The sequence below is a fragment of the Nonomuraea sp. NPDC049624 genome, from assembly GCF_040675255.1.
Taxonomy (GTDB): domain Bacteria; phylum Actinomycetota; class Actinomycetes; order Streptosporangiales; family Streptosporangiaceae; genus Nonomuraea.
Window position 1 is genome coordinate 968461 of record NZ_JBFAOR010000003.1, and the last position, 55759, is coordinate 1024219.

The 55759-nt window shown below is 72.7% G+C and carries 52 protein-coding genes (2 of these 52 running past the window's edge); 26 read left to right on the forward strand and 26 right to left on the reverse strand.

Going from position 1 to position 55759, the window contains the following annotated elements; translation table 11 throughout:
* The 3 genes from AB0J76_RS15815 to AB0J76_RS15825 all read left to right on the forward strand — a co-directional run.
* On the forward strand, positions 1 to 178 hold the final stretch of the coding sequence (locus AB0J76_RS15815) for a bifunctional 4-hydroxy-2-oxoglutarate aldolase/2-dehydro-3-deoxy-phosphogluconate aldolase (RefSeq protein ID WP_352327633.1). It extends 443 nt beyond the left edge of the window; 178 of the gene's 621 nt are visible here — the last part of the coding sequence; its start codon lies beyond the left edge, outside the window; the stop codon is at positions 176 to 178.
* A 242-nt stretch (positions 179 to 420) separates the two neighbouring features.
* On the forward strand, positions 421 to 909 hold the full coding sequence (locus tag AB0J76_RS15820; protein WP_364389742.1) for an FCD domain-containing protein: 489 nt from the start codon (positions 421 to 423) through the stop codon (positions 907 to 909).
* Complete coding sequence (locus tag AB0J76_RS15825; protein ID WP_352327631.1) at positions 906 to 1811, forward strand: D-isomer specific 2-hydroxyacid dehydrogenase family protein; 906 nt, start codon at positions 906 to 908, stop codon at positions 1809 to 1811. Before AB0J76_RS15820 ends, AB0J76_RS15825 begins: the two co-directional genes overlap by 4 nt.
* 526 nt (positions 1812 to 2337) lie before the next feature.
* On the opposite strand, the gene AB0J76_RS15830 is transcribed toward AB0J76_RS15825, so the two are convergent.
* The 7 genes from AB0J76_RS15830 to zwf all read right to left on the reverse strand — a co-directional run bounded on the left by AB0J76_RS15830 (position 2338) and on the right by zwf (position 12739).
* Complete coding sequence (locus tag AB0J76_RS15830) at positions 2338 to 4599, reverse strand: protein kinase (protein WP_352327630.1); 2262 nt, start codon at positions 4597 to 4599, stop codon at positions 2338 to 2340.
* Positions 4600 to 4719: 120 nt separating this feature from the next.
* The gene (locus AB0J76_RS15835; RefSeq protein ID WP_352327629.1) at positions 4720 to 5856 is read right to left on the reverse strand and encodes a cytochrome P450; all 1137 of its coding nucleotides are present in this window, start codon (positions 5854 to 5856) and stop codon (positions 4720 to 4722) included.
* Positions 5849 to 6976 (reverse strand): IclR family transcriptional regulator C-terminal domain-containing protein, encoded by a 1128-nt coding sequence (locus AB0J76_RS15840; protein ID WP_364389745.1) that lies wholly within the window; start codon positions 6974 to 6976, stop codon positions 5849 to 5851. The genes AB0J76_RS15835 and AB0J76_RS15840 overlap by 8 nt, the downstream gene beginning before the upstream one ends.
* Positions 6977 to 7593: 617 nt before the next feature.
* Positions 7594 to 8208, reverse strand: coding sequence for a bifunctional 4-hydroxy-2-oxoglutarate aldolase/2-dehydro-3-deoxy-phosphogluconate aldolase (gene eda / locus AB0J76_RS15845; RefSeq protein ID WP_352351613.1), 615 nt, complete (start codon positions 8206 to 8208; stop codon positions 7594 to 7596).
* 58 nt (positions 8209 to 8266) lie between these two features.
* Positions 8267 to 9232: a glucokinase gene (glk, locus tag AB0J76_RS15850; RefSeq protein WP_352330445.1), complete on the reverse strand. Its 966-nt coding sequence runs from the start codon at positions 9230 to 9232 to the stop codon at positions 8267 to 8269.
* An 88-nt stretch (positions 9233 to 9320) separates the two neighbouring features.
* Entirely contained in the window at positions 9321 to 11264 is a 1944-nt protein-coding gene (edd, locus tag AB0J76_RS15855; protein WP_352330447.1) for a phosphogluconate dehydratase, read from the reverse strand.
* A complete protein-coding gene (gene zwf / locus AB0J76_RS15860) occupies positions 11261 to 12739 on the reverse strand; it encodes a glucose-6-phosphate dehydrogenase (RefSeq protein WP_358009482.1) in 1479 nt (492 codons plus the stop codon). Before zwf ends, edd begins: the two co-directional genes overlap by 4 nt.
* 140 nt (positions 12740 to 12879) lie before the next feature.
* On the opposite strand from zwf, the gene AB0J76_RS15865 reads away from it, so the two are divergent.
* Positions 12880 to 14091, forward strand: coding sequence for an ROK family transcriptional regulator (locus tag AB0J76_RS15865; RefSeq protein ID WP_364389748.1), 1212 nt, complete (start codon positions 12880 to 12882; stop codon positions 14089 to 14091).
* Here the strand turns inward: AB0J76_RS15865 and AB0J76_RS15870 are convergent.
* Positions 14088 to 15662, reverse strand: coding sequence for an ATP-binding cassette domain-containing protein (locus tag AB0J76_RS15870; protein ID WP_364389750.1), 1575 nt, complete (start codon positions 15660 to 15662; stop codon positions 14088 to 14090). The genes AB0J76_RS15865 and AB0J76_RS15870 overlap by 4 nt on opposite strands.
* 52 nt (positions 15663 to 15714) lie before the next feature.
* Here AB0J76_RS15870 and AB0J76_RS15875 point away from each other — a divergent pair, with 52 nt between their 5' ends.
* Positions 15715 to 16341: a TetR/AcrR family transcriptional regulator C-terminal domain-containing protein gene (locus AB0J76_RS15875; protein WP_352330641.1), complete on the forward strand. Its 627-nt coding sequence runs from the start codon at positions 15715 to 15717 to the stop codon at positions 16339 to 16341.
* 50 nt (positions 16342 to 16391) lie between these two features.
* On the opposite strand, the gene AB0J76_RS15880 is transcribed toward AB0J76_RS15875, so the two are convergent.
* Positions 16392 to 17000, reverse strand: a complete 609-nt coding sequence (locus AB0J76_RS15880; RefSeq protein ID WP_352330639.1) for a hypothetical protein — start codon at positions 16998 to 17000, stop codon at positions 16392 to 16394.
* Between the two features lie 79 nt (positions 17001 to 17079).
* Complete coding sequence (locus AB0J76_RS15885; RefSeq protein ID WP_352330637.1) at positions 17080 to 17796, reverse strand: DUF2470 domain-containing protein; 717 nt, start codon at positions 17794 to 17796, stop codon at positions 17080 to 17082.
* Positions 17797 to 17848: 52 nt separating this feature from the next.
* On the opposite strand from AB0J76_RS15885, the gene rpsD reads away from it, so the two are divergent.
* Both rpsD and AB0J76_RS15895 read left to right on the forward strand, forming a co-directional pair.
* The gene (gene rpsD, locus AB0J76_RS15890; RefSeq protein WP_352330645.1) at positions 17849 to 18463 is read left to right on the forward strand and encodes a 30S ribosomal protein S4; all 615 of its coding nucleotides are present in this window, start codon (positions 17849 to 17851) and stop codon (positions 18461 to 18463) included.
* Positions 18464 to 18465: 2 nt separating this feature from the next.
* Complete coding sequence (locus AB0J76_RS15895; protein WP_364389752.1) at positions 18466 to 19707, forward strand: low temperature requirement protein A; 1242 nt, start codon at positions 18466 to 18468, stop codon at positions 19705 to 19707.
* On the opposite strand, the gene AB0J76_RS15900 is transcribed toward AB0J76_RS15895, so the two are convergent.
* Positions 19681 to 20472, reverse strand: coding sequence for an ion transporter (locus AB0J76_RS15900; protein ID WP_352328274.1), 792 nt, complete (start codon positions 20470 to 20472; stop codon positions 19681 to 19683). The two genes, AB0J76_RS15895 and AB0J76_RS15900, sit on opposite strands and share 27 nt — an antisense overlap.
* A gap of 118 nt (positions 20473 to 20590) precedes the next feature.
* Between AB0J76_RS15900 and AB0J76_RS15905 the strand changes: the two genes are divergently transcribed.
* On the forward strand, positions 20591 to 20899 hold the full coding sequence (locus AB0J76_RS15905) for a DUF4190 domain-containing protein (protein WP_352328275.1): 309 nt from the start codon (positions 20591 to 20593) through the stop codon (positions 20897 to 20899).
* On the opposite strand, the gene AB0J76_RS15910 is transcribed toward AB0J76_RS15905, so the two are convergent.
* On the reverse strand, positions 20828 to 21532 hold the full coding sequence (locus tag AB0J76_RS15910; RefSeq protein WP_352328276.1) for a TetR family transcriptional regulator: 705 nt from the start codon (positions 21530 to 21532) through the stop codon (positions 20828 to 20830). The genes AB0J76_RS15905 and AB0J76_RS15910 overlap by 72 nt on opposite strands.
* Positions 21533 to 21598: 66 nt before the next feature.
* Here AB0J76_RS15910 and AB0J76_RS15915 point away from each other — a divergent pair, with 66 nt between their 5' ends.
* On the forward strand, positions 21599 to 22336 hold the full coding sequence (locus tag AB0J76_RS15915) for an ATP-binding cassette domain-containing protein (protein WP_364389755.1): 738 nt from the start codon (positions 21599 to 21601) through the stop codon (positions 22334 to 22336).
* Positions 22336 to 23061 (forward strand): ABC transporter permease, encoded by a 726-nt coding sequence (locus tag AB0J76_RS15920; RefSeq protein ID WP_352328278.1) that lies wholly within the window; start codon positions 22336 to 22338, stop codon positions 23059 to 23061. Before AB0J76_RS15915 ends, AB0J76_RS15920 begins: the two co-directional genes overlap by 1 nt.
* A gap of 58 nt (positions 23062 to 23119) precedes the next feature.
* On the opposite strand, the gene AB0J76_RS15925 is transcribed toward AB0J76_RS15920, so the two are convergent.
* On the reverse strand, positions 23120 to 24478 hold the full coding sequence (locus AB0J76_RS15925) for a S8 family serine peptidase (RefSeq protein ID WP_352328279.1): 1359 nt from the start codon (positions 24476 to 24478) through the stop codon (positions 23120 to 23122).
* Positions 24479 to 24663: 185 nt separating this feature from the next.
* Here AB0J76_RS15925 and AB0J76_RS15930 point away from each other — a divergent pair, with 185 nt between their 5' ends.
* A complete protein-coding gene (locus AB0J76_RS15930) occupies positions 24664 to 26700 on the forward strand; it encodes a spermidine synthase (RefSeq protein WP_352328280.1) in 2037 nt (678 codons plus the stop codon).
* A 204-nt stretch (positions 26701 to 26904) separates the two neighbouring features.
* Positions 26905 to 28251, forward strand: coding sequence for a hypothetical protein (locus tag AB0J76_RS15935; protein ID WP_352328281.1), 1347 nt, complete (start codon positions 26905 to 26907; stop codon positions 28249 to 28251).
* Between the two features lie 64 nt (positions 28252 to 28315).
* Here the strand turns inward: AB0J76_RS15935 and AB0J76_RS15940 are convergent, their stop codons facing one another.
* Positions 28316 to 29869: an LCP family protein gene (locus AB0J76_RS15940; RefSeq protein WP_352328089.1), complete on the reverse strand. Its 1554-nt coding sequence runs from the start codon at positions 29867 to 29869 to the stop codon at positions 28316 to 28318.
* A gap of 134 nt (positions 29870 to 30003) precedes the next feature.
* Positions 30004 to 31089, reverse strand: a complete 1086-nt coding sequence (locus AB0J76_RS15945; protein ID WP_364389758.1) for a neutral zinc metallopeptidase — start codon at positions 31087 to 31089, stop codon at positions 30004 to 30006.
* Here AB0J76_RS15945 and AB0J76_RS15950 point away from each other — a divergent pair.
* Together AB0J76_RS15950 and AB0J76_RS15955 are read left to right on the forward strand one after the other, a co-directional pair.
* Positions 31088 to 31243, forward strand: a complete 156-nt coding sequence (locus AB0J76_RS15950; protein WP_364389760.1) for a hypothetical protein — start codon at positions 31088 to 31090, stop codon at positions 31241 to 31243. The two genes, AB0J76_RS15945 and AB0J76_RS15950, sit on opposite strands and share 2 nt — an antisense overlap.
* A gap of 504 nt (positions 31244 to 31747) precedes the next feature.
* Entirely contained in the window at positions 31748 to 32617 is an 870-nt protein-coding gene (locus AB0J76_RS15955) for a LysR family transcriptional regulator (protein ID WP_352328087.1), read from the forward strand.
* A gap of 67 nt (positions 32618 to 32684) precedes the next feature.
* On the opposite strand, the gene AB0J76_RS15960 is transcribed toward AB0J76_RS15955, so the two are convergent.
* Both AB0J76_RS15960 and AB0J76_RS15965 read right to left on the reverse strand, forming a co-directional pair.
* Positions 32685 to 34031: an ATP-binding protein gene (locus AB0J76_RS15960; protein ID WP_352328086.1), complete on the reverse strand. Its 1347-nt coding sequence runs from the start codon at positions 34029 to 34031 to the stop codon at positions 32685 to 32687.
* A complete protein-coding gene (locus AB0J76_RS15965) occupies positions 34024 to 34698 on the reverse strand; it encodes a response regulator transcription factor (RefSeq protein ID WP_352328085.1) in 675 nt (224 codons plus the stop codon). The genes AB0J76_RS15960 and AB0J76_RS15965 overlap by 8 nt, the downstream gene beginning before the upstream one ends.
* A gap of 127 nt (positions 34699 to 34825) precedes the next feature.
* Between AB0J76_RS15965 and AB0J76_RS15970 the strand changes: the two genes are divergently transcribed.
* The 3 genes from AB0J76_RS15970 (at position 34826) to AB0J76_RS15980 (ending at position 37990) form a co-directional block, all read left to right on the forward strand.
* Entirely contained in the window at positions 34826 to 35986 is a 1161-nt protein-coding gene (locus tag AB0J76_RS15970) for a DUF2092 domain-containing protein (protein WP_352328084.1), read from the forward strand.
* The gene (locus tag AB0J76_RS15975) at positions 35983 to 36960 is read left to right on the forward strand and encodes an ABC transporter ATP-binding protein (protein ID WP_352328083.1); all 978 of its coding nucleotides are present in this window, start codon (positions 35983 to 35985) and stop codon (positions 36958 to 36960) included. The genes AB0J76_RS15970 and AB0J76_RS15975 overlap by 4 nt, the downstream gene beginning before the upstream one ends.
* A gap of 88 nt (positions 36961 to 37048) precedes the next feature.
* On the forward strand, positions 37049 to 37990 hold the full coding sequence (locus AB0J76_RS15980) for an ABC transporter permease (RefSeq protein WP_352328082.1): 942 nt from the start codon (positions 37049 to 37051) through the stop codon (positions 37988 to 37990).
* Between the two features lie 58 nt (positions 37991 to 38048).
* On the opposite strand, the gene AB0J76_RS15985 is transcribed toward AB0J76_RS15980, so the two are convergent.
* Positions 38049 to 38780: a YcnI family protein gene (locus tag AB0J76_RS15985; protein WP_364389763.1), complete on the reverse strand. Its 732-nt coding sequence runs from the start codon at positions 38778 to 38780 to the stop codon at positions 38049 to 38051.
* A 49-nt stretch (positions 38781 to 38829) separates the two neighbouring features.
* Positions 38830 to 39366 (reverse strand): MFS transporter, encoded by a 537-nt coding sequence (locus tag AB0J76_RS15990; RefSeq protein ID WP_352329536.1) that lies wholly within the window; start codon positions 39364 to 39366, stop codon positions 38830 to 38832.
* A 120-nt stretch (positions 39367 to 39486) separates the two neighbouring features.
* Here AB0J76_RS15990 and AB0J76_RS15995 point away from each other — a divergent pair, with 120 nt between their 5' ends.
* Entirely contained in the window at positions 39487 to 39978 is a 492-nt protein-coding gene (locus AB0J76_RS15995) for a hypothetical protein (protein WP_352329550.1), read from the forward strand.
* On the opposite strand, the gene AB0J76_RS16000 is transcribed toward AB0J76_RS15995, so the two are convergent.
* The 4 genes from AB0J76_RS16000 to AB0J76_RS16015 all read right to left on the reverse strand — a co-directional run bounded on the left by AB0J76_RS16000 (position 39972) and on the right by AB0J76_RS16015 (position 42794).
* Positions 39972 to 40715 (reverse strand): ATP-binding cassette domain-containing protein, encoded by a 744-nt coding sequence (locus tag AB0J76_RS16000; RefSeq protein ID WP_352329538.1) that lies wholly within the window; start codon positions 40713 to 40715, stop codon positions 39972 to 39974. The genes AB0J76_RS15995 and AB0J76_RS16000 overlap by 7 nt on opposite strands.
* 2 nt (positions 40716 to 40717) lie before the next feature.
* Positions 40718 to 41506, reverse strand: a complete 789-nt coding sequence (locus tag AB0J76_RS16005; RefSeq protein WP_352329540.1) for an ABC-2 family transporter protein — start codon at positions 41504 to 41506, stop codon at positions 40718 to 40720.
* Positions 41499 to 42194, reverse strand: a complete 696-nt coding sequence (locus AB0J76_RS16010) for an ABC-2 family transporter protein (RefSeq protein ID WP_352329542.1) — start codon at positions 42192 to 42194, stop codon at positions 41499 to 41501. The genes AB0J76_RS16005 and AB0J76_RS16010 overlap by 8 nt, the downstream gene beginning before the upstream one ends.
* A 189-nt stretch (positions 42195 to 42383) precedes the next feature.
* The gene (locus AB0J76_RS16015) at positions 42384 to 42794 is read right to left on the reverse strand and encodes a hypothetical protein (RefSeq protein ID WP_352329544.1); all 411 of its coding nucleotides are present in this window, start codon (positions 42792 to 42794) and stop codon (positions 42384 to 42386) included.
* Between the two features lie 103 nt (positions 42795 to 42897).
* On the opposite strand from AB0J76_RS16015, the gene AB0J76_RS16020 reads away from it, so the two are divergent.
* From AB0J76_RS16020 to AB0J76_RS16035, 4 genes are all read left to right on the forward strand, one after another.
* Positions 42898 to 43872: an alpha/beta hydrolase gene (locus AB0J76_RS16020; RefSeq protein WP_352329546.1), complete on the forward strand. Its 975-nt coding sequence runs from the start codon at positions 42898 to 42900 to the stop codon at positions 43870 to 43872.
* Positions 43873 to 44020: 148 nt separating this feature from the next.
* Complete coding sequence (locus tag AB0J76_RS16025) at positions 44021 to 44857, forward strand: siderophore-interacting protein (RefSeq protein ID WP_364389767.1); 837 nt, start codon at positions 44021 to 44023, stop codon at positions 44855 to 44857.
* 221 nt (positions 44858 to 45078) lie between these two features.
* A complete protein-coding gene (locus tag AB0J76_RS16030) occupies positions 45079 to 46641 on the forward strand; it encodes a serine/threonine-protein kinase (RefSeq protein ID WP_364389769.1) in 1563 nt (520 codons plus the stop codon).
* 73 nt (positions 46642 to 46714) lie between these two features.
* Complete coding sequence (locus AB0J76_RS16035; RefSeq protein ID WP_352351545.1) at positions 46715 to 47068, forward strand: hypothetical protein; 354 nt, start codon at positions 46715 to 46717, stop codon at positions 47066 to 47068.
* Between the two features lie 113 nt (positions 47069 to 47181).
* Here the strand turns inward: AB0J76_RS16035 and aceA are convergent, their stop codons facing one another.
* A complete protein-coding gene (aceA, locus tag AB0J76_RS16040; RefSeq protein ID WP_364389771.1) occupies positions 47182 to 48468 on the reverse strand; it encodes an isocitrate lyase in 1287 nt (428 codons plus the stop codon).
* A gap of 301 nt (positions 48469 to 48769) precedes the next feature.
* Here aceA and AB0J76_RS16045 point away from each other — a divergent pair, with 301 nt between their 5' ends.
* Together AB0J76_RS16045 and AB0J76_RS16050 are read left to right on the forward strand one after the other, a co-directional pair.
* Positions 48770 to 50209, forward strand: a complete 1440-nt coding sequence (locus tag AB0J76_RS16045; RefSeq protein ID WP_352329059.1) for a helix-turn-helix domain-containing protein — start codon at positions 48770 to 48772, stop codon at positions 50207 to 50209.
* Between the two features lie 34 nt (positions 50210 to 50243).
* Complete coding sequence (locus tag AB0J76_RS16050) at positions 50244 to 51191, forward strand: glucosyl-3-phosphoglycerate synthase (protein ID WP_352329061.1); 948 nt, start codon at positions 50244 to 50246, stop codon at positions 51189 to 51191.
* Between the two features lie 76 nt (positions 51192 to 51267).
* Here AB0J76_RS16050 and AB0J76_RS16055 read toward each other — a convergent pair whose 3' ends face one another.
* Entirely contained in the window at positions 51268 to 51840 is a 573-nt protein-coding gene (locus AB0J76_RS16055) for a TetR family transcriptional regulator (protein WP_352329063.1), read from the reverse strand.
* Between the two features lie 87 nt (positions 51841 to 51927).
* Here AB0J76_RS16055 and AB0J76_RS16060 point away from each other — a divergent pair, with 87 nt between their 5' ends.
* Positions 51928 to 53130: an MFS transporter gene (locus AB0J76_RS16060; protein ID WP_352329064.1), complete on the forward strand. Its 1203-nt coding sequence runs from the start codon at positions 51928 to 51930 to the stop codon at positions 53128 to 53130.
* A gap of 119 nt (positions 53131 to 53249) precedes the next feature.
* Here AB0J76_RS16060 and AB0J76_RS16065 read toward each other — a convergent pair whose 3' ends face one another.
* Positions 53250 to 54437, reverse strand: coding sequence for an MCE family protein (locus tag AB0J76_RS16065; protein WP_352329066.1), 1188 nt, complete (start codon positions 54435 to 54437; stop codon positions 53250 to 53252).
* A gap of 140 nt (positions 54438 to 54577) precedes the next feature.
* Here AB0J76_RS16065 and AB0J76_RS16070 point away from each other — a divergent pair, with 140 nt between their 5' ends.
* Positions 54578 to 55759, forward strand: the 5' portion of a protein-coding gene (locus AB0J76_RS16070) for an acyl-CoA dehydrogenase family protein (protein ID WP_358292788.1). Its footprint extends 27 nt past the window's final position; the window shows 1182 of its 1209 coding nt (coding positions 1–1182); the start codon lies at positions 54578 to 54580; its stop codon lies off the right edge, out of view.

Here is a 55759-nt window from a genome sequence, read left to right on the forward strand (position 1 = left end):
CGCCCTTCCGCAGGCGCCCGCGATCCCCACCGGCGGCGTGACCGTGGACGATGCGCCCGAGTGGATCGCGGCCGGCGCCGTGGCCTGCGGCATGGGCTCGGCGCTGACTTCGGGCGGTCGGGGCGCCGTGGCTGCACGGGTTGCGGCGCTGCTCGCCGGGCTGGCGGGGGCCCGATGAGCGTGGAGACACTGCGGGGCCTGCACGGGCAGGTGCTCGACGGGGTCGGCCGGTCACTGGCGGGCGGGGAGATCGTGCGGGGCAGGTGCTGCGTCTGGAGGACGTCCAGGAGCGATACGGGGTGCCCCGGACCGTCGCGCGAGGCCGTCCGCGTGCTGGAGTCGAAGCGCGTGGTCACTAGCCGGCCTCGTGCCGGGGTCATCGTACGGCCGATGAGTGCCTGGAACCTTTATGATCCCCAGGTGATCCGCTGGCGGCCGGCCTCGCCGGGGCGTGAGGCGCAGCTGCGTGAGCTGGCCGAGCTGCGCGCCGCGGTCGAGCCTGCCGCCGCCGCGCTGACCGCGTCCAGGCACGACCCCCGCGTGCGGGACGAGCTCACCACCCACGCCCGCGCCATGGACACCGCCGCTCGCGAAGGTGACGGCCAGGCCTACGTGACGGCGGACGCCGCCTTCCACCGGGTGTTGCTGACCGAGTCGGGCAGCGGCATGTTCGCCCAGCTCGCCGAGGTGACCGAGGTGCTGCTCGAAGCCAGGCGGGAGCTGCTGCTCCTGCCCGTACGTCTGGAGACGACCGCCATCGGACTCCGCCACGAGTTCGCCGAAGCGGTCGTCGCCGGACGGGCTGCCGGGGCGGCGCAGGCCGCTGCGGCCATCCTCGGGCGGGCCCGCGCCGAGGTCGAGCAGATCCTGGCAGACAGCCGAGAGCACGTCACGGAGGTTCCCCGATGAGTGTCGCCGTCCACGTCGGCCCTGAGCCGGTCCCCATGTTGGTCGACGCCGTACGGCGGTCGGGCGGCAGCGTCGTGCCGCTGGAGGAGGCCGAGGCGATCGTCTACTACGGCCGCGGCGGCCCCGAGGAGCTGCGGCCCATGATTCATGACGGCATCCGGTGGGTGCAGCTTCCTGCGGCGGGGGTCGAGCGGTACGCCGAGGCCGGAGTGATCACTGATGAGCCCGTCTTCACCGCCGCCACCGGCTCCTACGGCGTGCCCGTCGCCGAGCACGCGCTCGCGCTCATGCTGGCCGCGGCCCGCAACCTGCCCCGGCTGGCCAGGGCCACCGAGTGGGGGAGGAACGAGTCGAGGGAGTTCGCCGGCTCGACCGTCGCGATCATCGGTTGTGGCGGCATCGGGCGGGCGCTCATCAGGATGCTGGAGCCGTTCGGCTGTCCGGTGATCGCGGTCACCGACAGCGGCCGGGCGCCCGGTGCGCACCGGATCCTGCCCCGTGACCGGTATCGGGAGGCGTTGCCGGAGGCCGCGTACGTCGTCCTCGCCGCTGCGACGACGCCGAGCACCAAGGGCATGATCGCGGCTTCCGAGCTTGACCTGATGCGTACGGACGCCTGGCTGGTCAACATCGCCCGGGGCGCGCTCGTCGTGACCGACGACCTGGTGACGGCGCTGCGCGAGAGGCGGATCGGTGGTGCCGCGCTGGACGTCACCGACCCCGAGCCGCTGCCGTCCGGGCACCCGTTGTGGCACATGGAGAACGTGCTGATCACGCCGCACACGGCGAATCCGTCGTCGTCCTACTGGCGCGGCCTGGCCGAGCGAGTGGCCGCGAACGTGCGCCACTTCGCCGACGGGGCCCCGATGGAAGGGGTGGTGTCGCCGGAGCAGGGGTTCTGAGGGGGGGCAGGGCCGTGGGCATCATCGGAACTGGGAAGTGCCCTTGTCGCGAGTCGTGACTTCTTGTCCGGTGTCCTGCGTTCCCGACTGACGTCGCGATCACGCTGCCAATGGACCAAGGCCTGGTTGGAGAGGGCTCGGCGTGGGGCTGTTGGTCTGTGCGGGGTGGGGATGGGTGGCGGTCCAGAGGGCCGTTTTGTTGGGTGTGATGGCTGGTTGATGGGCAGCCCCAGGGCTACTTACGCCCCAGGGCTGCTTACGGCCTCAGGGCTACTTACGCTCCAGTGCTACTTATGCCTCAGGACTACTTATGCCCCAGGGCTCACCTGCGTTGCTGGCTGGTTCAGGGTTGCTTGTGTTCTGGCGCTGGAGGGCTGAGTCGCTGGCTGGCTCAGGGCTACTCCGGCTCTGCGGCTTATACCTGAGTCGCTGGTTGGCCCACGGTTGTTCCCGCTCGCAGGCCATGCCCGAGTTGTGGGCCGGCTTAGGGCTGCTTGTGTGCTGGCGTTCAGGTTTGAGTCGCTGGTCAGCTCAGGGTTATGCGGGCTCCGGCGCTCAGGCCTGAGTCGTGGACTTCGAGGCCCGCGGGCTCGGCGCTTTTCGGCAGGTCGAACACCAGTGTGCCGGTGAAGGACTGGCCGGGGGCGATGCGGACCGGGGTGATCTCGGCGCCGCTCTTGTCCAGGAGCCTGCTGCCGCCGTGCAGGGCCTCGTCCTCGTCGATCAGCTTCTGCTGGCCGGGGTAGAGGACGCGGGCGTCGGGGCCGACGTTGTTCACCTTCACCGTGACCTGGCAGGTGCGGCGGGAGGCGGACTTCGCGGGTTGGGGGCACTTTGTGCCGGTTACCGCGAACTTCAGCTTTCCGTCCTGTACCGGGCCTTCATCGCCTATGGCGGGGGAGCGGAAGATCCACGCCAGGGTGGCCAGGACCACCACGAACAGGACGATCACGATGACCAGCGCGGTCATGCAGCCGGTGAACACGCCGCGCTTGCGGCGCACAGGCGGGTACACGGGCAACGGGCCCTGGCCCGTGGCGTGCGGCGGTAGCGGGCCCTGGCCGGTGGTGTGCGGCGGTAGCGGGCCCTGGCCGGTGGTCTGGTGGTGGGGGAGCGGGATGTTCCCGGTCCGGTCGACGGGGGGCGGCATCTGTGGCGCGCGAGGTCCCGGGTGCTCCGTGGGGGCGGGCATGGGCGGGCGAGGGCCCGTGCGTTCGGCCGGGGAGGGCATGTGCGGCGGACGCGGTCCGGTGCGCTCGGCCGGCGAGGGCATGGGCGGGCGGGGGCCGGTGCGTTCGGCGGGGGAAGGCACGTGCGGTGGGCGCATGCCGGTGTGCTCGGTCGCGGGAGGCATCTGGGCGGCGTGGGGTGCCGCGGGGTCGGCCGCGGATGGGGGCTGCGGTGTGCCTGACCCAGGGTGGTCTGCCGGGATGGGCATGGGCGGGCGAGGGCCCGTGCGTTCGGCCGGGGAGGGCATGTGCGGTGGACGCGGGCCCGTACGCTCGGCGGAAGGCGGCATCGCGGTGCCCGCCGCCGTGCGTTCGGCCGCGGGTGGCATCGGAGGGTGCGACCCCGTGCGTTCGGCCGCGGGCATCGGAACGGCGGATCCCGGGCGATCAGCTGCGGGTGGCATCGGAACGGGGGATCCCGGGCGATCAGCCGCGGGGGGCATGGGGGAGCGGGACCCCGTCCGGTCGGCGGACGGGGGCATCGGAGGGCGCGAGCCCGGCGCGGAGGGCATCGGAGGGCGAGGCCCCGTGCGTTCCGCAGGGGGAAGCAGGTGGGGGGAGCCCGTGCGCTCCGCAGGTGAGGGCGGGTGCGGAGGGCCCGTGCGTTCGGCAGGTGGGGGGAGGTGTGGATGGCCGGTGCGTTCGGCGGGTGGGGGGGTGTGGCCGAGGGGGCGGAACTCTGAGGGGTTCCATGCGTTCGTCAGGTGTTCGGTGGCCGCCAGCTGGGCCGCGGGCTCGTCGGCCGCGCCCACCAGTTCCAGCAGGAGCTGCTTGGCCGCGGGCCGGCGCGCCGGGTCGGGGTGGATGGCCGCGGCGACCAGCCGGTCCAGGGGGGCGGGCAGGCCGCGCAGGTCCGGCGGCGCGGTACGGGCCCGCGCCGCCATCACGTACGCGTCCCCCTCGCCGAACGGATGCCCGCCGAGCCCCGCGTACGCGATCAGCGAGCCCCAGGCGAACACGTCGCCGGCCGGGCTGGTGTGGCCCTCGAAGACCTGCTCGGGAGCGATCCATCCGGGCGTGCCCATCACCATGCCGGCGTTCGTGTGCCGGGACGCGACGTGCGTGGAGCGCGCCAGGCCGAAGTCGATCACCCGCGGCCCGGCCAGGGTCAGCATGACGTTGGCCGGCTTGAGGTCGCGGTGGACGAGCCCCGCGGCGTGGATGGCGGTCAGCGCCGCCGCCACGCCCACGGCCGCCGAGTGCAGCACCGACGGCGGCAGCGCGCCGTGCTCGATCAGCTGGTCTTCCAGCGAGATGCCGTCGATGTACTCGGTGACCAGGTAGAGCACGCCACGGTCCTCGCCGTGGTCGAGCACCCGCGCGGTGCAGAACGAGGCCACCTTGCGCGCGTTGGACACCTCTTCGTGGAAACGCGCCCGGTAGACCGGGTCGGCCGTGTAGTCACGCCTGATGGCCTTGAGCGCCACCTTGACCCCGTCGGCGCCCCTGGCGAGATAGACGGTGCCCATGCCGCCCGAGCCGAGACGGCTCAACAGCTCGTAGGGGCCGATCGCCGGCGGATCCTCAGGCTTCAGCGGAGTGCCTGCCGAGCGCCCCACGGTCGCCGTCCTCTCGCCGTCGTCATCCCGTCGCAAACCGAACCGTTTCTTCCGCCGGTACGCCTTTTTCCACCCCAGACTCTAACGGAGAAGCCGCGGCCCGGTGGCGACGAAGCCCGGTCAGCTCTGGCCCGGACGCCGCTTCAGCGGGCGCATCGTCACCCGCAGGCGGGCGGCGTTGAGCGTCGGGGGCAGCGGGCGGTGCGGGGACAGCGGCCGGCCGGACGCCTTCGGGCGGGCCGAGGCCAGGATCCCGCCCAGGAAGGCCGTGCCGACGCCGAGCATCAGGTGCACGCCGTCGCAGCGCGGCAGGGCCCACCATTCGCCGGCGGCGGTGCCGTCGAGCCAGATCTCGGGGGCGAAGGAGTCGGCGTAGTGCAGGCGGGGGCTGCGCTGGTGGGGGGCGAACGGGAGGATCACGTGGGTGCCGGTGGGCACCGGGACGCCGTACCAGTCGGTCTCCTCGGTGGTGAGGCGGGACAGGGCCGGGACCGGCGGCCACAGGCGCAGGCCCTCGCGCAGGCAGGCGCGCAGGTAGTCGGGGTCGGCGCGGGCGCACTTGCGCTGGACGGGGTAGGTCGCCAGCAGCGCGAGGGTGCGCATGAGGCTGCCGGCGGTCACGCTGAAACCGAGCAGCCAGAACGCCGCCTGCCGCAGGCCGCGCGCCTCCGGGCCGCTGGTCTCGGCGAGCAGGCCGGCGAGGGTGCCGGGCTCGGCGCGGCGCAGGTGGTCGAGGATGCGGGCGTCGTAGCGGCCGGACAGGATCTCCTGGCGGCGTCTGGCACGTCCTCTGCCTGCCCGTCTGACCTGGGCGAGCAGGGCGCTCAGCTCCTCGTCGCCGGCCGCGCCGGCGCCGTAGACGCACCGCCGCGCCACCCGCTGCCAGCACGACTCCAGCCGGGCGTAGTCGATCACGCCGTCCGTCAGCGCGGCCGCCTCCTGCCGGGCCACCTCCGCGAACGCCGGCCGCAGCACGTCGTAGGGCAGGCCGGCGGCCCGTTCGCGCACGGTGGGGACGAAGGCGGGCTCGGACAACACACGTTCGGCGTCCCGCTGGGACAGCACCACCAGGGCCGTGCGGCGCGGGCCGCGCACGAGCACGGGACGGCCGCCGTACCGGACGTGCAGGCCGGTCAGCAGGGAGCGGGAGCGCAGCAGGTCGAGTCCGGCCGTCAGGTGCGGCGTGCCCGGCGGCAGGAGTGCGCCGGCCAGGCGCAGGCTCTCCAGCACGGTGGCCCTGTGCAGGCCTCTAGGCACGCGTGGCCTCCCCCTCGCCGGTCGGCCTCCGCGTGCGCGGGACGGGCCCGGCCTCCCCTTCTCCGGCCGGCGTCGACTTGCCCTGGGGCGTCCGGGTCTTCCCGTCTCCGGTGGGCGTCCGCGTGTCCCGGGTCTTCTCGTCTCCGGTGGGCCTCTGTGTGCTCGGGGTCGTCCGGGGCTGAGATGGCCGGGCCGTGGGCGCCTCCTCGGGGGCCGGAACGGGAAGGAAGTTCATGGGGTCATGCGATCGCCCGTCCGCCAGGCGCGCAAGCGGGGGTCTCGCTGGGCGGAACGTTTTCGGGCCGCGCTCTGTGGAGCGTTCCAGGAGCCGGAACACCTCAGGCCACCACCAGCGCGGCCGAGATCGCCTGCGCCGCGCCGCGTACGGTGAGGCCCAGCCGGGCCAGCGGCGCGGACGGGCCGGGCGTCGCCACCCCACCGACATGCAGACGCCGCCGCCCGGCCCGAACACCGGCGCGGCCACGCACGACACGCCCTCGGTGTACTCCTCCTGGGCGTAGGCCACGCCGTACCGGCGGACCTGGGCCAGCTCCCGCTCCAGCGTGGCCACGCCGGTGATCGTGCGGCTGGTCAGCCGCTCGAAGCCGCCCTGTCCGAGCACCTCCTCGCGCAGCCCGCTGTCGAAGGCCAGCAGCGCCTTGCCGGTCGCGGTGCAGTGCAGCGGCGCGAGGTCGGTGCCGTCGGAGCGGGACCGGACGCGGTCGTGGCCGTACAGGCGCTCGACGTAGCGGGCCTCCAGGCCGGCGGGCACGGCCAGGTTGACGGTCTGGCGGGTCGTCTCCTGCAGGCAGAGCAGGTACGGCAACACCACCCGCCGCGACCCGGGGATGCGGTTGCGGGCGATGCCGGCCATCGTCTCCAGCTGCAGGCCGGGCAGGTAGCCGGTGCCCACCCGCCGGGCCAGTTCGCGTGCGCACAACACGCCCAGGATCCGGTGGGCCGTGGACTTGGGCAGGCCCGTGCTCCGGCTGAGCTGGGCCAGGCTGATCGGCCGGGGGGCGGCGCTCAGCGCGAGGAGGATGTCGATGCCCCGCTCCAGGCTCCCGATCGGCGTCACCGGACGCGTGAGGTGTTCCTGGCGGGCCGTTTGCAGCGGCATGGTGCTCCCTTTCGCTCTCCGAGGAGCGGATGGGGCTTCCCGGGGCTACGGCTTGGCATTCCTTGCCCTACCCCGCCGTCGCGGTCCGAATACCGGGTTCGGCGCAGGCTGATGATCTCGGCGTGCCCGGAAAGGGCCACTTCAGCGGGGGTTCTGGGATATAAGTCCAGACTTGCGGCATATGCGGCCAGGCCGCCGGGCGCGCGTCGGCGGCTTCGAGAGCATCGCGGGAGGACGTCAGGCTGACCTCGCCGGTCCTCGCCGGTCCTCGCCGGTCCTCGCCGTTGCGCGCCGCAGCACCCGCGCGGCCGCCGCCGGCCCTGCCGGAGGCCTTGCGCGGACACCTCCGCCGCCGAGCGAACCCCGAGCGGCCCCTGAGCGGATCCCGAGCGGACGCTGAGCGGGCCCCGAGCGGACGCTGAGCGGGCCCCCAGCAGCGCGAGCGGGGGCCGTCGTTCCGGGCAGCACACACCGCCGGGCGCTCGCACCGGCGAGCCGTCCCGCCGGCGAACCGGGCCTGCGTGCGACGAAGCGCGCCGTTCCCAAGACAGCCGCACGCGCGCCCGTCACCGAGCGCGCGCAGTCACGGCGAGGCCAAGGCCCCCACCGGTGAGAACCTACCGGGGCAGAGCCGCCGCGGCGGCGGCGAGCTTCTCCACGCGGGCCCAGTCGCCCGCGGCCAGCGCGTCGGCCGGGGTGAGCCAGCTTCCGCCCACGCAGCCCACGTTCGGCAGCCGCAGGTAGTCGGCCGCGCTCTCGGCCCGGATCCCGCCGGTCGGGCAGAACCGCACGTCCGGCAGCGGCCCGGCCAGCGACTTCAGGTACGCGACGCCGCCCGCCGCCTCGGCCGGGAAGAACTTCAGCTCCTTGATGCCGCGCTCGGCCAGCGCCATCACCTCCGAGACGGTGGCCGCGCCCGGCAGGTACGGCACGCCGCTGGACTCCAGCGCCTCCACCAGCGACAACGTCGTGCCCGGCGAGACCAGGAACCGGGATCCGGCCGCCACGGCCGCCGAGATGTCGGCGGTGGTGCGGATCGTGCCGGCGCCGACCGTCGCCCCCGGCACCTCGGCGGCGATCCGCTCGATCGCTCCGAGCGCGGCCGGCGTGCGCAGCGTCACCTCGATGACGGGCAGCCCGCCCGCCACGAGAGCCTCGGCCATCGGCACGGCGGTCGCCACGTCGTCGATCACCACGACGGGGATCACGGGGGCGAGGTCGAGCAAGCTCATCAGAGTCTTCTCCTCATCGGCCGGGGTCACGGCCGTCTAGTGGTGATCAGGGTGGGCCTCAGCCCACGAGTTCGGTGGTGGCCCGCCCGCGCAGCCAGGCGGCCGCGCCGGTGAGCGCCGGCTGGGGCGCGACGATCAGCGTGGTGGAGATCGCCTCCAGGTATCCGGGCATGTCGGGATTGCCGACGAACCGGGCACGGAAGCCGCTGGTCCGCACCCGTTCCACGATACGGGGCAGCACCCCGCCGCCCAGGTAGACCCCGCCCCTGGCGCCCAGGGTGAGCGCCACGTTCCCGGCGAAGCTGCCCAGCATCTCGCAGAACACCTCGACGGTCTCCGCGCAGAGCGAGTCGTCGAGCCGGGCCACGATGTCGGAGGCGTTCAGGTCGGGCGCGGTCACGCCGTTGACCTTGGCCAGCGCCCGGTGCAGGCGTACCAGGCCGGGGCCGGACAGCAGGTGCTCGGCCACGACGTGCGGCAGCCCCTCGGCCTGCAGCACCCGGACGATCTCCAGCTCGCGCCGGTCGATCACCGGCACCGTGACGTGCCCGCCCTCACCCGGGACGGGCGTCCAGCCCCGGTCGGTGGGCACGAGCCCGCCGACGCCGAGCCCGGTCCCGGGGCCCAGCACGGCCTTGACGCCGTGGGAGGGCTCGGGCCCGCCCAGGGACACCAGGTCGGGGCCCTCCAGGTGGGGCAGCGACACGGCCAGCGCCTCGAAGTCGTTGAGCAGCACCGCGTACGGGATGCCCAGGTCGCGTACGGACCCGGCCCACGCCGAGTTCGTCAGCCGGTAGCGGTCGCCGTCGATCGGCCCGGCCAGCGCCAGGCACGCCGCGCCCGGCCGCGCCCCGCCCGCGTGCTCGGCGAGGTAGGCGTCGACGGCGTCGGGCAGGGTGGGGTAGGCGGAGCCGGCCAGCACCGCGACGTTCGAGGGCCGGGCCTGCGGCGAGGTGACCAGCCCGAACCGGGCGTTGGTCCCCCCGATGTCGGCGACCAGCCACGGAAGGTCAAAGGCACTCATCTCACACCTCCGATGCTCACGCCTCCGATGCCCACGACGACGGGGCCAAGATCGTACGCCGTCGTCACCGGAAGGATGCCACGCACGCTCACCGGCTCCGCCCGGCGGCCCGCGTGCTCACGGGCGCGCCGCTCTCCAGGTGGGAGGCGCCCGCCTCGGCGGGGAAGCCCAGCCCGGGGCCGTGGTGCGGCGACTCGGCGCCGCTCACCCCGAAGATCCCGGCGCCCTGCTCGGCGTGCCCGGCCATGCGGCGGAACGTGGCGAACAGCTCGCGTCCCGTGCCGACCCACTCCGCGTCGCTCAGCGGCCGGCCCTCGGGCGTGCGCCGGGCCAGCTCCTCGGCCGGCACCAGCAGCTCCAGCGTCCCGGCGGCCGAGTCGAGCCTGATCACGTCGCCGTCGCGGACGATCGCGATCGGACCGCCGTCGGCGGCCTCGGGCGACAGGTGGATGGCCGCGGGGACCTTGCCCGACGCGCCCGACATGCGGCCGTCGGTGACGATCGCCACCCGCTGCCCGCGGTCGAGCAGCACGGCCATCGGCGGCGTGAGCTTGTGCAGCTCGGGCATGCCGTTGGCGCTGGGGCCCTGGTAGCGGATGACGGCCACGAAGTCCTGGCCGTCCAGCTCGCCGGCCTCGAAGGCGCGCAGCAGGTCGAGCTGGTCGTCGAACACCTTGGCCGGGGCCTCGATCACCAGGTGCTCGGGCTTGACCGCCGACACCTTGCTGACGGCCCGGCCGAGGTTGCCCTCGACCATGTGGATGCCGCCGTCGGCCGAGAACGGCTCGGCGACCGGGCGCAGCACGTCGCGGTCCTTGCTGCCGCCCGTGACCGGCTCCCAGACCAGCTCGCCGTCCACCAGCGAGGGCGCCTGGCGGTAGCGGTCGAGGCCGGGGCCGGCGACGGTCAGCACGTCGCCGTGGAGCAGGCCCTCGTCCAGCAGGTCGCCGATGAGCACCTGCATGCCGCCGGCGTCGCGGAAGTGGTTCACGTCCGCCTGGCCGTTGGGGTAGATCTTGGTCAGCGACGGCACGACGCGCGACAGGCAGGCCAGGTCGTCCCAGGTCAGCACGATGCCCGCGGCGGCGGCCATGGCGACCAGGTGCAGCGTGTGGTTGGTGGAGCCGCCGGTGGCCAGCAGCGCCACACAGGCGTTCACGATCGACTTCTCGTCCACCAGCTCGCCGATCGGCGTGTACTCCGGGCCGTGGGCGGTGATCTCCACCGCGCGGCGGCCGGCCGCCTCGGTCAGGGCGTGGCGCAGCTCGGTGTGCGGGTTGACGAACGTCGAGCCGGGCAGGTGCAGGCCCATGACCTCCATCAGCGCCTGGTTGGAGTTGGCGGTGCCGTAGAAGGTGCAGGTGCCGGGGGAGTGGTAGGACTTGGCCTCGGCGTCCAGCAGCTCCGCCCGTCCGACCTTGCCCTCGGCGAAGAGCTGGCGGGTGCGCGCCTTGACCTTGTTGGGCAGGCCGGAGGTCATCGGCCCGGCCGGCACGAAGATCGCCGGCAGGTGCCCGAAGTGCAGCGCGCCGATGAACAGGCCCGGCACGATCTTGTCGCAGACGCCCAGCAGCAGCGACGCGTCGAACATGTCGTGCGACAGCGCGATGGCGGCCGCCATGGCGATCACGTCGCGGCTGTAGAGGGACAGCTCCATGCCGGCGCGGCCCTGCGTGATGCCGTCGCACATCGCGGGCACACCGCCGGCGACCTGCGCCACGCCGCCCGCCCTGCGCACCGCCGCCTTCAGCTCGGGCGGGTAGGTCTCGTACGGCTGGTGGGCGGAGAGCATGTCGTTGTAGCTCGTCACGATCGCCACGCCGGGTTTGGCCGTGCCTCGCAACAAGGGCTTGTCCTCATCGGAGGCGGCGGCGAACCCGTGCGCCAGGTTCGCGCAGCCCAGGTGGGCGCGCGCCGGGCCCTTGGCCCGCGCCGCCTCGCCGTCGCGCCGGATCCGCGCCAGGTAGGCGGTACGGCTGGCCGCGCTGCGCTCGGCGATCCGATCGGTGATCTCCTGGATGACGGAATTCACAGGTCTTCCTCCTCGTGCCAGGCGCGACCGCTGCGGCCGAGCAGTTCGTGGGCCCCGGCGGGGCCGGTGGTTCCTGCGGGGTAGGGCTCGGGCAGGTCGGCGGAGGACTCCCAGGCCGCCAGGATCGGATCGATCCAGCGCCAGGCCGCCTCCACCTCGTCACGCCGCATGAACAGCGTCGGGTTGCCCGCCAGCACGTCGGTCAGCAGCCGCTCGTAGGCCTCCGGCACCCGCGCGGTGAACGTCTTGCCGAAGCTGAGCGACAGCGGCACCGGCTTCAGCGTCACCTCGCCCGCGCCCGGCTCCTTGGCCATGATGTGCAGCTCGATGCCCTCCTCGGGCTGCAGCCGCAGCACCAGGCGGTTGGGCGTGCCGCCGGGGAAGATGGAGTGCGGCACGTCCTTGAACTGCACCACGATCTCCGACCGCCGGTACGGCATACGCTTGCCGGTCCGCAGGTAGAACGGCACCCCCGCCCAGCGCCAGTTCTTGATCTCGGCCCGGATCGCGGTGAACGTCTCCACCCGCCGCGAGGCCTCGGTCGTCGGCGTGGAGGCGGGCTCGTCCAGGTAGGACGGCATGCCGCCGGCCTCGGTGTACTGGCCGCGCACGGTGAACCGGTCCACCTCGGTCCCCACGATCGGCCGCAGCGACTGCAGCACCTTGACCTTCTCGTCCCGGATGGACTCGCGGTCGTTGCGCGACGGCGGTTCCATCGCGGTCAGCGTGAGGAGCTGGAGCAGGTGGTTCTGCACCATGTCGCGCAGCGCGCCCGCGTGGTCGTAGTAGCCGCGCCGTCCCGGCGTGCCGACGGTCTCGGCGGCGGTGATCTGGACGTGGTCGATCCACAACGAGTTCCAGATCGGCTCGAGGAAGGCGTTGGCGAAGCGCAGGACCAGCAGGTTCTGCACCGTCTCCTTGCCCAGGTAGTGGTCGATGCGGAAGATCTGGCGCTCGTCGAAGATGGCGCCGACCTCGTCGTTGATCCGCTGGGCGCTGGGCAGGTCGCGGCCGAGCGGCTTCTCCAGCACCACCCGCGAGAGCGGGGTGACCAGGCCGGCCTCCTCCAGCTCGCGGCAGAAGGGGCCGAACGTCATCGGCGGGCTGGCCAGGTAGAACACCCGGTCGCGCTGCTCGTGACCGGCCAGCAGCCTGGTCAGCGCGCCCCAGCCCGACTTGTCCTCGCCGCCGACGTCCACCGAGACGTGGTGCAGGCGGCCCAGGAAGCGCTGCCAGACGGCGGGGTCGTCCACGGGGACCTGGTCGCGTACCTCGGCGTCCACCTTGCCGCGGAAGTCGGCGTCGGTCAGCCCGCCCCGGGACATGGCGATGACGCGGGTCTCGGGGGACAGCCGGCCGTCCCTGTCGCTGTGGTAGAGCGCCGGGATCAGCTTGCGCATGGACAGGTCGCCGGTCCCGCCGAAGACGACGAGATCGGCGGTATGGGCGGGGCTGGCGGTCGAGAGGGGGGACAAGGCGAAGCTCCGTTGATCTACCAAGGAAGGACAGAACGGACACTAACGAGAGTTTGGGTCGTGCACAAGCAGGGTTTTGGCATCTGAGATGAAAAAGTCTTCACTTTTCATTACCGAAGCCCATGTGATTCACTTGGCCGATGCCTCGACGTACCGCCGCGACCCTCGCCACGAGTGGCGAGGTGCTCCGCCTCATCCGCACAGGTGAGGCCGTCACGCGCGCCGACCTCGGCCGGGTGACCGGTCTGTCGCGCCCGGCGGTGCAACTGCGCGTCGGCGAGCTGCTCGACCGCGGCCTGGTCGTCGAGCGCACCGACGCCCCCTCGACCGGCGGGCGCCCGCCGGTCCGGCTGGAGTTCAACGCCGGGGGCGGCGTCGTCCTGGTCGCCGCGCTGGGCGCGAGCCGCACCCGGGTCGCGGTCTGCGACCTGGCCGGGCGCGAGCTGGCCGGCCGCGACTTCTTCATCGACGTCGAGCAGGGCCCCGACGTCGTGCTCCCGCTGCTCATGGACACCTGGGACGAACTGCTCGGCGACCGCCCCCGCTCCTGCGTCAGGGGCGTCGGCATGGGCGTGCCCGCCACCGTCGAGTTCGCCCAGGGCCGCACCGAGAGCGCCCGGGTGATGGCCTCGTGGACCGGCGTGGTCATCCCGCCGATCATCCGCGAGCGGTTCCCCGTGCCGGTGCTCGTCGACAACGACGTCAACGTGCTGGCCATCGGCGAGCACCGCGGCGCCTACCCCGACCTCGGCGACCTCATGTTCGTGAAGGTCTCCACCCGCATCGGCGCGGGCGTGATCGCCGGCGGCGAGATCCTGCGCGGCGCGCTCGGCGCGGCCGGCGAGATCGGCCACATCCCCGTGCTCGACGGCGGCGGCGTGCTCTGCCGCTGCGGCAACACCGACTGCGTCGACTCCGTCGCCAGCGGCACCGCGCTGCTGCGCGACCTGCGCGAGGCGGGCAAGGACGTCGGCACCATCGCCGACGTGACCGCCCTGGTCCGCGCGGGCGACGCCGAGACGATGGCCATCGTGCGCACGGCCGGCCGCCGCATCGGCGAGGTGCTGGCCGGGGCGGTCAACATCCTCAACCCCTCGGTCGTGGTGCTCGGCGGCGACATGGCCGAGGCGTTCGGCCCGCTGGTGTCGAGCATCCGCGAGGTCGTCTACCGCCGCTCCACCGCCCTGGCCACCCGGCGGCTGCGCATCGAGCCGAGCCGGCTCGGCGCGGGCGCGGGCATCAGCGGCTGCGCCGTGATGGTGCTCGACCACGTGCTCTCGCCCGAGGCGGTCGACGAGACGATGACGGTCTCGACGCTGCGCCGCGAGCGCGGGCTGGCCGGCGCCGGCTAGAGGTCCCAGCGCGGTTCGGGGCTCTCCCGCACCACGCCGTCCGCGCCGAAGATCAGGTGGCGGTCCAGGTCGTCGGCGAACCAGCGGTCGTGGGTGACCGCCAGCACCGTGCCGGCGAAGCCGTCCAGGCCCTCCTGCAACGCCTGCGCGCTGGCCAGGTCGAGGTTGTCGGTCGGCTCGTCGAGCAGCAGCAGCGTCGCCCCCGACAGCTCCAGCAGCAGGATCTGCAGCCGTGCCTGCTGGCCGCCGGACAACGTCTCGAACCGCTGCCCGCCCGCCGGGGCCAGCTCGTAGCGGGCCAGCGCGGCCATGGCGTCGTTCCTGGTCAGCGCGAACGTCTCCGACACCAGCTCGGCGACGGGCCGACCGTGCAGGTCGGGCCGCAGGTGGGTCTGCGCGAAGTGGCCGGGCACCACGCGGGCGCCCAGGCGGGCCACGCCGGTGTGCGCGACGGGCTCGCCGGCCAGCAGGCGCAGGAAGTGGCTCTTGCCGGTGCCGTTGAGGCCGAGCACGCCGACCCGCTCGCCGTAGGCCACCTCGGCCGAGAAGGGCCGCACCAGACCGGTCAGCTCCAGATCCACGCACGTCACGGCCCGCTTCCCGGTACGCCCGCCGCGCAGCCGCATCCGTACGTTCTGCTCCTTCGGCGGCCGGCTCGGCGGCCCGGCCCGCTCGAAGCGCTCCAGCCGGGACACCGCCGACCGGTACGCCCCCGCCAGCGCGTCGTTGTTCGCCGACCGCTGCCGCAGCACGTGCACCAGCCGGCGCAGCCGGGCCCGCTCGTCCTCCCAGCGTCGCCGCCGCTCCTCCAGGCGCTCGCCGCGCCGCCTGCGGGCCTCGGCGTAACCGGCGAAGCCGCCGCCGTGCACCCACACCTCGCGGCCCTCGACGGTGACGACGCGGTCGGCCGCCTCGGCCAGCAGCCGCCGGTCGTGCGAGACCAGCAGCACGGTCTTGGCCGAGCTCCTGATCGCCCGCTCCAGCCACTGCTTGGCCGGCACGTCGAGGTAGTTGTCCGGCTCGTCGAGCAGCAGGATCTCGTCGGGGCCGCGCAGCAGCGCCGCCAGCATCAGCCGTTTCTGCTCGCCGCCGGACAGCGTGGCCAGCCCCCGGCCGGCGACCTGTTCGTAGGGCAGCCCGAGCGCCTCGGTCGCGCACGCGTCCCACACCACCTCCAGCTCGTAGCCGCCCACGTCGGCGTAGTCGGCGACGGCCTGGGCGTAGGCGAGCTGGCGGGGCTCGTCGTCGCACAGCGCGATCGCCGCCTCGGCGCGGGCCAGCTCGGCCGCGGCCGCCCGCACCCGCGCGGGCGCGACGCCCAGCAGCAGGTCGCGCACGCTGCCGGTGCCGAGGAACTGCCGCATCACCCCGACGCCGCCGCCGGTGGTGATGCGCCCGTCGTCGGGCCGCAGGTCGCCCGCGATCAGCCGGAGCAGCGTCGTCTTGCCCGCGCCGTTGGGGCCGACCAGCGCCGCCTTGGCGCCGTCGCCCACCTTGAACGACGCCTCCAGCAGCAGCGGACGCCCGTCCGGCAGCAGGTACGTCACGCCGCTCACCTCGATATGACCCATGTTCCATTACTAGACCATCGATCCGGTTCGCGTACAACGTATTATCCGTCGTGTGGACAACGTTTGGGTTCGCCCCCGCAAGGACGCCAAGCCGAGGCTGACGCTCGACCGGATCGTCGCCGAGGCCGTCGCGCTGCTCGACGAGGAGGGCGTGGCCCGGCTGACCATGCGCCGCCTGGCCGAACGCCTCGACACGGGCTCGACCACCCTCTACTGGCACGTCCGGACCAAGGAGGACGTGCTGGACCTGGCGCTCGACGCCGTCTTCGGCGAGGTGCCGCTCCCCGGCGGGCACGACGACTGGCGGGCCGCCGCGCGCGACCTGATGAACGGCTGGCGCGCCGCCCTGCTGCGCCACCCCTGGTCGGCCACCATCCTCGACCGCCCGCTCCTGGGCCCCAACGCCCTGGAACGCACCGACTTCCTCTACCGCACCCTGTCCGGGGCCGGCCTGGACGGCCCGCAGGCCGCCTACAGCCTGTCCAACTACGTCATGGGCTCGGTCATCATGCAGGTCACCTGGCAGCGCCGCGAAGGGCTCGACACCGACGCGTTCCTGCGCGAGCGGGCCGCCAGCTACCCGGCGCTGGCCGAGCACGGCCTCGGCCACGACTGGGACGCCACCTTCGCCACGGGCCTCGGCTACCTGTTGCGCGGCATGACGCACGACGCCGCCTGAACCGCCCGCAGCGGGCCGTCAGCAGCCGTCGCACATCCGGCGACGGGCGGTCATCCCCTGGGCTTGTGGGTCCTGGACGGGTGGCGGCCCGGCGGCGTGCCGTGCGGGTGTGACGACGGAGTCGCCGCCGGATCGCCGCTCCAGGACGGCGTCGGCGCAGTGCTGGGGCGAGAGCCGTGCGAGGGCGACGACGACGATGGCGAGGACGGCGAGGGGGCCGGGGTCCGGCCGGGGGAGGCGACGACGGCGCCGGGGGTGGCGCCGGTGACGGTGCCGGACGTGGTCGAGCGCGGCCTGCGCGTGCCCCGCCCGCCCTCGGGCCGGACGCCGTCAGGCGTGGAACCGGTCACGGCGGGCCCCGTGCGAACCCGGGTGGGCCGGGCCGTGGCGGTGGCAGCAGGCGTGAGGGGGGTGGCCGTGGCCCTCTCGGAACCCACGGCGACGGGCCCCGGATCGCCGGAGGTGCGGCCCGGACCGTGCGGCCAGTGCACCGGGTCGAGGCCGGGCGAGCTGAACGCGTCGCCCATCAGCGCCCCCGCCCCGGCCAGCATGAGCGTGCCGAGCAGCACCCCGGCGGCCATCAGCGCCCGGCCGCGCCGCGCGCCCCCCTCCGCCGGGGAGGAGGCGGTCCGCGTCGTCGATCGATGGGTTCCGCTCACGTACCCCGATGGTAGTGACGTGCGGGCATGGGTCGGGCCGTGGCGGACGTCCAGGGGGAAAATTCAGCGTCAATCGTGATCAACAGCCGCACAGCAGCCCGCGCAGCGCCGTCTCCAGGCACAGCCCGGACCGGGCGGGGACCGGCCACGGGAAGCGCACCAGCGACTCGTCCACCCGCACGGTGGCGCCGTACCGGTCGAGCTCCCACAACCACACCTCGCCGGGCTCCTCGCCGAGCTGCCTGGCCACGCCCGCGGTGAGCTGCGGCCGGTGGGAGTCGTTGACGTGCGCGATCACCCGTTCGGCCGTCTCGGTGAGCGGGTCGGGGGCCGCGCCGAGGTAGTCGTCGGCGTCCAGCAGGCCGGACTCCTGGCCGGTCAGGTAGACGACCTGGGCCACGTCCAGGCGCAGCAGGCGCGGGGCGTCGGGACGGCCGTACCGCTCCAGGGCCTCGAACAGGCCCTCGTCGGCGCTGTGCGCGGCCACCGCGACCGCCGCGGAGCGGGCCTGCGACTCCGGCACGGCCTCCGCCCACCCGTGCACCTCGATCATCGCCCGCGGATGTGTCACCGCGCCGAGCTGCCGCATGGCTGTCAGGTTCACCGCGACCACGGCGTCCTCGCGCAATCCGTGCAGGGGTTCGCCGGGCCGGACCAGCAGCACCGGGCGGCCGCTCTCGTCCACGCCGCCCCGGGCGGGGGCGCAGGCGCCGTCCACCGTGAGTTTGGCCAGCGTCGAGGTCGAGGCGAGAGTGCGGATCCGCTCGGCGAGGGGCAGCATTGAGATCACATCCATTGGTAGGTTAGGCTCACCTAAGTAAGGATTACCTAACCACATCGAGGTGAACGTGCGCTACACCGGCCCGAAGGTGCGACTGTCGCGTCGCGCGGGCGTCCCGCTGACCAGGAAAGCCGTCCGCTACTTCGAGCAGCGCCCCTACCCGCCGGGCGAGCACGGCCGCAAGACCAACCGCCGCACCACCGGCGACTACGGGCTGCGGCTGATGGAGAAGCAGAAGCTGCGCTGGTACTACGACGTGTCCGAGCGGCAGCTGCGCCGCTACTGGGACCTGGCGGTGCGCAAGCCGGGCGCCTCGGGCGCCGAGCTGGTCACCATCCTGGAGACCCGCCTGGCCTCCCTGGTGCTGCGGGCCGGCCTGGCCCCGTCGATCTACGCCGCCCGCCAGTACGTCAACCACGGCCACATCGCCGTGGACGGCCGCAAGGTGGACATCCCCAGCTACCTGGTCAAACCAGGCCAGATCATCACCGTGCGGGAGCGCTCGCGCCGGATGCAGCCCTTCGTGGCCGCCGCCGAGGGCGTGCACGCCGACGAGCGGATCGCGCCCTACCTGTCGGTCGACCACGCCGAGCTGCGCGTCACCCTCCTGCACCGGCCCGAGCGCGAGCAGATCGCGGTCCCCGTGGACGAGCAGCTCGTGGTGGAGTTCTATTCTCGTTAGCCGTGACTGAAGCGGGAGAGCGCCACGCGAGCTGGCTTGAGCTGTTCTTCGACCTGGTCGTCGTCGTGGCGGTCGCCCAGCTCGCCCATCGGCTCCAGCATCCGACCTGGACGAACGTCGTCCTGTTCGTGGTGCTCTACTACGCGGTGTGGAGCGTCTGGACGTCCTTGACGCTCTACTCCAACGTCCGGGCCGGCAAGACGCGGGTGCGCAGCATGCTGGTCGGCATGTTCGGCATCGCGGTGATGGCCGCCGCCGCGCCCGACGTGGCCCACGAGATCGACAAGGCGGCCGGCACGCACGACGGGTGGTTCATCGCGGCGTACATCGTCTGCCGGATCAGCGCCTCCCGGTCGATCCAGCACGCCGGCACGATCATGACGGCCTGGCCGGCGGCCCAGCTCGGCGCCGGGCTGTTCCCCTGGGTCGCCTCCATCTGGGCGGACGGCTCGACCCGCTACGGCCTGTGGGCCCTCGGCATCCTGCTCGACGTGGTCTTCTCCGTCGTCAACAGCCGCCGGCCCGAACGTTTCCTGGCCGAGATGCGCGGCCAGGCGCACCGGCTGGCCGCGCGCGAGGAGCGCCGGGTCAGGGCCGGCCGCCCGGCCCGCCCGCTGCCCCGGCCCGCCGCCGCCGTGCTCGACCCGGCCCACCTGGGGGAGCGGCTCGGCCTGTTCGTGATCATCGTGCTGGGCGAGGCGGTCATGCAGGTCGTCGTCTCGGCGTCGGGCCACTCGTGGGGGCCGGAGCTCGCCGTCGCCGCCGCGGCCGGCTTCGGGCTGATCGTCGCCCTGTGGTGGCTGACCTTCCAGTACGGCCTGACCACCGTGCCGGGGGCCGCCGAGCGCGGCCTGCCGCCGTACGTCGCGCTGCCCGCACACTTCGCCATGACCGCCGGGGTGACGGCCACGGCCGCCGGGCTCGGCGTCGTCGCCGCCGAGCCGGCGCAGTCCCTGCACCACGGCGCCGGCTGGGTGCTGGGCGGCGGGCTGGCGCTGTACTTCGCCGCCTCGGCCGTGCTCGGCGTGGCCCTGCGCGCCGGGTGGCGGTGGATCTGGGGATGGGCGGTGCCCACCGCCCTCGCGCCGCTGGGCGTCGCCGCGCTGTCGGGGCTCGTCCCCGGGTACGTCTCGGTCACGCTGCTGCTGGCCGTGGCCCTGTGGCGGCTGGTCTACCGGTCCGGCCGGACCGGCTCCGAACATTCTGACCAGGTGCGCTCAGCCGGTGACGTCCTGCCGGCGTAGCTCGGCGACCTCGCGGCGCAGGGCGGTCAGCTCCTCCAGGATGCGCTGGGTGTGCAGGTTGTTGTCCTGCTCCAGCGCGGCGCGCTCCTCGGCCGACTCCTCGTCCATGGCGCTGACCACGACCGCCATGAACAGGTTCAGCACCACGAACGTGCAGACCAGGATGAAGATGGTGAAGAAGATCCAGGCCGTGGGGTGGGCGCCCATCACCTCGCGGGCGATGTTGCCCCAGTCGTCCCCGGTCATCGTCTGGTAGAGGGTGAACAGCGAGGTCGGCAGGCTGCCGAAGCGCTCGGGGGAGTCGCCGCCGTACAGCTTGGTGGCCATGACGGCGGCGACGTACAGGACCAGGGAGAGCAGCAGCACGATCGAGCTCATCCCGGGCAGGGCGCGCAGCAGCGCCGAGACCACCCGGCGCAGGCTCGGCACCACCGACAGCAGCCGCAGGGCCCGCAGGATGCGCAGCGAGCGCAGCACCGACAGCCCGCCGGTCGCCGGGACCAGGGCGATGCCCACGATCAGGGTGTCGAACAGGTTCCACGGGTCGCGCACGAACGCCGAACGCTCGACGTAGACCTTGGCCAGCAGCTCGGCCACGAAGATGTAGAGGGCGGTGTGGTCGATCACGACCAGCAGGTGGCCGAACTCCCCGACGACGGCGGGAACGGTCTCCAGGCCGAGGGTGGCCGCGTTGACCAGGATGACGCCGACGACGAAGCGCTGGAAACGCCGGTCGGCGAGGAGGGCGCGGACGCGTTCACGCACGGGGGCAAGCTCCTAAAGATCGGTCATGTGCCGTTCCATGATGCAGCAACATGATCAAGGAGGTGCCTGTGGTATAAATCGCACCTGACAGTCACAGGGGCAAGGGGGCACAAGGGGCATGTCGTATCCGAACTACGGTCCGTCCTATTACGGCCCGCCGCCCCAGAGCCACCCCAACGGCACCACGATCCTCGTGCTCGGCATCCTCAGCCTGGTGGTCTGCGGCATCCTCGGCCCCTTCGCCTGGTCGATGGGCAACAAGGCGCTCAAGGAGATCGACGCCAGCGGTTACGCCTACGACAACCGCGGCGCGGTGCAGGCCGGCCGCATCTGCGGCATGATCGCCACGATCCTGCTAATCCTCGGGGCCGCCTTCATGGTCCTCGGGCTCGGGGCCGGCCTCCTGTCGGCCGTCTTCTCCAACTGAGGGCCGCACGCAGTAGTCCCCGATGCCCGACTCCAGCAGGTCGAAGGCCGCCGTGGCCTGGGCCCGCAGGTCGGGCGCGATCGTCTCCCAGCTCTCGCCGGCCAGCATCCGGGTCACCGCGTGCGTGGTGAGGATCCTGGTCGTGCCGAGGATCTGGGTGGCCACCATCTGCGGGGTCAGGTCGTCGGGGTCGGCGTCGAGCTCGTCGGCCAGGGCCCGGGCCAGCGCCTGCTCCCGCGCGACGTGCAGCTCGCGCAGCTTGGCCACCAGTGACGGGCTGCCGTTGACGATGCGGGCGAACACGTCGCCGCCCTCGTTGAGGCCGTAGCGCCAGTGGCGTGAGTCGAGGGCCTCCAGGAAGTCGCGCCGGAAGGCCCGCGCCACGCTCTCGCCGGGCCGCCGCCCGCGCACCACCTGCTGCGGCAGGTCGGTCACCAGCTCCTGCCGGTCGGCGAACAGGTCTTCCTTGGTCGGGAAGTAGTTGAACACCGTGTTGACGGACACGTCCGCGGCGCGGGCGATCTCGGCCACCGTCACGGGGTCGAACCCGCGCGTCATGAACAGGCCCATCGCCACGTCGGCGATGCGCTGCCTGGTCTCCCGCTTCTTGCGCTCCCGCAGCCCCTCTTCCATGCCGCCATGATACCGAACTTGCAGTGACTTCAAAATTGTGGCTACTCTAATTTTGGAGGCGATCACATGTTGAGAACCACAGGTCTGACCAAGACCTTCGAAGGCGGCGTGGAGGCCGTCAAAGGCGTCGACATCTCGGTGGAGGCGGGCGAGATCGTCGGCTTCCTCGGGCCCAACGGCGCCGGCAAGACCACGACCATGCGCATGCTGACGACCCTGCTCCGCCCCACCTCGGGCACGGCCACCGTGGCGGGCCGCGACCTGCTGGGCGACCCGCGCGAGGTGCGCCGCCGCATCGGATACGTCTCGCAGGGCGGCGGCGTCAACGTCATGGCCCCGCTCGCCGAGCAACTGGAGCTCCAGGGCATGCTGTACGGCCTGAGCCGCGCCGAGGCCAGGTCCCGGTACCGCGAGGTGCTGGCCCGGCTCGGCCTGGCCGGCATGGAGGAACGCGTGGGCGCCGCGCTGTCGGGCGGCCAGCGGCGCCGCTTCGACATCGCCTTCGCCCTGCTGCACGACCCCCGTCTGCTCTTCCTCGACGAGCCGACCACCGGCCTGGACCCCCAGAGCCGCGCCAACCTGTGGGAGCACGTCCGCTCCCTGCGCGAGGAGCACGGCGTGACGATCTTCCTGACCACCCACTACCTGGACGAGGCCGACGCGCTCTGCGACCGGCTGCTGATCATCGACGACGGCCGGATCGCCGCCGCGGGCACCCCGGCCGAGCTCAAGGCGGGCCGCACCCTCGACGAGGCGTTCCTCGACATCACCGGCCGGTCGCTGCGCGAGGAGGCGGGGGTCTGATGCTGCGCGACACCTGGGTGCTGTTCCGCCACTCGCTGCGCGCCACCCTGCGCCAGAAGCTCGGCATCGTCTTCGGCGCCGTCCAGCCGCTGCTGTTCCTGGTGCTGTTCGGGCCGATCTTCGCCACGTTCGGCACCTGGGAGGTGCTGGTGCCGGGGCTGATCGTCCAGCTCGGCCTGGTGAGCATGGGGCTGGCCGGGTTCGGGGTGGTCTTCGACAGGCGCTTCGGCGTGCTGGAACGGCTGCGCGTCACCCCGGCCAGCCGCCTGGCCCTGCTGCTCGGGCGGGTGCTGGACAACGTCGTGACGATGGCCGTGCAGACGACGATGGTGCTGGCCGTCGGGTTCGCCTTCGGGATGCGGGTGCCGGTCGCCGGGCTCGCGGCCGGGTTCGTGCTGGTCGTGGTGCTGGGGGCGAGCCTGGCCGCCCTGTCGTACGCCGTCGCGCTGACCATCGGCGAGCAGCTCTTCGCGCCGGTGATGTCGACGGCGGTCGTCCCGCTGGTGCTGCTGTCGGGCGCGTTCCTGCCCATGTCGATGGCGCCCGGCTGGCTGGACGCGCTGTCGCACCTCAGCCCCTTCAGGTACGTCCTGGAGGCGCTGCGCGACCTGTTCGCCGGCCACTACGCCACCGGCACGGTCGGGATCGGCGTGGCCGTCACGGCCGGGCTCGCCGTGGTTGGCCTGACCGTCGGGGCCCGCGTGTTCAACCGGGAGACGGCGTGAGCGGGCCGCTCCGGGACGGCCCGCCCGCCCGTGCTCTGGGGTGTACGCAGGGCCGCGCTCAGGCCGCGGCCTTGGCCCGCCGGTGCAGCGCGGCCAGGATGCCCGCGGGATCGACCGTCCCGTAGCCGTAGTCGTAGTCGAAACCCACCTCGCTGCGGTCCTCGGCGGTGCGCCGCAGCAGTGCCCGCAGCTGCGCCGGCGACAGCTTGGCGGCCGGCCACCGGGTGCGCACCGCGGCCACCAGCCCGGCGGCCACCGGCGTCGCCGCCGAGGTGCCGGTGTCCGGCTCGCCGTCGCCGAACGCCCGCGACCCAGAGAAGTGCGTGTACGCGCACACGTCGGGCTTGCGCGCGGTCAGCCGCCCCGGCCCCTGCGAGGAGTAGCCCACCCGCTCGCCGTTGACGTCGACCCCGCCGATCGACAACGCCTTGGGATGGGAGTTGGCGCCCCCGATGGGCCGGTTGGGGAAGGCGCACCGGCCGTCGGGACACTGCCTGCCGCAGTTGCCCGCCGCGAACAGCACGTCCGCGCCCGCCCGGTCGAGACTGGCCACGACCAGGTTGAACGGGTGGGCGGCGTTGTCGGAGTAGTTGCCCGGATGCCCGACCGGGAAGTCCCACTCGGGGGAGAACGACCCCCACGAGTTGCTCACCACCAGCGACCTGGACGCCGCGGGCTGGGCCTCCAGCACCGTCCGCAGGTGCGTGAAGGCGGCCACCGCGTCCGACAGCAGCCCGTCGAGCGCCGAGCCGCCCGGCCGGGCCGACCGCAGCAGCGGGACGTCGATCAGGGACGCCTGCGGCGCGGCGATGAGCGCGTCGAAGGCGCACATCGTGCCGTGGTCGACCTCGAACTGGCCGGCCCGGCCGGGGACGCCGGAGGGGTTCCAGCTGCGTTCGGCGTCCAGCGTGACGGCGCGGCCGAGCTGGCGGGCCACGTGCGCGGCGTTGACGCCGGTGTCCAGGACGGCCAGCGCCACCCCGGCGCCGTCGAACCCCTCGGCGTGCAGCCCGGCCACGTTCAGCAGCCGCTCGACGTCGTGCCAGTCGCCCACCGGCGGATCGCCGCCGCAGGTCAGGCTGGACTCGATCACCGGGTCGGCGAACACGCCGACGACGTCGGGACGCAGCGTGGGCAGCAGCGTGACCCGCGAGGTCAGCTCGTCGTCGGAGATCGTGCCGCGGACGAGCACGGAGGCGTCCTCGGCGGCCAGCGAGAAGTCGAGGGGCTGGTGGAGGGAGAGGGGATCGCCGCCGGCCGCCGGGACCGGCCTCGGCACGGCGACCGGTGTGAAGGCCGTGTCGAGCTCGACGCCGGGCAGGCCGTCGGCGACGTCGGCCGTGGTGGCGGTCTGGCCGGGATCGGCGACGGCCGCGACCAGATCGGGGGAGGGACGGAGCTGGATCAGGACCCGCATGAGTCACCACCGAACGTAATGGGGGTAAACGAACGACCCAACATTCCTGCATCCGTCAAGGCGCGTCCAGCCCCTTACGGCGGTTGTGAACTGCGAAAACACCGCATAACTGGCGAAGCGGACCATAATTGTTTCCGGGGCGTCAGGCTTCCTTGTTCTCGGTCTGTTCACTACGGTGATGCATCATGACGCTCCAGGCGCAGACGCCGGTTTCCGACGGGGAAAGACAACACTGGCTGCCGGTCCGGCCGAGGCTCGTCCTCGCCAGTGCCTTCATGCTCTTCCTCGAACTGGCGCTCATCCGGTGGACCGGCTCGAACATCGTTCATCTGAGCTATTTCACCAATTTTGTCCTGCTCGGTTCTTTTCTGGGAATCGGGCTCGGATTTCTGCGCGTGGGGCGCTCGCGCCGCCAGCCCTATTACTCGCCGGTCGTCCTGCTCGTCCTGGTGGCCCTCGTGCTGGCCTTCCCGGTGACGGTCGACCGCAACACCGAGGGCGTCCTGTACTGGACGAGCCTGGGCACCGTCGGGCCGCCCGCCTGGCTGATCCTGCCGGTGATCTTCATCGCCGCGGCGGCGGTGCTCATGGGCCCCGCCGAACTGGTCGGGCGCTGCTTCCCCGAGCTGCCGCGCCTGGAGGCCTACCGCTACGACCTGATCGGCAGCCTCAGCGGCATCGCCGCGTTCACCGCGCTGTCGTTCCTGTCGGCGCCGCCGGTGTTCTGGGGGGTGGTCGCGGCTCTGTGCTACGGCCTGCTCCTGGCGCCCCGGCCCCGCTCGCTCTACCTGGGCCTGGTGGTCCTGCCCTCGCTCCTGGTCGCCGGCCTGCTGCTGTCGGAGACGCTGACGGCCGGGGCGCTGTGGTCGCCGTACTACAAGGTGACCTACAAGGCGATGCAGATGCTCGGCGTGCCGGTCACCGACATCTCCGTCAACGGCATCCCGCACCAGCAGGCCGTGCCCGCCTACGCCCGCCTGCAGTGGGAACGCCAGTACGGGCTGCCCTACGAGCGCACCACCAGGCCGCCCAAGGACGTGCTGATCGTCGGCGCGGGCAGCGGCACCGACGTGGCCATCGCGCTGTCCAAGGGCGCCCAGCACGTCGACGCCGTCGAGATCGACCCCAAGCTGCGCGAGCTGGGCGGCAGCCTGCACCCCGACAAGCCCTACGCCGACCCGCGCGTCACCACCCACATCACCGACGGCCGCGCCTTCCTGGAACGCAGCGGCGACCGCTACGACCTGATCCTGTTCGCCCTGCCCGACTCGCTCACCCTCGTGTCCGGGGCCAGCTCGCTGCGCCTGGAGAGCTACCTGTTCACCGCGGAGGCCATGCGGGCCGCCCGCGCCCACCTGCGGCCGGGCGGCACGTTCTCGATGTACAACTACTACCGCGAGAGCTGGCTGGTCGACCGCCTGGCCTCGACCATGCAGACCGCCTTCGGCCACAAGCCGTGCGTCGACGTGGTCAGCACCGCCGGTCAGCAGGCCGTCATCACCGCCGGCCTGACCGCCGCCGACCAGCGCTGCGCGAGCCAGTGGCCCGGCGCCGCCGCCGGCACCCCGGCCCCCGCCGACGACGACCGCCCCTTCCTCTACCTGAAGGACCGGACGATCCCGCCGATCTACATCATCACCCTCGGCCTGATCCTCATCGTCAGCCTGCTGGCCGTCCGCGTCGTGGCGGGCCCCTACGGGCGCATGAAGCCCTACGCCGACCTGTTCCTGCTCGGGGTGGCGTTCATGCTGCTGGAGACCAAGAGCGTGACCGGCTTCGCGCTGCTGTTCGGCACCACCTGGGTGGTCAACGCGATCGTCTTCGCCGGGGTGCTGGTCGCCGTGCTCGCCGCCGTCGAGGTGACCCGCCGCTTCCGCACCCCGCCGCTGCCCGTCATGTACGCCGTCCTGCTGGCCGGCCTGCTGCTGGCCTGGCTGGTGCCGAACGCGTGGCTGTTGTCGCTGCCGGTGCCGTTGCGCGCCGTGGCGGCCGTGACGGTGGCGTTCCTGCCGATCTTCGCCGCGAACGTGGTCTTCGCCAAACGTTTCTCCGACACCGCCGACGCCACCACGTCCTTCGGCGCGAACCTGCTCGGCGCGATGGTCGGCGGCTGCCTGGAATACCTGGCGCTGGTGATCGGCTACAAGGGCCTGCTCATCGTGGCCGCCCTACTCTACCTGGGCGCCCTGGCGCTGATGCCGCGAAAGACCGCGCTCGTGTGACAAAGGGAAATGGTCCGCGGCGGTCCGGTGTAATGCCTTGACCGAGGGTCAGGATGAATTGTCGGCGGCGCGGGTTGATTTGTCGCCGCGGGCGAGGTGAGCTGGAGACATCATCGAATCCGGAAAAAGATCGAACGATATTCAGAAAGGCGGGCACGCGAATCGGGGGTCACATCCGGTAACCCACGAGAAAAGGTGACAGTCATGGCGACACCAGGGGCGGCCAGGATCGACGTCGAGCGCGTTCAGGCACAGGAGTCCGGGCCCGCGCCCGCCGGACGCGCGCAACAGATCGCCGGAGCGCTCCCCACGGGGGTGTTCTTCGCGCACGACCCCGCCGGCTCCGGGGAGCACCGCGAGCCCGACGCGCGGTGGGAGCTCACCTCCGCCTGGCCCTACCAGGGCCGGCTCGCCACGGGGACGGCCGCCGTCCATCTCGCCGCCGGCCACGACGCGCTCGTCCGTGCCATGATCTTCGCCGACGGGTTCGGCCTCGGGCCCAGCGACCTGGCCGGGCTGTGGGGACGGCTCGACGCGCCGTACCCGCCGCACGGCGACCGGCTGCTCAGCCGGCTCCTCGCCCAGGGCATCGACGTCGTGCTGCTCGGCTTCGCCGCCCGCCACACCCACCTCCAGGCCAACGCCGGCGTCGCGGCGGCGTGCGTGGGCCGCGCGATCTCGGAGCGGCTCGGCACCACGCCGCTGATCGTCGGCGGCCTCGGCGCGGGCGGCCTGGTCACCCGGTACGCGCTGGCGGAGATGGAACGCCGCCGCGAGGACCACCAGACGACGACCTACCTGTCCTACGACTCGCCGCACAACGGCGCCTGGCTCCCGCTCGTCCTGCAACAGCTCGCCCACTTCGCCGAGGCCCTCGCGCCGGCCGCCCCCGGCACGCCCGGCCAGGCCGAGCTGATCAGGAGCCCGGCCGCGCAGCAGCTCCTGTGGGGCTGGGTCCCGGACGGGCGCTACTCCGGGCCGGTCGCCACGGCCAGCCCGCTGCGCCTGGCGTTCATCGAGGACCTGCGCGCCGCCGGCTGGTTCCCGCTCAGGCCGCGCAAGCTCGGCGTCTCCAACGGCGCCGCCGACGGCACCGGCCGCAACGTCCCGCCCGACGCCCTGGCCTTCGAGTGGACCGCCCTGGACGGGCTGGCCGGCGCCACCGTGCGCACCCAGCCGGACCGGGGCGCCGGCCGGCGGGTGGGCGGCATGCGAGCCGTCCCGCTGTGGGCCAGCACCAGCCGCACCAGCGACGTCGCGCCCTTCGACGGGGCGCCCGGCGGCACGCTGGCCTGCTACGGCATGGTCGCCGACGCGTTCGGCGCGCCGATCGCCGGCCGGTTCCGGTCGGCCTGCTTCGTTCCCACCGTGAGCGCCCTCGCGCTCCAGTACGACCCCGTGGACTGGACCGTGGACCTCTACACCGACATCACCGCCCTGTCGCCGGTGCAGAGCGAGCTGGACGACTACCAGTGCGACTCCGACAACTCCGAGCACGGCACGGTCACCGGCACGCTCGCCGACTGGATACTCGGGCACCTGACGAAGTGACCCGAGGCCGCGGGCCCTCGCGGTCGCAGCCCCGCCGGAGCCGGGCTCCGGCGGGGGGTGGCGGTCACAGGCCGCACAGCTCCGTCAGGGACTTCGCGCCGCCCCGCTGGCTGTTGCGGGTCGGGGTCTCGGTCGGTGTGGCGCCCTGGGCCTGCGTACGGGTCCGGGACGGCGTGGCCGTCGGGGAGCCGGGGGACGCGGTCACGTTGGCGGTCTGGGCCTGGCGGGCCGAACGGTCGGAGTCGGCGATGGCCTTCCTCGCGGCCGCGCGGATCTTGACCCAGTCGGGCCTGCCCGAATAGAAGTCCGGCGGCACGAACTGCAGGCTGGTGATCTTGGCGTCCTTGACCTTGAGCGCCAGGTCCGCCAGCGGCGCGACGAGCGGGCGCGGGATGTTCGTCTGGGCCAGCCGCTTGGCCGCCCCGGCGATCTTGGTGAAGTTCGTCAGGATCACGCCGGGCGTGGCCTGCTGGGCGAAGGCGCCGATCACGCAGCGCTGGCGTCCCATGCGGGAGAAGTCGTCGCTGTTGACGCGGGAGCGGCCGTACCACAGGGCCTCCTCGCCCGACAGCTTGCGGTAGCCGGCCTTGATCGTGCCCGCGGTGCCGAAGTGGCCGCCCCACTTGACGTCCTCCTCGACCCGGATCTTCAGGCCGCCGATGGCGTCCACCAGGGCGGCGAAGCCGTACATGTTGATCAGGGCGTAGTAGTCGATCCGGAGGTTCAGGGTGTAGCCGATGGCGTCCATGAGGGCCCGCGGGCCGCGGTTCTTGCCGCCCATGAGCTGCGGGTTGTCGTTGGCGTACTGCCAGACCTCGTTGAGCAGGCCGCCGTTGGGCAGCTCGGCCATGTAGCCGTTCGGGAAGTGCTTGTGCAGCGGCGAGGACGGGGGGAAGCGCACGTGCTGCAGGTTGCGCGGCAGGCTGAACAGCACGGTGTTGCCGGTCCTGGTGTCCACGCTGGCCACCGTCATGCTGTCGGTGCGCACGCCCACGCGGTTGCCCGCGGCGTCGCCGCCGACCAGCAGGAAGTTCACCCGGGTCTTGCCGTCCCAGGGGTCCTCGGGGTTCTTGATCTGGACGGGGTTCTCCGGGTCCGGGTGCGAGGGGAAGATCGCGTTGACGGCGTTCCGCCCGGCCAGCACGTAGTTGGCCGTCAGCGCGAACGGCGACATGACGGCCACGCACAGCACGCCCACGACGATCCCGGTCACCACCTGGCCCTGCTGGTTCAGTCTGTTGGGGCCCAGCGCCACGTACGAGACGGCGATCACCGCGAACCAGGCCAGCGCGCACGCGGCCGCGATGACGATCACCGTGACCATGGCGCCGTCCTCGGCCAGGCCCGTCAGGTTGCTCAGGTCCCGGGTCAGGCCGAAGGCCAGGGCCGCGAGCAGGATCACCGCGTACGCGCCGATCATGATCAGCCCGGTACGACGGCGCCCGGCCCGCAGATGCGCGGCGCCGGGCACCAGGGCGGACAGAGCCGTCCAGCCGATCACGGAGGCGGTCGTCAGGGGTTTGGCGAAGCGCGGCGCGGGGGAGGAGCCCTTGCGCGGGCGTGGAGTCCGCCGTTTGGCGCCTCCGGGCACGGCGTCCACCCGATCGCGCTTGCTCACACCGGCTCCTTCACACGCCTACCAGGCAAAAAATGACGTTCGCCCCATGTCGGGCACAAGATTGCCAGGATTCTAGCCCCCATACCTGGACATCAGAGACAACTCTTCAACATGAGATGAACGCCACGTGTCACTCAGGAGGTCGTCGAGGACGGCGCCAGCCACGTGTTGCACTGGTACGTCTTGTCCCTCTCCCACCCCTGCCGGAACCAGCGGTTGTTGTTGGCGGGCGTGCCGTGGTCGCGCGGATAGCCCGGGTAGTCGCCCACCTGCGCGTAGAACCAGAACAGCCGCGAGCGCAGCGAGGACGGCACCGGGTAGGACGAGGCGACCGAGCGCATCCACATGCCGCCGAGACAGGTGGCCTGCAGCTCCAGCTTCCTGCTCAGCGCGAGCTTGCCGCTCTGGCTGGAGGAGTTCATGGTGCCCTGCCACCAGGAGTCCATCACGCCGGTGATGTTCTGGACGTGGTGGCCGTACTCGTGGGCCATCATGCTGATGATGCCGCCGTGCCAGGAGATGATCTGGCCGTAGCCGCGGGCGTTGCCGTTGCCCCTGGACATCGCCGAGGTCGAGGCGTAGATCGTGTTGTTGCGCGGGCAGTAGTAGGGCACCATGCTCCCGGCCGACGGGTAGTCGCCGCACGCGCCCCGTCCGCGCCCGGCCGCGACGGCGTAGTGCGGCGGGCTGAACGCGATGCCCTGCCGCTGCAGGATCGGCCCCCACGCCTGGTCCATGCACCGGCCGGTCTTCAGGATCAGCGCCTTGAGCTGGCTGTGGCTGAAGATGTTCGTGTTCCCGGCCCGGCAGTTCACCCGGGGCAGGCTGCCCGCCCGGTAGAGGGTGTTGTTCTTCAGGCTGGTGTTGAGCGTGACCTGCTTGGGCGGCGTCACCGTGTCCTGGGTCGGCCGCTCGGTCGGCCGCTCGGTGGGCCGCTGCGACGGCTCCCGCGTCGGCTGCTGCGTCGGCTCCTGGGTCGGCTCCTGGGTCGGCTCCCGGGTCTGTTCCTGGGTGGGCTCCTGCGACGACGAGGTGTCGTGCGTCGGCTCGTGACTGGGGAAGGGCTCGTCGGTCCGCGACGGCTCGTACGACGGCAGCGCGACCGGCGTGGTCGTGTCCGGGTGCGAGGACGACTTCAGCATCGCCGCCCCGATGACGATCAGCACGAACAGCGCCGCCAGCGACCCGAACACGGCCCCGAGGACGCCGGCGACCCCCATGCCGGACTTCTTCCTCGGCTGCTGCGGCCACTGCCTCGTGGGCATGGGCGGCATGGGCGGCATGGGCGGCGGCGGTGGCGGCGGCTGGTACTGCTGCCCGTACTGCGGCGGCGGATACTGCGGGCCGCGCGGCGGGTGTCCCTGCGGCGGATAGCCCTGCGGAGGCTGCGGCGGTCCCTGCGGCGGCCCGTGCGGGGGCCCCTGAGGGGGGCCCTGCGGGGGCGGCGGCTGCGGCGGATAACCCTGCGGCTGGGGGTGCTGCGGCGGATAGGGCTGATGGCCGGGCGGCGGCCCCGGCGGAGGCCCCTGGGGCGGGGCCGGCGGCGCCTGCGGGTAGGGCTGGCCGCCCTGCGGCTGCGGCTGCCGGTAGCCCGGCGGCGGCCACGGCCGCGAAGGGGGCCGCAGGGGCTGCCCGGGCCCTTGTGGCGGAGGTGGATATTGCCCGTTTCCTGTCACCGTGTCTCCCCGTTAAGCCGCTTGTCTGCAATGCACGGCTTTGCGGCAGACCCCAAAGGATCTTTGCCAAATTTGGGGCAAAAGCATACTGATTTATCACCCGTCACGGATGTAGCGGTACTCGGTCACGCTCCGAAATCAATCGAGGTGATCTCTGCTATCTACCGGTCCCGGAGCAGGGCGGTGTCCTAGCTTCGTTGGCATGAATCTCCAGCAGCTCCGCTATGTGGTCGCGACTGCGGAGCACCGCACCATGACCGACGCGGCCAGGTCGCTCTACATCGCGCAGCCTGCGCTGTCCCGCGCGATCCGCGATCTTGAGCGAGAGCTCGGCATGACGCTCTTCGCCCGCTCCGGCCGCGGCGTGGTGGTCACCGCCCAGGGCCGCCGCGTGGTCAAGCTGGCGAGGGAGGCGCTCGACGCCGTGCACGAGATCGAGGGCCTGGCCAACCACGCCGGCGTGACGGAGGCCGAACTGCGCATCGCCTCCACCCCGAGTCTCGAACCCGGACTCGCGGGGCGGCTGCTCCCTGCCTACGCGGCCGAGCACCCAGGGGTACGCGTGCACATCGTGCGCTGCGACGGCCGCGACGGCGTCGTCAGCGCCATCCGGGATCAGCGGGCCGACCTCGGGCTCACCGATCTGCCCGTGCCCACCGACCTCATCACCCACCCGCTCGAACGCCAGGAGATCGTGCTGATCTCCCCGCCCGGGCTCGACCTGCCCAACCCGGTCCCCATGGGCAAGCTGCACGGCATGCGCCTGGCGCTGCCCGCCCGCGGCAGCTCGCGGCGCAGGGAACTCGACGCCATGTTCGGCAAGTACGCCGTCACCCCCGTGGTCGTCCTGGAGACCGACGAGCGCAACGGCTGGCTGAACGCGGTCCGCGCCGGCCAGGCCTCCCTGCTGTGGTACCGCGGCATGGCCGATCAGGCCGCCAGGGCCGGCCTGGTGGTGCGCTCACTCGAACCGGCCGTGCGGCGCGTCATCGCCGTGGTGCACGCACGCCGCCGCCTGCCCCTCATCGCCCAGGACTTCCTGTCCACCGCGGAGAAGGGCACAGCCGCCTGACCAGGAACGTTCCATGATCCCCCGCAACTCCCGCCGTTGACCCCCAGCCCGCCTCCGGCCCGCCCGCCTAGCGGGACACCGGAAGGCGGACCACGGCACGCAGACCCGGCGCCGCGTCCTGCAGGACCACCGTCCCCCCGTGGGCGCGCACGGTCTCCCGGACGATCGCCAGCCCCAGGCCGGCCCCGCCCTCGTCCCTGCTGCGCCCGGAGTCCAGCCGGGTGAACCGGTTGAACACCCGCTCCCGGTCCTGCTCGGGGATGCCGGGCCCGTCGTCGGTCACCGTCAGCACGCCGTCGGCGGTCAGCGCCACCTCGACCTTCGAGGAGGTGTGCCGGGCGGCGTTGTCCATCAGGTTCGTCAGCACCCGGCTCAGGTCGAGGGCGTCCCCGCGCACCACCACGGGGTCGCACGCGGTCAGCCGGGCCTCGCCGTACCGCTCGGCGACCTGGCGCACCACCTCGTCGAGGTTGACCGGCTCGTCGCGGGCCGGCACGCCGCCGCGCTCGTCCAGGCGGGCCAGCGCGAGCAGGTCCTCGGCCAGCCTGGACAGCCGCAGGGCGTCCTCCAGCACGCCCTCGGCGGTCTCCCGCCAGTCCTGGCCCTCCGGATGGCCGAGCGCCACCTCCAGCTGGAGCCGGATGCTGGCCAGCGGGCTGCGCAGCTCGTGGGCGGCGTCGGAGACCAGCGCGCGCTGGCGCTGCTCGGCCTCCTCCAGCCGGGCCAGCATGCCGTTGAGCGTGGTGGCCAGGGCGTACACCTCGTCGCGCGACTGCGGCACCGGCAGCCGCCGGGACCGGGCCGTGTGCGTGATCTCGGCCGCGACCCGGCGCAGCGACGAGATCGGGCGCAGCGTCCTGCCGATCATCAGCCAGCTCGCCACCGCCAGCAGCACGACCAGCGCGGGCGTGCCGACCAGCAGGACGCGCCCGGCCACGCCCAGGCTCGTCTGGATCTCGCCGATCGGCCTGGCGGCCAGCACCGTCTGCCCGTGGTCGGCGCTGAGCACCACCACCCGCAGCGGCCCCGCGATCGCGTACGGCCGGCCGTCGAGGAACGTCGCCCGCCCCTCGCGCAGCACCCTGGCCCTGGCCGCCGCGTCCAGCAGCGGCACCAGCCGGTCGGCGCCGTACGTGACGTGCGTGATGCGCCCGCTCCGGTCGAGCACCTGGACGATCGTGCCGTCGTGCGTGGTGATCGGGCTGGTCAGCGTCCCGGCGTCGGCCGCCACGCGCACGGTCTGGGCCTGCTGCCGGGTCGAGGTGTCGACCGTGTCGATCAGCGCCCGGTCGAGCACCGACAGCAGCACCGAGGCCGACAGCGCCAGCGCCAGCCCCAGCACGGCGGCCGCCGCGACCGTCAGCCTGAACCGCAGCCCCTGACGCCGCCACCAGGCCATCGGGGTGTCAGCCACCGTCGCCCGCCAGCCGGTAGCCCGCGCCGCGCACGGTCTGCAGCGCGTTCCTGCCGAACGGGGCGTCGACCTTGCGCCGCAGGTAGCCGACGTAGACCTCGACCACGTTCGGGTCGGTGTCGAAGGTGTCCCACACGTGTTCCAGGATCTCCGACTTCGACACCACCTCGTCACGGCGGCGCATCAGGAACTCCAGCAGCGCGAACTCCCTCGGCGTCAGCTCCACCGGCGTCTCGCCCCGCTGCACCTTCCGGCGGGCCGGGTCGAGGGTCAGGTCGCCGGCCGCCAGCACCGACGGCCGCCGCCCCGAGTCGCGCCGCAGCAGGGCCCGGAGCCTGGCCACCAGCACCACATAGGAGAAGGGCTTGGTCAGGTAGTCGTCGGCGCCGAGGTCGAGGCCGTCGGCCATGTCGTACTCGCCGTCCTTGGCCGACAGCATGAGGATCGGCACCCAGTTCTCCTCCGCGCGCAACTGCTTGCACACGTTGTAGCCCGACAGCCTCGGCAGCATGATGTCCAGCACCACGACGTCGTAGTCGCCCTGCCGGGCCGCGTGCAGGCCCTCCTCGCCGTCGTGGGCGAGGTCCACGGCGAACCCCTCGGCCTGCAGCCCGCGCTGGAGGGCCGCGGCCATCCGCCGCTCGTCCTCGACGACCAGTACTCTCATGTGCTGATTCTCCCGTCCCTGAGCTGAGACGCCGCTGAGAAGGCTGAGAGGCGTCTCAGACAGTCTCAGGCCGGCCACAGGATGCATGCCGCAGGCTCTGGTCATCGACATACCGTTAAGGAGTGAGATGCGCAGAGGCACGTTCGTGAGGTGGGGAGTCCCGATCGCCGCGGCGGCACTGATCGGTGGCGCGATCGGAGCCGGCCCGGTCATCGCGGCGGTGAGCGGCGAGCCCGTCCTGCCCGAGCGTTCGGCCCAGCAGCTGCTGGCCGACGCCGTGGCGGCGACGAGCAAGGGAGGCGGCCTGCCGCCCATGTCCGGCACGGTGCAGCAGACGGCCTCACTCGGCCTGCCGTCGCTGCCCCAGACCGGCGGTGAGTCGCCGCTGAGCCTGCTGTCCGGCTCGCACGAGATCAAGGTCTGGTACGGCGGCGCCGACCGGTTCCGGGTGGCCATGCCGACCCAGCTGAACGAGACCAACCTGATCGTCAACGGCGACCAGGGCTGGTACTGGGAGAGCGCCACCAACACCGCGACCAGGTTGACCGTCAAGCCCGGCACGGGCCAGGAGCACAAGCTGCCCGGCACGCCGCCGGTCCAGCTGACGCCGCCGCAGGTGGCCGAGCAACTGCTGGCCAAGGCCGGCGAGCACACCGCGGTCCGCGTGATCAACACCGCGGAGGTGGCGGGCCGTCCGGTCTACCAGCTCGTCCTCGCGCCCAAGGACGAGGGCTCGCTGGTGCAGGAGGTGCGGCTCGCGCTCGACGGCGAGACCTACGTCCCGCTCCAGGTCCAGGTCTACGCCAAGGGCTCGGCAGAACCGGCCTTCCAGGTCGGCTTCACCCAGGTGACGTTCACGCCGCCGGCCGCGGAGAACTTCGCCTTCACCCCGCCCGCGGGCGCCAAGGTGGAGGAGAAGGACCTCAGCGAGCTGGGCGACGCCAAGCGCGCCGAGCAGCACGCCGAGCAGGCCGAGAGGGTCGCGGGCGAGCTCAAGGTCGTCGGCGACGGGTGGACGACCGTGGCCGTCCTGCCGTTCAAGCCGGAGGACCTCACAGCGGCCGGCCGGCCGGCGGGCGACGGCTCGACGCCCCGCGACGGCTCCCAGGCCGACGTGGGGGCGCTGGCCGACGCCGTCCTGAAGTCGGCCACGCCGGTGAGCGGCACGTGGGGCTCGGGCCGGCTGATCAGGACGAAGCTCGTCACCGTCCTGCTGACCGACGACGGCCGGCTGCTGGTCGGCGCGGTCACCCCGGAGGAGATCACGCAGGCGGCGGGCGTCAGGTGACCACCGCCGTCACGCAGGAAGCGGGGGCGCCCTTCGGGGCGGCCCCGCCCTCCGGGGAGCACGCCATCGTCACGCGCGGCCTGACCAAGCGCTTCCGCGGCGGCCAGGTGGCCGTGGACGCGCTCGACCTGACGGTGCCGCGCGGCTCGGTCTTCGGCTTCCTCGGGCCCAACGGCTCGGGAAAGACCACGACCATCCGCATGCTGCTGGGCCTCATCGCGCCCACCGAGGGGGAGCACTCCCTGCTCGGGCTGCCGCTGCCGCGGGCGCTGCCCCGGGTGGGGGCGGTGGTGGAGGGGCCGGCGTTCTACCCGTACCTGTCGGGCGAGGCCAACCTGATGCGCTTCGACGCCGCCGACCCCACGGCGGTGCGCCGCACCGCGCGGGCGCGCGTCGCCGCCGCGCTCGACCGGGTGGGCCTGTCGGCCGCGGCCGGCAAGCGCTACCGCAACTATTCGCTCGGCATGCGCCAGCGGCTGGCCATCGCGGCCGCGCTGCTCGGCCCGCGCGAGCTGCTCGTCCTGGACGAGCCGACCAACGGCCTCGACCCGCAGGGCACCCGCGAGGTGCGCGCGCTGGTCAAGGACATCGCCGCCGGCGGCACCACCGTCTTCGTCTCCTCGCACCTGCTGGCCGAGGTCGAGCAGATGTGCACGCACGCCGCCATCATGCGGACCGGCAGGCTGGCCGCCCAGGGCACGATCGCCTCGCTGAACGGCGGCCTGGCCACGCGCGTCCGGGTCGAGACGCCCGACGTGGCCGACGCCGCGCGGGTGCTCGGCGGGCTGGGGCTGGCCGACGTGCGGCGCGGCGACGCCGACGTGACGGCCGAGCTGGGCGGCAACGCGCCGGAGCGGATCAACGCCGCGCTGGTCGGCGAAGGGGTCGCCGTACGGGGGCTGGCCGTGCTGCGGCCGAGCCTGGAGGACGTTTTCGTCGGACTGACGGGGGAGGGCTTCGATGTCGACGGCTGACACCTCGGCGCCGGACGCTGAGACACACGCGACGCAGCCGCGGGACACCGGGACGCCGCAGCCGCGGGACGGCCGGTCCGGTGGGCGCATGCCCGGCCTGGTGCCCGTGACCGAGACGCTGCGCACCGTGGAGCGGCGCACCCCGGACCCAGCCGCGGCGGTCCCCGCACACAACGCCTGGACGGACGCCACGGGAGGCCCGCGGCGAGCCAGGTGGGCGTTCTGGCGGCTGCTCGGCTCGGAGCTGGGCCTGACCTTCCGCCGGCCGCGCAACCTGGTGATGCTGGCCGTGCTCGCCTGCGTGCCGGCCGTCCTCGGCCTGGCCCTGCGCGCGTTCGGCGGCGACGACCGCGACGGGATGGGGGGGTTCATCCAGAGCGTGGCGGGCAACAGCCTCATGCTCACGTTCGTCGCGTTCTCGTTCCTCGTGCTGCTGCTGATGCCGGTCGCCGTCAGCGTGGTCGCCGGCGACTCGGTGGCCGGGGAGGCGGGCGGCGGCACGCTGCGCTACCTGCTGGCCGCGCCGGCGGGACGCACCCGCCTGCTGGCCGTCAAATACCTCAACGCGGTCGTCTTCGCCTACGCCGTCACGGCGGTGGTGGCGCTGTCGGCGCTGGTCACCGGGCTGATCCTGTTCCCGGTCGGGCCGGTGACGCTGCTGTCGGGCACGACGATCTCCATGGGCGAGGGGCTGCTGCGCATCCTCATCGCCGTCGGCTACGTCGGGGCCGGCATGGCGGCGCTGGCCGCCGTCGCGCTGGCGCTGTCGACGTTCACCGAGGTGTCCATCGGGGCGGTGGCCGCCACGCTCGTGCTGGTGGTCGTCTGCCAGGTGCTGCGGGCCTTCCCCGAGCTGAGCGCGGTGACGCCGTACCTGCTGCCGACCAGGTTCACCAACTTCGACGCGGTGCTGCGCAGCCCGATGGACCTGTCGGCGCTGCGGGACGGGCTGCTGGCCTTCGGCGCCTACATCGTGCTGTTCTGCTCGATCGCGTGGGCGCGCTTCTCCGGCAAGGACATCACGTCCTGACCGGGCGGCGCGTCCCCGGCCGGGCGGGCTGCCCGGCCGGGGACGCCGCGTCGCGCGGTCAGGCCGCCCGGCGGCGCAGGCCCAGGGCCCCGACGACGACGCCGATGACGCCGACGACCAGCCCGGCGCCGCCCAGCAGGCGGGCCGTGCCGTCGGAGGAGGAGGCCGAGGAGGCCGCCACCGGCGCCACCGACGGTCCCGTGGCGGCGGCCGGAGCGGCCGAGGCCGACGCGCTCGCGGCGGAGTGCTCGTCGCCGCCGGAGGCCGGGACGAGCTTCAGCGTGGGAACGGGGTGCTCGGCCTCGGTGCCGTCGGACTTGGGCGCGTCGGCCCAGTCGACCACCTCGCCGCCGGAGTACGTCTGCTTCGTCGGGAACGTCAGCGAGTCGACGTCCTTGGGCAACTGGCCCATGGACACCTCGAACTCCTGGAACTCACCCGGGTTGATCTTGCCGCCGGACCACACGACCGTGGTGACGGCCTCCTCCACGTCGCCGTACTCGGTCTTGACCGGCTTGGGCAGCTTGCCCTCGGTGACCTTGACGTCCCAGCCCGGCACGGGCTTGACCGACACGAACGCCAGCGGATGGTCGGTGGGGAAGCTGACCTGGACCTTGGTCGTGGCGGCGTTGTCACGCTCGTTGGGCACCCGGAAGGCGACCTTGGTGAACCCGCCCTGCTCGGCGGTGCCCGGGGTGATGGAGACGTGGGCCAGCGCGGGCAGCGCCAGGCCGGCGGTGAGGGCGGTGGCGGCGGCGAGCACGGTCGCCGCACGACGGACGAAGGACATGGCGGAACTCCACTTCGGTAAAGAACAGGGGTCTACGGGTGTCAGCAGGTCAGGCGGGAAGTGGAGGACCACGCCTGGCCACCCGGTGCCGGAACCCCGGCTGCGGGGGGACCACCCTGGTGTGCACGACCGGAACGCCCGGCCGCACCGCGGGCACGACCGCGAGCAGCGGCGGCACGAGCCGCAACCCCAGCCGGCGCAGCAGCGACCACAGCACGATCTCGCCGCGCGACAGCCACCAGCCGGTCATCAGGGTCGCCGTGAGGTGCGCGAGCAGCATGCCCGCGTTGACGGCCAGCCCCTGGCCGTGGCCGTGCTCGAAGACGTAGGAGGACGGGCTGCCGCCCGCGAACAGCTCGTGCAGGCCGAACTGCGCCACGCCCAGCACGACGTTGATCACCGGCGCCGAGCGCTCCCTGCCGGACAGCGCCAGCCCCAGGCCGGACACCGCCACCAGGCCCAGCGCCGCCGCCCACGGCCCCGGACGCCCCCCGCCGCCCGCCACGTGGGCCAGGGCAGCGAGGGTCACGCAGACGGCGGCGAAGGCGGCCGTCCGCGCGAGCCGGAGGGGGAGTCGCGCACGCATGTGTGCCACATGGTCTCACGAGGCACCCGCGGATGAGACCCCTACTTCCGAGCGGGCTGATGCCTGGTCCGGAAATGGCTTTTGTCGCTAGGGTCGGTGCCGAGCGCGTTGACATTTGAGGTGAGAACGTTGCGGCACTTAGCAGGTTTGCTCATCGGCGTCGTGGTCACGGCGGCCGTCCTCGGGGGTGGCGGATGGGCCGTGCAGCAGGCCCTCGCCAGTGCGGCGATCACCCCGCCGCCGCCCGACAACCAGAAGATGTGGATCGCCCTCGGCGCCATGGCCGCGGTCGGGCTGGTCGTCGGCCTCGTCGTGGCCGGCCGGATCTCGCCGCTGGCCACGTTCGTGCCCTCGATGGTGCTGCTGGCCTGGACCGTCGTCTACGCCCTCGACACCGGCAGGGCGCTGTCGCTCATCCCCGACCAGGCGTCGGTCCACCAGGTCGTCCTGGACGCCGGCGCGGGCGACAGGACCCTGCTCACCACGGGTGTGCTGGCCCTGCTCGGCGTGGTCCTGTTCATCCCCGTGCTGATGCCCTCCCGCTGGTCGCGCCCGCACGACGACCTCGGCGACGACGACTACGAGACCACGCAGGAGGGCGGCTACTACTGAGCGCCGGTGTAGAGCCTGGTCACCACGTCCTCGATGGTGGCCTGCTCCGGCGCGGTGGCCATGAGCTCGGCGAGCGTCCCGTCGAAGGCCAGCCGGCCGTGGTCGATCAGCATGATCCGGCGGCACAGGCGCTCGATGTCGCCCAGGTCGTGCGTGGTCAGCAGCACGGTGGTGCCGCGCTCGGCGTTCTGCCGCTTCAGGAAGCCGCGGATGCTCGCCTTGCTGACCACGTCGAGGCCGATGGTCGGCTCGTCCAGCACCAGCACGTCGGGGGCGTGCAGCAGCGCCGCGGCCAGGTCGCCGCGCATGCGCTGCCCCAGGCTGAGCTGACGCACCGGGGTGCGCAGGAAGGAGCCGAGGTCGAGGGTCTCGGTCAGCTCGGCCAGCCGGACCCGGAACGTTCCGCGATCTACTTTGTAAAGGTGCCGGACCAGTTCAAAGCTGTCCTTGAGCGGCAGGTCCCACCACAGGGTCGTGCGCTGGCCGAACACCACGCCGATGCGCCGGGCGAGCGTGGTGCGCCGGCGCGAGGGGTCGAGCCCGGCCACCCGCACCGAGCCCGAGGTGGGGGTGAGGATGCCGCACAACATCTTGATCGTGGTGGACTTGCCCGCGCCGTTGGGCCCGAGGCAGCCGACGAACTCGCCGGCCGGCACGCTGAACGACAGGTCGCGTACGGCGTGCACGACGGCGCGTCTGACCTTGAACGAGCGTCCCGCTTCGCGCAGCTCGATCATTGCTAACTCCCCGTCGATCGGTAGTGCCTGATGCCCTGCCGCCAGGCCGCCGCGGCGGCCAGGGCGAGGACCAGCGCGGCGGCCGGTCCGAGGAAGCGCATGAACCCGGGCGTGCCGAACGGGTCGTCCCGGCCCAGGACGTAGAGGCCGGGCTGCCAGTTGACGAAGGCCAGGGGCAGCGCGTACGTGACGCCGCGGACCAGGTCGCGGGCGTAGATGCTGAGGGGGTACTGGCTGAGCTGGTGGGTGCCGTAGGTGAAGGCGTTGACCACCTCCGGTGCGTCGGTCAGCGCGAACTGCAGCGCGCCGGCGAGCGTCCAGAGCGCGGTGAAGATGACGACGCCGGTGACGATCATGACGGGGATCATCCAGGCCCGGCGCCAGTCGAGGCCGAGCGCGGCGACGGCGTAGGCGAGCACGGCCAGGGCCTGGACGACGCGGCCGATCCTGGTGGGCGCGAAGCGGTCGGCGGCGATCTGGATCCAGGCGGCGGCCGGGCGGATGAGGATCGTGTCGAGCGTGCCGGCCTTGATGTGCTGGCTGATGCGGTCGAGGTTGCTGACGAAGGTGTCGCAGAGGGTGAAGGAGACGGCGGAGGCGCCGTACAGGAACAGCACCTCCTCGCGGGTGAAGCCGGCCAGGGTGGTGGTGTTGGCGAAGACGACGAGGATGGCCGCGACGTCGATCGCCCCCGTGACCAGGCCGAACACGACCATCAGGGCGAAGGAGAGCCGGTAGGCGGCCGCGGCGCGGGTCCAGGTCCAGGCCAGCAGGAAGTACGTCCTAACCACCCTGGATCACCACCTTGTGGCGGACGGCGCGGGTGGCCAGCAGGCCGAGGGCGAACAGCGTCGCCGCCCAGAACGCCTGGAGGGCGAGCGTCTGCCCCACGGGGGCCTTGCCGAGGTAGAGGTCGGCGGGCGCCTGGACCATGGAGGCCCACGGCAGGGCTCTGACCACCTCGCCCAGCGGTCCGGGGAACAGGTGGAGGGGGAGCAGCATGCCGCTGCAGAACGTCGTCAGGACCAGGGACACGACGGCCACGCCGCGGTCGTCGGCGAGCCAGCAGACCGACAGCGCGACGAGGTAGCGCCAGCCGAAGCTGATGAGCACGCCGACGAGGCAGCCGGTCAGGGCCGCCGCCCATCCGGCCGGGGAGGCGGGGGTGGTGATGCCGAACAGGGCCGCGCCGAGCAGCAGCGGCGGGAGGCTGCGCACCAGCAGCAGGTACGCGGCCCGGCCCAGGTCCTCGGCCAGCGACCAGAGCGGGAGGGAGGCGGGGCGGACGAGGTCGAGCGCGATGTCGCCGCTGCGGATGCGCTCGGGGATGGTCAGGCCGCCGCCGAACAGCATCATCGGGCCGATGAGGGCCTGGGTGACGAAGCAGTAGGTGACGGCGTCGGTGACGTCGTAGCCGGCCAGGCCGGGGCGGGCCTGCCACAGGGCGATGAGGACGTAGGCGCGCAGGACGCCGAACACGCTGTTGGTGAACGCGCCGGCGAGCGCGGCCCGGACGTAGACGGCGTGTTTGCGGAAGCCGTACCGGACGAGGCGGGCGTAGAGGGGAACGATGGCTCACCTCCGTGGAGTGAGGACAAGGTCACGCATCGTGTCGGGGGTCGGGCACGGGTCGGCCTTGGCGGAAGCCTGGAATTATCCGCCGATGGGTCAGCGGTCCGCAACGCGATATACGAAGCGCAGGCCCGTCCAGGTCTCGTCGATGGCCGCGACCTTGTTGTCGACCAGCCCGGCGGCCAGGCCGAAGTCGCGGACGAGGCGGTCCGACAGGTCGGTGGGGATGCCGGCGGCGGGTTTGATCCGGCAGATCCACAGGCCGCCGTTCCCGGCCAGCGCGGCCTTGGCCGGGGGGAACGCGCGGTGCAGGGTGGCGACGTCGGGGCAGAAGAGCAGGACGACGTCGTACGGGGAACGTGCGCCGGCGGGCGGGCCCTGCTCGTGGTGCACGGTGGCGGCGGGTTCGCCGAGGCCGAGGCCGGCGGGGGCGGCGAGGGCCAGGACCTGGTGTCCCGGCTTGATGCCGAGCTTGCGGGGCAGCGGAGTCCCCGAATATCCCGCCATATCCCCAGAGTCGCACAAGGCCGGAATATTCGCGTCAGCGATGAGATCCTTACTGGCCGGTAGAGCCATGGCGTTCCGGGAAGAAAAGGGGTGGAGGACCGTCATGCGCATCAACAAGGACGTGGCACCCGACTACCCCTTGAGCTGGCAGGCCAGGGCCCTGACCTCGGTCATGTGGGGCACCCTGAAGCCCGCCTCCTCGGTGCTGATGCGTCATCCGCTGGCCCTGATCGGCGCGGCCCGCCTGGGCGAGCTGGCGCAGCTGATGCCGCTGCGCCTTCCCGAGCACGCCGTCGTCGCGCCCGCCGAGGGGCCGGACTGCGGCGGCGAGTGGGTCCGCGCCGGCCGGGTGGACGAGCGCAAGGCGCTGCTCTACTTCCACGGCGGCGGCTACTTCTCGTGCTCGCCGCGTACCCACCGGCCCATCACCTGGCGGTTGTCGGCCGTGGCCCGGCGGCCGGTCCTCGCGCTGGACTACCGGCAGGGGCCGGTGCACCCGCTGGCCGACTCCCTGGCCGACGCGCTGGACGCCTACGAGTGCCTGATGCGCAATGGGCACGCCCCCGAGGACATCGTCATCGCCGGGGACTCGGCGGGCGGGCACCTGACCCTGGCCACCCTGCTGGCGCTGCGCGACCGCGGCCTGCCGACGCCCGCCGCGGCGATCTGCCTGTCGCCGTGGACGGACCTGACCGACATCCCGCGCCGCGCCAACCGCTGGCACGACCCGATGTTGCCGGCGGGCCGGGTGCGGTGGCTGGCCCGCCACTGGACCTGCGGGCTCGACCCGTGGGACCCGCTCGTCTCGCCGGTGCACGGCGACTTCACCGGCCTGCCGCCGCTGATGATCGTCACCGGCTCCACGGAGGTGCTGCGGGACGAGGCCCGCCGGGTGGCCGAGCGGGCCCGGGAGGCGGGGGTGCCGGTGCGGTACGAGGAGTGGCGGCGCATGCCGCACGCGTTCCCGATCCTGGCCGACGTGCTGCCGGAGGCGCGGCTGGCCTTCCGGCACATGTCGGCGTTCCTGGAGGCCGTCGCGGCTCGTGCGGCGGGGCGGGGGGATTCGGCGGCGGCCTGACTGGGGCTGCTGTGTCGGGGTAGTTTGAGCTGATATTTCGCAGTTTGGGGTTGTACGTGGAGGAAGGCGGCCAGGCGTTGCGGTGGCCAGGCCCGTCAATCCCGCTGTAAGGTTAGGTATACCTAACTAACATATGGGGGCTGAAGTGATGGCTGACAAGCCCACGGACCACCATCGGGGCGTCGTCCTGCGGACCGAGCGGCTCTCCCCGCACATGATCCGCATCGTGGTCGGCGGTGACGGCCTGCGCGACTTCGCCTGCCGCGGCCTCACCGACCATTACGTGAAACTCGTCTTCCCGCACGAGGGCGTGGACTACCCCGAGCCCTTCAGTGTCAAGAACGTGCGCGAGACCATGCCGCGCGAGCTCTGGCCGCGCCTGCGCACCTACACCGTGCGCGCCTGGGACCCCGACGCCCTCGAACTGACCCTCGACTTCGTGCACCACGGGGACAAGGGCCTGGCCGGGCCGTGGGCCGCCGCCGCCGAGCCCGGCGACGTCGTGCTGATGCTGGGCCCCGGCGGCGGCTACGCGCCCGACCCCGGAGCCGCCTGGCACCTGCTGGTGGGCGACGAGAGCGCGCTGCCGGCCATCGCCGCCTCCCTGGAGGCGCTGCCCGACGGCGCCCTGGCCCACGTCCTGCTGGAGGTGGACGGCCCCGAGGACGAGCTGAAGCTCGGCACGGCCGCCGACGCGCGGATCACCTGGCTGTACCGGGGTGCGCGGCCGGTCGGCCAGGCGCTGGTGGAGGCGGTGCGCGCGCTGGAGTTCCCCGAGGGGGACGTGCACGCGTTCGTCCACGGCGAGGCCGGTTTCGTCAAGGAGCTCCGCCGTCACCTGCGCCTGGAGCGGGGCGTGCCGATGGAGCGGCTGTCCATCTCCGGCTACTGGCGCATCGGCGTGGACGACGAGGGCTGGCGGGCGGTGAAGAACGACTGGAACCGCGAGGTCGAGGCCGACGAGGCCCGCGCCCTGGCCTCCTGACCCCTTTTCCGGACGAAAGCCCCTCAACCACAACAAGCCACTTCAGAACGTTCCATCCCAGCACTTACTAACCCTCCGGGCACGAACGCCTTACCTTCGATACCCCTTGCGCAAGACATGCGGAAAGGGCCCCCGGATGCCGCCACAGTGTGCCTTGCCGTGTCCCCCACAGGAGAGGCGAGACCCGGATGGCGCGTGGTGCGAGCGACATGCCTCCTGGCGTGCGACCGCTTACGGTGGGCGACCCCGTCGTCATCGGCCGGTACCTTCTCCTCGGCCGCCTGGGGACGGGCGGGATGGGAGTGGTGTACCTGGCCGAACACCCGCAAGGGGGCCTGGTCGCGCTCAAGACGCCGCACGCGGTACATCTCCACGATGCCACGTTGCGGGCGCGTTTCGCCGAGGAAGTGGCTTTCTCGCGGAGATTGGTGCCCTTCTGCACCGCCGCCGTCATCGAGGACGGCGTCGAGGACGGCCGTCCGTACCTGGTCACCGAGTACATTCCAGGGCCCGCGCTGTCCCAGGTGGTCAAGGCCGGGGGAGCGCTCACGCCCGACCTCGCCTACGGCGTGGCACTCGGCGTGGCCGCCGCGCTCGTCGCCGTGCACGAGGCCGGTCTGGTGCACCGCGACCTCAAGCCCGGCAACGTGCTGCTGTCGCCCGCGGGGCCGCGGGTCATCGACTTCGGCATCGCCCGCGACGTGGACACCCTCGCCGCCCACACCCAGGCCGGCCAGGTCATGGGCAGCCCCGGCTGGGTGGCGCCCGAGCGGCTGACCGGCGGCCCCGCCCTGCCCGCCTCGGACGTGTTCGCGTGGGGCTGCCTGGTGGCCTACGCCGCGAGCGGGCACCACCCGTTCGGCGGCGGCGAGGCCGACGTGCTGACCCGGCGCATCCTGTTCGACCCGCCGCGGCTCGACGGCGTGCCCGTCCTGCTGCGCCCGGCCGTGGAGGCGGCGCTGGCCAAGGACCCGGGCTCCCGTCCGGGATCGGCCGAGCTGCTGCGGGCGCTGCTGGCGTCCGGGGGAGTGGGCGATCCGTGGGACCTGCGCCGGGCGGTCTCCGACGTGCTGGACGGGAGCTGGGCCGAGGTGCCGTACCCGGCGGGCGGCGGGGCGGGCCGTCCGGTCGCGCCGGCGGCGGAGCCGGGCGGGTCCGAGCGCAGGCGCAGGCGCAGGGCCATGGCGGGGGCGCAGCTGTCGCACGCCAGCTTCGCCGCGCTGGTAACGGTCTCGCTCGCGGCGGTCACCGTGATCGCGGCCTCCGGCGGGGACGCCCTGAGCCTCGGCGGCGGCTCGCTGCTGCCCGAGCCCGCGGTCGTGCAGCCGCAGGGCAGCGCCCGCACGACCGAGCCGCCCACGGCGACCCCCGGCGGCGTCCGGCCGTCCGTGCACGTGGCGCCCCCGGCGAGCGCGGCGAGCGCGGCGAGCGCGGCGAGCGCCGCCACGCCGTCGGTGTCCGGGACGCGTTCCCGCACGCCGGGCGGGCACTTCGCGATCCTCACCCCCGACCCCGACCGGTGGCCCGACGACTTCCGCCGGTCCCGCCCGTCCCGTCCCGCTCGTCCGTCCGGCACGTCCGGGCCGGGCGATCTGGGCGATCCGGGCGGGGAGCAGCCCGGTCCGTGCGCAGGCCCGGCAGGTCGCCGCCGCGGGGGCGCGGGCCGCCGCGACTGCCCGCGGCCGTCGGGCTCGATCAGCACGATCCCCCAGGACGGCCCCGGCGAGTCGCCCGGCCCCACCGGCTCGGGCCCGGCCACCCCGACGGCCACCGGAGCGTCCTGACGGCGCATGCCTCATGATCGAGGTGAGCGGGGGAAGCGTGGTGACCCTCCCGCACCCGAGAGCGAGGCCGTACATGAGCTACTACGACATAGAGGGCAACCCCATCAGCCCGGCGCGGGCGCAGGAGCTGCTGGCCGACCGCGCCCGCCGCACGATAGGCGACGACCGCGTCGGCACCGCCGCGGGAACGTTCCGCATCCGCACCCTGCACCTGGTGCTCGACCAGGCCGACGGCGGGACGGTGCCGCTGCTGTTCGAGTCGACCGTGCGCCTGTCGCCGCCCGGCGCCGATCCGGGGACGGGCGGCGAGGAGGTGCTCAGCCTGCACTGGTCCACCAGGCAGCAGGCCGAGGACGCGCACGCCCAGCTCGTTCGCGACATCACCGAGCGGCAGGACCTGCCGTCGTGGGCCCGGGAGGGCGGCTGAGCGCACCGCGGGCGTCGAAGAGAAAAGGGGCCGCGCCGGGCTGGGGGAGCCGGCGCGGCCCTTCGCCGGGGGAACCTTCCCATGCCCTGGAGGTGGCCGGCGAGATCAGGGGATCAGTGGTGGAACTGCTCCTCCTCGGTGGAGCCCTTGAGCGCGGTCGTCGAGGAGTCGGGCGCGACGGCCGTGCTGACCAGGTCGAAGTAGCCGGTGCCGACCTCGCGCTGGTGCCGGGTCGCGGTGTATCCGCGCGTCTCGGCGGCGAACTCGGCCTCCTGGAGCTCGACGTAGGCCGTCATGCCGTCGGTGGCGTAGCCCTGGGCGAGGTCGAACATCGAGTAGTTCAGCGAGTGGAAGCCGGCCAGCGTGATGAACTGGAACTTGTACCCCATGTGCCCCAGCTCGCGCTGGAACTTGGCGATCGTGGAGTCGTCCAGGTGCTTCTTCCAGTTGAACGACGGCGAGCAGTTGTAGGCCAGCATCTGGTCCGGGTAGCGGGCCTTGATCGCCTCGGCGAACTCGCGGGCCACGTCCAGGTCCGGCGTGCCGGTCTCCATCCACAGCAGGTCGGAGTAGGGGGCGTAGGCCAGGCCGCGGGCGATGCAGGAGTCCACGCCGTTGCGCACCCGGTAGAAGCCCTCGGCGGTGCGCTCGCCGGTGGTGAAGGCCTGGTCGCGCGGGTCCACGTCACTGGTCAGGAGCGTCGCGGCCTGTGCGTCGGTCCGCGCGACGATCAGTGAGGGGACGCCGCACACGTCGGCGGCCAGCCGCGCGGCGTTGAGCGTCTTGATGTGCTGGCCGGTCGGGATCAGCACCTTGCCGCCCAGGTGGCCGCACTTCTTCTCGGAGGCGAGCTGGTCCTCCCAGTGCACGCCCGCGGCGCCGGCCGCGATCATGCCCTTCATCAGCTCGAACGCGTTCAGCACGCCGCCGAAGCCGGCCTCGGCGTCGGCCACGATCGGCGCCAGCCAGTGCGGCGCGTCCGGCACGCCCTCCGACCAGGTGATCTGGTCGGCGCGCAGCAGCGCGTTGTTGATGCGGCGCACGACGGCGGGCACGGAGTTGGCCGGGTACAGGCTCTGGTCCGGGTAGGTCTGGCCGCCGAGGTTGGCGTCCGCGGCCACCTGCCAGCCGGACAGGTAGATCGCCTTCAGCCCGGCCTTCACCTGCTGGACGGCCTGGTTGCCGGTCAGCGCGCCGAGGGCGTTGACGTAGTCCTCGGTGTGCAGCAGGTCCCACAGGCGCTCGGCGCCGAGCCGGGCCAGCGTGTGCTCCTCCTGGACGCTTCCCCGCAACCGGATCACGTCCTGCGCGCTGTACGTGCGCTCGACGCCCGCCCAGCGAGGGTCGTTCTGCCACTTGTCCTGCAGCTGCTCCGCAGCTCCCTTGAGGCGATCGTTCATCGTTCGCTCCTTTGTCGTCCCCTGGGGCTCCACGTCGATGATCTGCCCGGATGTCACAGGTCGACAGGCTCGAACGTGGAGAAGAATCGCCGAAGTTTCCAGGATGTGCATTACTCGCGGGTATTCAGATGAGAAGAAATCGTAAGTTTTCCTGTTGGCCTAGACCAATCCTCATCCCGAACCGCACGCGGCTCTCGCGTCCCGCTGCGACGCGCCCTGAGTGCCCAAAGGCTAGAAAATGGGCCGAATTTCTGTCTAAGATGCCTGTATGGCGTCCCTGCTAGGCGAAGAACCGCTGTCTTTGACGCAGGAGCTCGATCTGATCGCGTTCGGCCAGCGTCTGCGCCACCTGCGCAAACAGCGCGGCCTCACCCTGTCGGACCTGGGCTCCCGCGTCAGCAGGGCGCCCAGCCAGCTGTCGCTGCTCGAGAACGGCAAGCGCGAGCCCAAGCTCTCGCTGCTGAAGTCCCTGGCGACCGCTCTGGGCGTCCCCGTCGAGGAGCTGCTGCGCCGCCAGCCGCCCAACCGGCGCGCCCAGCTGGAGATCGCGCTGGAGGAGGCGCAGCGCGACCCCATCTACGCCGGTCTCGGCCTGCCCCGGCTCAAGGTCTCCGCGCGCGTGCCCAACGACGTCCTGGAACACCTGCTCGGCCTGTACGGCGAGCTGCGCGCCCGGCAGGCCCGCGGCACCGCCACTCCGGAGGAGGCCAGGGCCGCCAACGCCGAGCTGCGGCGGAGGCAGCGCGAGGTGGGCAACTACTTCCCCGACATCGAGAAGGCCGCGGCCGAGGCCCTCGACGCCGTCGGCTACCGCACCGGCGCCCTGTCCCAGAGCACGATCCAGGGCCTGGTCACGCACTTCGGCTACACCGTCCACACCGCCCAGGACCTGCCGCGGTCGGTGCGTTCCATCACCGACCTGCGCAACCGGCGCATCTACGTCAAACACGAGCAGCTCGGCATGCACACCCCGCGCACGATCCTGCTCCAGACGCTCGGGCACCTCGCGCTCGGCCACGGCAAACCGCGCGACTTCGCCGACTTCCTGCGCCAGCGCACCGAGGCCAACTACTTCGCCGCCGCCGTGCTCGTGCCCGAACGGGCCGCCGCCCCCTACCTCCAGGAGGCCAAGGCGGCGCGGGCGCTGTCGGTGGAGGACCTGCGGGACGTGTTCGCCGTCTCCTACGAGATGGCCGCCCACCGCTTCACCAACCTGGCCACCCACCACTTGGGTCTCGTCTGCCACTTCGTGCGCAACGACGCCGGCGGCACCATCTACAAGGCGTACGAGAACGACGGCATCGTCTTCCCCGCCGACGAGCAGGGAGCCATCGAGGGGCAGCGCATGTGCCTGCAGTGGTCGGGGCGGCAGGTGTTCGCCTCGCCCGACCGGTTCTCGGTGTTCTACCAGTATTCCGACTCGCCCACCGGCACCTATTTCTGCGTCGCGCACGTCGATCCCTCGCGGGAACGGGACTTCGCCATCACGCTGGGGGTGCCGTACCGGGAGTCGCGGTGGTTCCGGGGCCGGGAGACCACCAACCGCACCAAGTCCAGCTGTCCCAACGGCGACTGCTGCCGCCGTCCGCCCGCTGAGCTGGCCGAACGCTGGGAGGGCTACGCCTGGCCGTCCGCGCGGGCCAACTCGCACATCCTGGCCGCCCTGCCGCCCGGGTCGTTCCCGGGTGTGGACGAGGCGGACGTCTATACCTTCCTGGAGCGTCACGCGACCCTCGCATAAGCTGACAAGCGGGGGAACGGGGGAGGTGTCGCACATGCTGCCTGATGTGCGGAAATGGTGGCATCGCCGAACTTCGTGCGCCGCGGACTGGCCGCTGGACGACCTCGTGGCGGCCAAGGGGCGGACCACGGTGAGCGTGGTCCTGCCGGCCCGCGACGAACGGGAGACCGTGGGGGAGATCGTCCAGGTGATCCGGCGTGAGCTGGACGGCCTGGTGGACGAGCTCGTCGTCATCGACTCGTGCTCGGCCGACGACACCGCGCGCGTGGCGGCGCGGGCCGGGGCCGCCGTGCACGCCCAACGCGACATCCTGCCCGACCTGGCACCGCTGGAGGGCAAGGGCGAGGCGCTGTGGAAGTCGCTGGCGGTCACCTCCGGTGACGTGGTGGCCTTCGCCGACGCCGACATCAGGCACTTCCGCGCCTCGCTGGTCGCCGGGGTGCTCGGCCCGCTGCTCACCGATCCCACCGTCGCCTACGCCAAGGGCTGCTACGACCGCCCGCTGGACGGCGCTCCCAACGGCGGCGGCCGCGTCACCGAGCTGGTCGCCCGCCCGCTGATCAACCTGCACTGGCCCGAACTGGCCGGTTTCGTGCAACCTCTCGCCGGAGAGTACGCCGGCCGCCGCTCGGCCCTGGAACGCGTGCCGTTCCTGACCGGGTACGGGGTGGAGCTCGGCCTGCTCATCGACCTGCTGGACCTGGCCGGGCTCGACGGCCTGGCCCAGGTGGACCTGGGCTCGCGCGAGCACGCCCCGCAGTCGACGGAGGCGCTCGGGGGGATGGCGGCCCAGATCATGCTGGCCGCGTGGTCGCGGCTGCGGCGGCAGGGGAAGATCGAGGCCCGTCATGCGCCGGGGGTGGAGCTGGCCCAGTTCCGGCGGTGCGAGGGCGGCCACGACGTCCTGACCCGCCAGGTCGCCATCGGGGAACGCCCCCCGATGCTCACCCTGCCCCGCCCCGCCGTCCCAGCGCCTCCGTGAGGGTTGCGGCGCGCCGGGTGGCTGGTTCGCCGCATCCGCCGCTCGGCCGCGCCGGGGGGCGGATGGGCGTGCGGCGCTACTTGAGGGCCGCTGTGACGAAGGCGCCGATCTGGTCGCGGAGGGCGTCGTGGTCGTCGGCGGCGTCGCCCAGGATGATCCGCCCGAGCTGCGGCATCATCGACGGGAACAACGCGAGCCCGGTCAGCATGAACAACGTGCGCGACGTCGCCTTCGACGGCTCCTCGCCGCGCCCCTCGGCGAGCGAGGCGGCCTTGCGCGCACACCGCTCGACCCTGGCTTCCTGGCCGGGCAGCAGCTCCTGGCCGCGGTAGTTGAGCGCCTCCCACATGAGCAGCCGGACCAGGTCGGGATGGCGCCGGTAGTAGTCGGTCAGCCGGGCCACGTAGTCGACGGGGTCGGCGCCGGGCAGGGCGATCTGCGAGGTCAGGTCGTCGAGCGCCTCGTTGATGACGGCGTCGAACAACTTCTCCTTGTTGCCGAAATGCCCGTAGATGCGCTCTTTGTTGACGCCGGCACGCTCCGCGATGCGATCCACGCGCGCCCCCGCCACGCCGTACGCGGCGAACTCCTCGCGGGCGGCTTCGAGCAGGGCGGCCCGGGTGGCGGCGGTCGAGACCTTGGGTGACATGCCACCATTCTGCCACCAACAACTAGTTGGTTGAAAACCAACTAACTAGTTGACGTCCAACTGGTTGGTTGGCTACCGTCCCTTGGCATGGCACTCACGCTTCCCCGTACGGAGGCCGCTCCGGCAGTCCGTACCGATTACGCCCGCTTCGGCCGCACCCTGTTGGCGTTCACCCTCACCGCGGTCCTGTGCAGCGGGCAGTTGTACATCGTGATCCCCCTGCTGCACGACATGGCGACCGGCTGGCACACCTCACCAGCTGGCCTGACCTGGCTGGTCACCGCGTTCGGCGCCGGGTACGGCGTCGGGTTCCTGGTGTTCGGCCCCCTTTCCGACCGGTACGGCCGCCGCCGCCTGCTGCTGGCCGGTCTGCCGCTTGCCGCGCTGACCAGCGCATTGGTCGCGTTGAGCCCGAACGTCGAGGTGGCCCTGGTGTTGCGGGCCCTGCAGGGGGTGGCCGTGGCGATGTTCCCGCCCGCCGGCATGGCCTACCTGGCCGAACGTCTTGAGCCCCGGCGCCGCGTGGTCGCCATCGCCGCGGTGACCGGCGCTTTCCTGGCCTCGGCCGTGTTGTTGCAGGTCGCCGCGCAGGTGCTGGTCGAGACGATCGGCTGGCGGGGGCTGTTCCTGCTGTCGGCCGCCGGTTTCGCCCTCGCCGGGCTCGGCCTGCGCGCCGTCATGCTGCCCGACCTGCCGCGCGAGGCGGCCGGGTCGCTGCTGTCGGCCTACCGCGCGGTGCCCGGCCTGCTGTTCGACCGGGTGCTCGCGCTGCGCTATCTGGCCACGGTCATGCTGATGGCCGGGTTCGTCGCCGTCTACACCGGGTTGCAGATCTACGGCGGCACGTCCGCCGCCGACCTGCTCACGTTGCGCGCCTCCGGGCTGCCCTCGATCGTGCTGATGCCGGTGCTCATGCCGTGGCTGGCCCGGATCCCCACCACGGCCAGGGCCGCCGCGTTCCTGGCCGTGGGCGGGCTCGCCCTGGCGGCCGTCGCGTTCACCGGAGCCGGCGCCCTCGGCCTGCTCCTCCTGCTGGCCGTCTACGTCGCCGCCATCACCGGCGGCCTGCCCAGCATGAACGAGGCCATCTCCGCCCAGGCCGGACCGGCCCGCGGCACGGCGCTCGCCCTGTTCTCCTTCGCCCTGGCCGTCGGGGGCAGCGTCGGCCCGCAGCTCGCGGCCGCTTTCGGCGGGTTCACCCCGCTGGTGTACGGCCTGGCGATCGGCATGGGCCTGGCCGCCCTGGCCGTCCTCACCTCCGCCCACCGCCCCACCCGTACCACCCGCTGACCCACCCCACCCCCCTCAACCCGCCCTTCCTCCGGAGCCACCCCGCCCTCAGGCCCCCACTGGACGCCGGCGCGGCACTGCCGCTCGGCGTCTGATGGGGGCCGAGTGGCGAGAGGCGGTCAGCGGGTCGTGACGAGGCCGCCGAGCGACAGGTCGGGGCGGTCGACCTGCACGTCGGGCAGCAGCCACGACGTGTCGAGCGCCACCGTGTCGTTGAGCGCCCGCGCCAGAGGGTTGAGCGCGCCGAGGAGCGACTCGCAGCCGCCGTCCATGGAATGGGCCAGCGAGCACAACCACATCGCGACGTCGTCGGTCTGGCCGTTGAGGTTGAACCGGGCCCGGAACGTCGCGCTCGCGGGGTCGTAGGCGTTGTTCGCGTTGTTCAGGGCGAGCGGCGCGGTGTCGAGGAACGTGCCGATGGACGCGCGCTGACGTACCAGCAGGGTGGTGAGGTGGGCGAGCTCGCGGGTGTTGGCGGCGATCTCACCCCTGTTGTCCTCGACGAAGTCGGCGATCTGGGTGAGCGTGGAGGACAGCTGACCCAGCACCGCGCGCAGCTCTTCGCGCTCGCCGTCGAGCTGCGCCGACACGCCCGCCAGGTCCTTCATGAACGCCCGGATCCGCGCGTCGTCGCGGGCCATCGCCCCGGTGATCGTGGCCAGGTCGCGGACGGTCTGAGCCAGGTCGTCGCCGTCACCGGCCAGGACGGAGGCCGCGTCGGACAGGCCCCGCACGGTGGCCCCCACCGTCTCGCCCTGCCCGCCGAACGTGCCCGCCGAGACCCGCAACAACCGCGCCAGCGCCCCCCGCTCATCCGCCGCCACCCCACCCGGCCCCGGCCGAGGCGGACCGAGCCCAGGCGAGCCGGACCGCGTGGAGCCGGAAACCGGTGGGGCGAGGGCCGCGGCGAGTCGGTCGTAGCCGCGTAACGCCTCGTCGATCTCGACCGGCGAGCGGGTACGGCCGAGCGTGCCGCCGTCCTGAAGCACGGGCCCGCCCCGGTACGGCGGCGTGAGCTGCACGAACCGATCGGCGATCAGCGACCGCGCCACGATGACCGCCTGCGCGCCCGCCGGGACCTTGCGCCCGGCGTCGAGCGCCAGCTCCACCCGGACCTGCGCGCCCGCCGGGCTGACCACGGTGACCCGCCCGACCCGCACCCCGAGAACCCGGACGTCGGACCCCGGATACAGCCCCACGGCGGCGTCGAAGAAGGCGACGGCGCGCACGCCCGCACCCGGCCTGAGCAGCAGATACGCCGCCCCCAGCACGAGGACGGCGAGAAGTGCGGCGAGCCGGCGGTCCATCGGCCTTCCTCGATCGACATGGGCGTACGGTTACCGGAACATTACCGTGAGTCGCCGGACCGCCGCACCTTCCGGCCGAGCCCTACTCGCCGGTAGGGTGTTACCGACGGTAACAAGGGAACGGCCAGGGAGTGGACGCGATGACCGGGTTCTGTCCGGAGCTCAGTGACGACGTGATCGAGGTGCGTGACTGGGTCCACGCGTTCGCCCGCGACGTGATCCGCCCCGCGGGCGCCGAATGGGACGAACGCGAGCAGACCCCCTGGCCCGTCATCCAGGAGGCCGCCAAGATCGGCCTGTACTCGCTGGACTTCTTCGCCACCCAATGGTTCGAGCAGAGCGGCCTGGCGCTGCCGGTGGCGTTCGAGGAGATCTTCTGGGGGGACGCCGGCATCGGCCTGTCCATCGTCGGCACCGGCCTGGCCGCCGCGGCGCTGTCCGCGAACGGCACGCCGGAGCAGCTGGGGGAGTGGCTGCCGCAGATGTTCGGCACGGAGAACGACGTCAAGCTGGGCGCCTTCTGCGCCTCCGAGCCCGACGCCGGCTCCGACATCGGCGCCATCCGCACCCGCGCCGTGCACGACAACGGCGACTGGGTGCTGAACGGCGTCAAGACCTGGGCCACGAACGGCGGCATCGCCGACGTGCACGTGGTCGTCGCCTCGGTGGACCCGTCCCTGGGCACCCGCGGGCAGGCCAGCTTCGTCGTCCCGCCCGGCACGCCGGGCCTGTCGATGGGGCAGAAGTTCCGCAAGCACGGCATCCGCGCCTCGCACACCGCCGAGGTGATCCTCGAGGACGTGCGCGTGCCGGGCTCGTGCCTGCTGGGCGGCAAGGAGAAGCTGGACGCCCGCCTGGCCAGGGTCCGCAACGGCGAACGCGCCGGCGAGCAGGCCGCGATGCGCACGTTCGAGACCACCCGCCCGTCGGTCGCCGCGATGGCCGTCGGCATCGCCCGCGCGGGCTTCGAGTACGCCCGGGACTACGCCCGCGAACGCGAGCAGTTCGGCCGCAGGATCGGCGACAACCAGGCGATCGCGTTCCTGCTCGCCGACATGGCGACCCGCGTCGACGTGGCCCGCCTGCTGACCTGGCGCGCCGCCTGGATGGCCCGCAACGGCAGGCCGTTCGAGCAGGCCGAGGGGTCGATGTCGAAGCTGGTGGCGGGCGAGACGGCGGTGTGGGTGACCGAACAGGCCATCCAGATCCTCGGCGGCGCCGGCTACACCAGGGAACACCCGGTGGAACGTTTCCACCGCGACGCCAAGATCTACACCATCTTCGAGGGCACGTCGGAGATCCAGCGCCTCATCATCGGCCGC

What these genes read in the sequence shown, in the direction of transcription:
- AB0J76_RS15825 (WP_352327631.1), top strand. Translation starts at nt 906, where the DNA reads ATGAGTGTCGCCGTCCACGTCGGCCCTGAGCCGGTCCCCATGTTGGTC.
- AB0J76_RS15840 (WP_364389745.1), bottom strand. Translation starts at nt 6,976, where the DNA reads ATGCCGCTGCAAACGGCCCGCCAGGAACACCTCACGCGTCCGGTGACG.
- eda (WP_352351613.1), bottom strand. Translation starts at nt 8,208, where the DNA reads ATGAGCTTGCTCGACCTCGCCCCCGTGATCCCCGTCGTGGTGATCGAC.
- glk (WP_352330445.1), bottom strand. Translation starts at nt 9,232, where the DNA reads ATGAGTGCCTTTGACCTTCCGTGGCTGGTCGCCGACATCGGGGGGACC.
- AB0J76_RS15865 (WP_364389748.1), top strand. Translation starts at nt 12,880, where the DNA reads ATGCCTCGACGTACCGCCGCGACCCTCGCCACGAGTGGCGAGGTGCTC.
- AB0J76_RS15870 (WP_364389750.1), bottom strand. Translation starts at nt 15,662, where the DNA reads ATGGGTCATATCGAGGTGAGCGGCGTGACGTACCTGCTGCCGGACGGG.
- AB0J76_RS15885 (WP_352330637.1), bottom strand. Translation starts at nt 17,796, where the DNA reads ATGGATGTGATCTCAATGCTGCCCCTCGCCGAGCGGATCCGCACTCTC.
- AB0J76_RS15905 (WP_352328275.1), top strand. Translation starts at nt 20,591, where the DNA reads ATGTCGTATCCGAACTACGGTCCGTCCTATTACGGCCCGCCGCCCCAG.
- AB0J76_RS15910 (WP_352328276.1), bottom strand. Translation starts at nt 21,532, where the DNA reads ATGGAAGAGGGGCTGCGGGAGCGCAAGAAGCGGGAGACCAGGCAGCGC.
- AB0J76_RS15915 (WP_364389755.1), top strand. Translation starts at nt 21,599, where the DNA reads ATGTTGAGAACCACAGGTCTGACCAAGACCTTCGAAGGCGGCGTGGAG.
- AB0J76_RS15920 (WP_352328278.1), top strand. Translation starts at nt 22,336, where the DNA reads ATGCTGCGCGACACCTGGGTGCTGTTCCGCCACTCGCTGCGCGCCACC.
- AB0J76_RS15925 (WP_352328279.1), bottom strand. Translation starts at nt 24,478, where the DNA reads ATGCGGGTCCTGATCCAGCTCCGTCCCTCCCCCGATCTGGTCGCGGCC.
- AB0J76_RS15930 (WP_352328280.1), top strand. Translation starts at nt 24,664, where the DNA reads ATGACGCTCCAGGCGCAGACGCCGGTTTCCGACGGGGAAAGACAACAC.
- AB0J76_RS15935 (WP_352328281.1), top strand. Translation starts at nt 26,905, where the DNA reads ATGGCGACACCAGGGGCGGCCAGGATCGACGTCGAGCGCGTTCAGGCA.
- AB0J76_RS15950 (WP_364389760.1), top strand. Translation starts at nt 31,088, where the DNA reads ATGCCGGACTTCTTCCTCGGCTGCTGCGGCCACTGCCTCGTGGGCATG.
- AB0J76_RS15945 (WP_364389758.1), bottom strand. Translation starts at nt 31,089, where the DNA reads ATGGGGGTCGCCGGCGTCCTCGGGGCCGTGTTCGGGTCGCTGGCGGCG.
- AB0J76_RS15955 (WP_352328087.1), top strand. Translation starts at nt 31,748, where the DNA reads ATGAATCTCCAGCAGCTCCGCTATGTGGTCGCGACTGCGGAGCACCGC.
- AB0J76_RS15965 (WP_352328085.1), bottom strand. Translation starts at nt 34,698, where the DNA reads ATGAGAGTACTGGTCGTCGAGGACGAGCGGCGGATGGCCGCGGCCCTC.
- AB0J76_RS15970 (WP_352328084.1), top strand. Translation starts at nt 34,826, where the DNA reads ATGCGCAGAGGCACGTTCGTGAGGTGGGGAGTCCCGATCGCCGCGGCG.
- AB0J76_RS15980 (WP_352328082.1), top strand. Translation starts at nt 37,049, where the DNA reads ATGCCCGGCCTGGTGCCCGTGACCGAGACGCTGCGCACCGTGGAGCGG.
- AB0J76_RS15985 (WP_364389763.1), bottom strand. Translation starts at nt 38,780, where the DNA reads ATGTCCTTCGTCCGTCGTGCGGCGACCGTGCTCGCCGCCGCCACCGCC.
- AB0J76_RS15990 (WP_352329536.1), bottom strand. Translation starts at nt 39,366, where the DNA reads ATGCGTGCGCGACTCCCCCTCCGGCTCGCGCGGACGGCCGCCTTCGCC.
- AB0J76_RS16000 (WP_352329538.1), bottom strand. Translation starts at nt 40,715, where the DNA reads ATGATCGAGCTGCGCGAAGCGGGACGCTCGTTCAAGGTCAGACGCGCC.
- AB0J76_RS16015 (WP_352329544.1), bottom strand. Translation starts at nt 42,794, where the DNA reads ATGGCGGGATATTCGGGGACTCCGCTGCCCCGCAAGCTCGGCATCAAG.
- AB0J76_RS16020 (WP_352329546.1), top strand. Translation starts at nt 42,898, where the DNA reads ATGCGCATCAACAAGGACGTGGCACCCGACTACCCCTTGAGCTGGCAG.
- AB0J76_RS16025 (WP_364389767.1), top strand. Translation starts at nt 44,021, where the DNA reads ATGGCTGACAAGCCCACGGACCACCATCGGGGCGTCGTCCTGCGGACC.
- AB0J76_RS16035 (WP_352351545.1), top strand. Translation starts at nt 46,715, where the DNA reads ATGAGCTACTACGACATAGAGGGCAACCCCATCAGCCCGGCGCGGGCG.
- aceA (WP_364389771.1), bottom strand. Translation starts at nt 48,468, where the DNA reads ATGAACGATCGCCTCAAGGGAGCTGCGGAGCAGCTGCAGGACAAGTGG.
- AB0J76_RS16050 (WP_352329061.1), top strand. Translation starts at nt 50,244, where the DNA reads ATGCTGCCTGATGTGCGGAAATGGTGGCATCGCCGAACTTCGTGCGCC.
- AB0J76_RS16055 (WP_352329063.1), bottom strand. Translation starts at nt 51,840, where the DNA reads ATGTCACCCAAGGTCTCGACCGCCGCCACCCGGGCCGCCCTGCTCGAA.
- AB0J76_RS16060 (WP_352329064.1), top strand. Translation starts at nt 51,928, where the DNA reads ATGGCACTCACGCTTCCCCGTACGGAGGCCGCTCCGGCAGTCCGTACC.
- AB0J76_RS16065 (WP_352329066.1), bottom strand. Translation starts at nt 54,437, where the DNA reads ATGGACCGCCGGCTCGCCGCACTTCTCGCCGTCCTCGTGCTGGGGGCG.